We start from the raw sequence: 56106 nt of genomic DNA, 5'->3' as shown, positions 1-56106 counted from the left end.
GTCGGCAAAATCCGGGCGACACTAGTGGCAGGGGCAGGCAGGGTCAAGGGTTTGCAGCAAAAGGATTGTCTAGGTTAATCAATGCCTTGTGGTTTGTGGGTGCAGTTGCGCGAGATCGGGTGGCGGTGTATGGTCGGATTGGAATTTCAGGGAGTCGAAAGATGGAGTTGCGTGAGCGTCTGCAAGCGGCGGTGAAAGAGGCGATGAAGGCGAAACAGGCCGAGCGGCTTTCGACGCTACGCATGGTCACTTCGGCGATCAAAGACCGCGAAATTGCGGCGCGCGGCGAGGGTGGCGAGGTTGGCGAAAACGACATTCTGGCGCTGCTGGGCAAGATGGTGAAACAACGTCAGGAATCGGCCAAAGCCTATGCGGCAGGCGCGCGTCCCGAGTTGGAAGCCAAAGAGCTGAACGAAATCGCGGTGATCAATGAATTCCTGCCGCAGCAGGTGACGGGCGCTGATCTTGAGGCTGCGATTGCGGCGGCAGTGGCCGAGGCTGGTGCCAGCAGCATCAAAGACATGGGCCGGGTGATGGCGGTGCTGAAGGCCAAATACACCGGAATGATGGATTTTGGTGCCGTGGGGGCGCTGATCAAGGCACAGCTGGGGTAACGCTTAGCGCGGCATCCGCTCCATCGCGACGCGCAGACGGGTGCGTTGGCCGAGATCGGTCAGGCGGACCGGGTCGATGCGGGTGCGGATGTTGCGCGCCTCTATCGCGTTGGTGACGCCGCCGATCAGCCGTTCCATCGCGCGCAGATCGTCGCCACTGACCCAGCCGTTCATCAGAATCTCGAGCCCGCGCAGCCGCACATCTGCGCTAAGCGCCTGAATTTGCTGGGCGGTGTGGTTGTTGACCCAGTTGCGCACCTCGTCGTCGTCATCAAGGCCCCACTCTGAGGGCTGGGTTTCGTTCGCCAGATCAAGCGCGTTTTGCAGACTGAGCGTGCCGCCCGTAACGGCCATCATATTGGTCTCATATCCCGGATTGGCTGGGGTATGGCGCGGGCCACCTTTGTCGCCGCTGGCCCGGCTGGCGGCAGATTCCGAATAGCGATCGTTCAAGCCCAGCACATGGCCAAATTCATGCGCGGCGGTCCAGTTATAGGCGTCAGGCTCGCGGTTGTTCAGTTGCATCGGATGACCTTCCGCGCGCATCTGCACGTTAGAGGGCCCGGGCATGTCGAGCACCTCAATCTGCAAGGCACGTCCCGGTTCGCTGGAAGTGCGGTGGCTGACGATGATGTTGCAGGAAAAATCCACCGCGCCGACCCGCATGGTCCAGGCATTGTTAATGGTGTTTTGAATCTGGGTGGCGCGCAGGGCATTGGCTTGCGGGCCCCAGATCTCGGCGCGGCCCGTTATGCTGAGGGTACTGCCCGCCAGATCGACGGTGATGCCGGGAACGGGTTGAAAACGACGGGGAGGCTGGGCCATGGGAAATCCTTGGGTGAAATGCCGCGTCATGTGGGCGCGCGGTGAAATCTGCTTTGAAAACGGGTCGACGGAAATTTGAATATGCTGATGCTAGCGGCCCCTTTTGGCCGTGCAATGATTCTTGCGCGCGCGCTGATGCCTTATGCGGTGGGGGTGCAAAGCTCGATCAAGGTGCCTTCGGGGGCACGGACATAGGCCAGCGTCTGCCCCCAAGGCATTTCGGTGATCGGTTTGACCAGCACGGCCCCTGCGTCGATGGCGCGGGCGACGGCTGCCGCGACATCCGTGGTTTCAAAAGCCAGTTCATAGGATGGTTTTGCAGGCGGTTCGGTTGCCACCTCTTTGCCGATGCTGTCCATCAGCGCGTGGGAAGAGAACGCCAGTTTGGTGTCGCCAGTGATCAACTCGCCATAATCGCCGCCCTCGTGGAGGAAGCCGATGGGAAAGCCGAAGGCGGCTTCGTAAAATTGCAGCGTTTCCGGGACGGAAGCGACGTAGAGGATGGTATAGCGGTAGATCATGGCGGCCCCCCTGTGATGACAGAAGAAGTTTGCAGCGCTTAGCGCAGGGCGGCAAGGCGTTTGCGCAGATCAATTTCCAGCGCGGCGCGGTCTTCGGGTGGCAGGAAGGCCCCCAGTTCGACCTCGCGACCGTTGCCGGTCAGGGTCAGGTAATCTGGCACCGGGCCTTTGGTTTTGTGCAAGGTGACGCGGACCCAATGCGGATTGGCCTGCCAGCTTTGGTGCTTTCCATGCGGGCCGTGGCGGACAAGGCTGATCTCAGTTTCGCTCAGGCTCAGGTCTTCAAGGATTTCACCGTCTTTGTAACTGCGCTGAAGCGCCCACCAGATCGCTGCGATGGCGGCCAGCAGGAAGGGCAGTATCGCCCATAGGATTGGCGAGCCGATCAGCACGACCAGCGGCAGCGCGATCAAGGCGGCGGTGGAACCTATAAACCAAACCATGCCGCGCCGGGGGAGGGAGCGGTAGGGCCAGAGGTGCAGGCGTTGGGTGTCGTCGCCAGCGGGAGGGAGCCATTCGTAGGGCATGCGGGTGCTTTGTGGAAGGAATCTACGGGTCAGTTTCAGAGGTGAGATAGGCTGATAGCCGGGATGATCAAACATTTGAGCAGGGGCCGAGCATCGCTTTCTTTGCATGGCTTTTGGCTGCGGTCTTGCATACCAGTCATAAAAAAAGCCCCGCATCGCTGCGGGGCTTTTTGATGTCTGACCGAAGCTTAGTGGCCGCGGTTGTGGTCCCAGTCGCTCTGCTTGGGCAGTTGCTCGAACGTGTGTTCGGGCGGCGGGCAGGGCAGGGTCCATTCCAGCGTGTCGGCGTATTCGTTCCAGTAGTTGTTCTGGGTGACTTTCTTGCCCCACAGCAATGCGTAGAACACGATGCCGATGAAGAACACGAACGAGGCGAAGGACAGGAACGCCCCCAGCGACGAGACATAGTTCCAGTAGGCATAGGCCTCGGGATAGTCGATGTAGCGGCGCGGCATGCCTTGACGACCCAGGAAGTGCTGCGGGAAGAAGGTGATGTTGGCACCAATGAACATCATCCAGAAGTGCACATGGCCTGCCCATTCCGGATACTGACGGCCCGACATTTTGCCGAACCAGAAGTAGATACCCGCAAAGATGCCGAACACAGCGCCCAGAGACATCACGTAGTGGAAGTGCGCGATCACGTAATAGGTGTCGTGGTAGGCGCGGTCCACTGGGGCCTGCGACAACACGATGCCAGTCACGCCGCCGACGGTGAACAGGAACAAGAAGCCAAAAGCCCAGAGCATCGGGGTTTTGAACTCGATCGAGCCGCCCCACATGGTGGCAATCCAAGAGAAGATCTTGATGCCTGTCGGCACCGCGATCACCATGGTGGCCAGCATGAAGTAGCTTTGCTGCGAAAGTGACATGCCCACGGTATACATGTGGTGCGCCCAGACGACGAAGCCCAGCACGCCGATGGCGACCATTGCGTAAACCATCGGCAGATAGCCGAAGATCGGTTTGCGCGAGAAGGTCGAGATCACCTGGCTGATGATTCCGAAAGCCGGGATCACGATGATATACACTTCCGGGTGGCCGAAGAACCACAGGATGTGCTGATACAGAATCGGATCGCCGCCACCAGCGGGGTCGAAGAAGGTGGTGCCGAAGTTACGGTCGGTCAGCAGCATGGTAATTGCGCCCGCCAGAACCGGCAGCGCCAGCAAGATCAGCCATGCGGTCACAAAGATCGACCAGCCGAACAACGGCACTTTATGCAAGGTCATCCCCGGCGTGCGCATGTTCAGGAAGGTGGTGATCATGTTGATCGCACCAAGGATCGACGAGGCACCCGAGAGGTGAACCGCGAAAATCGCAAGGTCCATCGAATAGCCGGATTCGCGCGTTGACAGTGGCGGATAAAGCACCCAGCCCACGCCCGCGCCCAACTGGTCTTCACCACCCGGCGCGAACAAGGATGCCACGGCCAACGAGGTGCCGGCGACATACATCCAGTACGACAGGTTGTTCATCCGCGGGAACGCCATATCCGGCGCGCCGATCTGCAGCGGCATGAAGTAGTTGCCAAAGCCACCGAACAGCGCGGGAATCACCACAAAGAACATCATCAGGATGCCGTGTGCGGTGACGGTCGCGTTCCAGACATGGCCGTTGGGGGTACATTCACGGGCGGCATCCGCGATAAAGCGCATCCCCTCCATGCACATGTACTGCACACCCGGCTCCATCAGTTCGAGCCGCATATAGACCGTGAAGATCACCGAGATCAGACCGACAAGGCCCGAGGTGAACAGATAGAGGATCCCGATATCCTTATGGTTCGTCGACATGAACCAGCGGGTGAAAAAGCTGCGTTGCTCATGGTCGTGGCCATGGATGGCTGCGTCGGCCATTGGCGTCTCCCGTTGTCGTTACATTCTTGTCCGCGCATGGAGGCACCATGCCGGATTACAAGATGTATCTAGATTGAGGCCGCGGGCAGGGCAATGTCAGAGTTTGATCTGCGTCAAGAAAATCTTGCAACTGCGCACATTTCGACCCGGAATTACGGGCTCACTACGCACCAACCGCTGCGCCCGAAATGTTGGGCATATCGAGCGGATAGCGGCCGCGCCGCGCAGACTTAGGTCTGATCCTTTGGCGCGGATGTCGCCAGACATCTGCCCCTGTGCTGTCAATGAGTTACATGACCCACTGCTGCAGCGGAAGCTTGCGAGTGCTGGCTTTGGAAAACCTTGAAAGGATAAGCTGCGAAAGCTTGTTCTTGGCTGCTGTGGCCACCATCATCGGCCTGCCTGTCGGATCGTGATAGCTATGACGCAGGTTGAAGCGGTGGCGGGATCGGTCGATATGTCGCAGCCTGACTTTGACCGTTAAAGCGAGCGCTGTCCGTGAGGCGTAAACCTCACGGCGGTTTGGTCAGGCACGCAGCTGATTGAAGGCGCGCGGAAAGCAACTGATCAAGGCGGCATCAAGGTCAGCCATAGTGACGGGCAGGCCCAGATCGACCAGACTGGTGACGCCGTGATCCGTAATGCCGCAGGGCACGATGCCCGAGAAATGTGACAGATCGGGTTCGACGTTGATCGAGATGCCGTGAAATGACACCCATCGGCGCAATTTCACGCCGATGGCGGCGATTTTGTCTTCGCGCGGGCTGCCATCGGGATTGGTGGGCAGATCTGGGCGGACGACCCAGACGCCAACCCTGCCCGCTCGACGCTCGCCCTTGACGTTGAATTCCGCAAGGGTCGCGATCACCCAGTTTTCCAGCGCGCAGACGAACTGCCGCACATCGCGGCCGCGCTGGTTCAGATCTAGCATGGTATACGCCACGCGCTGGCCGGGGCCGTGATAGGTATATTGGCCGCCACGACCGGCTGAAAAGACGGGAAACCGATCAGGGTCGGTCAGATCTTCGGGTTTGGCCGACGTGCCTGCGGTGTAAAGCGGCGGGTGTTCCAGCAGCCAGATCGCCTCTGATGCCTCGCCTGCAGCAATCGCGGCGGCGCGCGCCTCCATCGCGGTCAGGGTTTCGGCATAGGGCGCAAGTCCCGCAAGATGCTGCCATTGCACGGGGTTCACCGGCGATCTCCTTTGTTCTGTGGCTCACAGATGGCGCGGGCGGCGACAGATTGCAACCGCGGCGGTGGGCAAAGCCGGGTGCCGTGCAGAATCCCCCTTTTCATCGCGCCACAGTGCGGCTACATAGCCGCCACCCGAGGCCCAGTCGTGCGGATGTGGCGGAATTGGTAGACGCGCAGCGTTGAGGTCGCTGTTCTTTAATCGGAGTGAAAGTTCGAGTCTTTTCATCCGCACCACTGGACCTCGGGTTGGTTAGAGCATAGCTCGCCAACCCGTTTTCATTTGATCTGACAGCGGCGACCCTGTCATCACCTCCGTTCCGTCATACTGGTTTCATCTCTGCCTAATAAATCGGCAGGGCGTCGTATTTGTCCGCAGAGGGGCGATTCTGTGCAAGCAGTCACAGAATCGGTTAGCGCCAACATTGCGATGATTCCTGTGCTGAAACTCTGTTTCCAAGCGCATGCCTCAGCCGATCCGACTGCCACTTGGTTCATCAACTGCCGTTCTAAGCGGCAAACAGGGCGCAAAATGCCCGATTGAACCAGTTTGACCGTGCGACCTTCACCCTGCGTAATCGGGAATTGCCATCTGCTAGGCCCTTGCCGTAAGCGTATAGGACAAGCGCAGGAAAACTGCCGGATACATGGGGAGATTGGCGTGGTTTCAACCAGCCCGAACGACGCTTTCGTCGCTTTTGAGCACGTGCAGAAAAGCTATGACGGCGTGTCATTGGTCGTCAAAGACCTGAACCTATCGATTGGCAAAGGTGAGTTTCTGACGATGTTGGGGCCATCGGGCTCGGGCAAGACCACTTGCCTGATGATGCTGGCCGGGTTTGAAACCGCGACGCATGGGCGGATCATGCTGGACGGCACCAATATCAACGAAGTGCCGCCGCATAAGCGCGGCATCGGCATGGTGTTCCAGAACTACGCTTTGTTTCCGCATATGACGGTGGGTGAAAACCTGTCCTTCCCGCTGGAAGTGCGCGGCATTGGCAAATCCGAGCGCGAGGCCAAGGTCAAACGCGCGCTGGATATGGTGCAGATGTATTCGTTCATCAACCGCCGTCCGGCGCAGCTTTCGGGCGGCCAACAGCAGCGGATCGCCTTGGCGCGGGCTTTGGTGTTTGATCCGTCTCTGGTGCTGATGGACGAACCCTTGGGCGCGTTGGACAAGCAGCTGCGCGAGCATATGCAGTTTGAAATCAAGCACTTGCATGAAAGCCTTGGCATCACTGTTGTCTATGTGACGCATGATCAGGGCGAGGCATTGACGATGTCGGACCGTGTCGCCGTGTTCAACGATGGCCGCATCCAGCAGCTTGCCAGCCCCTCTGATCTGTATGAACGCCCTGACAACAGCTTTGTGGCGCAGTTCATCGGCGAGAACAACAAGTTGCCCGGCGTGATCGAATCGATAGGTGACGGCAAATGCACCGTGCGTCTGACGACGGGCGAAGTGATTGATGCGACGCCAGTGAACGTGTCGGAAAAAGGTGCAAAAACGCTGGTGTCGATCCGCCCAGAACGGGTTGAATACAAGCCCGAGATGATGCCCGCAGGCGCGCATACCATCGACGCAGAAGTGATGGAGTTCATTTACATGGGCGATCTGTTCCGCACACGTTTGCGTGTTGCCGGATCGGATGAATTCGTGATCAAGTCACGCAATACCTTGGGGCAGCGCATGCTGTCTCCGGGTGAGAAAATCAAGATCGGTTGGGCGCCGCAAGACGCCCGCGCACTCGATCCAATGTGATCCCCGAAAATGGGGCGGCCGCAGGGACGCGGCCACTTAACAAACGTCCTTATCCAACCTGGGAGACCTCGATGAAGAAACTTCTCGTTCTGTCCACCGCCCTGACCAGCCTTGCATTTGCCGCTCAGGCTGATGTCACGGTGATGTCGTGGGGCGGCGCTTACGGTGCTGCGCAAACCGAAGCACACGTCAAGCCGTTCGCTGCCAAAACCGGCATCGCCACCACGATGACCGACAGCGACAACCCCGCCACCCCGATCAAAGCCATGGTCGAGGCTGGCAACGTCACCGTCGACGTGGCTTCGGTTGAATATGCCGATGCAATCCGTCTTTGTGACGAAGGCGTGCTTGAGACGATCGACCCTGCATCCTTGCCGGCTGGCGCGGATGGCACCCCGGTTGCAGATGACTTCCTGCCCGGCGCTTTGACCGATTGCGGCGTTTCGACCGACATCTGGGCGACAATCTTCGCCTATGACACCACCAAGTTCCCCGAGGGCCCGAAAACGGCTGCGGATTTCTTTGACCTGACCAAGTTCCCCGGCAAGCGCGGCCTGCACAAAGGCGCTAAAGCCGTTCTGGAATTTGCGCTGATGGCGGATGGCGTGGCTCCGGCTGACGTTTATGCGACCTTGGGCACCCCGGAAGGCGTTGATAAGGCATTTGCAAAACTCGACACCATCAAAAAAGACGTGGTGTGGTGGGAAGCTGGCGCACAACCGCCGCAACTGCTGGCTGACGGCGAAGTTGCAATGACTTCGGCCTATAATGGCCGGATTTTCAACGCCGCTATCGGTGAAGGCAAGCCGTTCCAGATCGTTTGGGATGCGCAAATCTTTGAAAACGAAATGTATGTGATCCCGAAGGGCGCACCGAACAAAGAAGAAGCGTTGCAGTTCATCGCTTATTCGACCTCGACCGAAGGCATGCAGGCGCAAGCAACCCAGATCTCTTATGGTCCGGCACGCAAATCGGCCAACGCCACGCCGATCATGTACAAGGACGGCAAGACCCTGATGGGTCCGAACGTGCCGACAGCACCGGAAAACATGGCAAATGCCTTGGGTTCGTCGTTTGAATTCTGGGTCGATCATGACGCAGAGCTGAACGACCGCTTCAACGCATGGCTCGCGGCTAACTGATCCGATGTCCGGGCGCGCTTCGTGCCGCGCCCGGATTTCCCTCCGAATTTCTCACTTCTCGTTCGGTCTTGGCAGCGGCTTTTCCGCGCGACCGTAAGGATGATTCATGGTTGACCTGACCTCTGCTCCCGAAATCTTGCGCACGGCCGATGGTCGCCCGCTGAAATCAGCGCTGGCGCAGGCGCAGCGCAAGGCCAAATGGCGCGCGTTCTTTCTGGTGCTGCCCTTGCTGGCCTTTGTGGTGCTGACCTTTATCGTTCCGATCCTGAAGATGTTGGAGCGTTCGATCAATCACGATGGCTTTTCGTCCAACGCGCCCAGCATGGTTGCATGGTTTCAGGACCATCCCGCAAGCGCAGATATTCCCGAGGATGCCTATGCCGCCTTGGTCGCTGACCTTGTGCAGATGCAAAAGGACAAGACCGCGGGCGCTGCGGGCACGCGGATCAACTATACCGTCCCCGGCACGATTTCCGTGTTCAAAGCGGCAGCACGTTCTGCAGACACGCTGGTGCCCCCCTATAAAGAGGCGTTGATCGCCAGCAATAAGATGTGGGGTGATCCGCTGCTTTGGGTGGCGATGCGCAATGCGTCGTCTGAATGGACCTCGGATTTCTACATGGTTTCCAGCGACCTCAAGCGCAACGCCGATGGCGGGGTCGAGCGGGTTGAAGACAACCAGCGCATCTATCTGTATTTGTTCATCAAGACCTTTGTGCTGTCCTTGGTGATCACGGTGTCTTGCCTGCTGCTGGCCTTCCCGATCGCGCATTGGCTGGCGGTTCTGCCGATGGCAAAGTCTAACCTGCTGATGATCCTGGTGCTGCTTCCGTTCTGGACCAGCCTGTTGGTGCGCACCAGTTCCTGGATCGCCATTCTGCAAGAGCAAGGCATTATCAATGACTTGATGGTGTGGCTTGGCGTGATTGGCGATGATGGCCGGGTGCGGATGATTTACAATCAAACCGGCACCATCATCGTGATGACACATATTCTGCTGCCGTTCATGGTGCTGCCTTTGTATTCGGTGATGAGGGTGATCCCGCCCAGCTATGCCCGCGCGGCGCGTTCCTTGGGCGCCACCAGCTGGACCACGTTCCGGCGGATTTATCTGCCACAAACCCTGCCGGGCATCGCTGCGGGTTCGCTGTTGGTGTTCATTCTTGCGGTCGGCTACTACATCACCCCGGCTTTGGTCGGTGGCGCCGATGGCCAACTTATCTCGAACCTGATCCAGTTCCACATGAGCAAAGCCAATTGGTCGATGGCTGCCGCTTTGGCCGCGATCCTGCTGGCCGCCGTTCTGATCCTGTATTGGCTGTATGACCGCCTGATCGGCATCGACCGTCTGAAACTCGGCTGAGGAGACACTCATGGCCCTTCCCGTCTATGCCTCGCCGCTAGAGCGCGTCTGGTATTACACCTTCCGCGTCCTGTGCATCCTGATCTTCCTGTTTCTGGTCGCTCCGATCCTGATTGTCATTCCGTTGTCATTCAACGTTGAGCCGTATTTTTCGTTCACCCACAAGATGTTGGCGCTGGACCCTTCTGGCTATTCCTTGCGCTGGTATGACACGTTGCTGACGCTTGGCATCTCGGCCCCCGAAGATGCGGTGCGCGACAGCAGTTGGTGGTCGCAAGTTTGGGAGCAGGCAACTTGGGTGAAAGCCGCGAAAAACTCGTTGTGGATCGGTATGTGGGCGACGATTTTGGCCACCGTTCTGGGCACCACCGCCGCTCTTGGCCTGTCGCGGCCCGAGATGCCGTATCGCCGCCTCATCATGGCGCTGCTGATCTCGCCGATGATCGTGCCGATCATCATCATTGGCACCGGGCTGTTTTTCTTCTATTCCAGCGCCTGTATCTCGCCCGACAACTGGTTGGGCTGGCTGCTGTCACCGTTTCTGTCGGTGAAGGGCTGCTTGGCCAACTCGCATCTGGGGATCATTCTGGCGCATGCCACTTTGGGCATCCCGTTTGTGATCATCACCGTCACCGCCACCTTGTCGGGCTTTGATCAATCGCTGATCCGCGCCAGCGCCAGCCTTGGTGCCAACCCGCGGACGACGTTTTTCAAGGTGATCATGCCGCTGATCCTGCCGGGGGTGATTTCCGGGGCGTTGTTCGCCTTTGTGACGTCTTTTGATGAAGTGGTGGCCGTGCTGTTCATCGCAGGCCCCGATCAACAGACCATTCCGCGCCAGATGTGGAACGGCATCCGCGAGGCCATCAGCCCGGCCATCCTTGCCGTGGCGACCATTCTGGTGATCGTGTCGATTGCCATGCTCGCCACCGTTGAAATCCTGCGCCGCCGGTCTGAACGGCTGCGCGGCGTGACGCCGCACTAAGGACAAATCATGGCCAACACCTATGACACCGGGCGGTTGAACCTGCCATTCGTCGGGATTTCCACCTTTGGCAAACGGCCTTACGTCGAAGATTGGTCAAAGATCGACGCCGATGTGGCTGTGATGGGCGCGCCGTTCGATTTTGGTACGCAGTTCCGCGCCGGTGCGCGGTTTGGTCCGCGTTCGGTCCGCGAGGCGTCGACGCTGTTCAGCTTTGGTCATGCCGGGGCTTACGATCACGAGGACGACTGCACCTATCTGCCCGCAGCCGTTCGGATCGTGGATATTGGTGACGCCGATATCATCCACACCGACACCACGCGCAGCCACGCCAATATCCGCACCGGGGTAGAGGCTATGCTGGCAGCTGGCGCGCTTCCGGTGGTGATCGGTGGCGATCATTCGGTGAATATCCCGTGTATAGAGGCGTTTGAGGGGCAGGGCGATATCCACATCCTGCAAATCGACGCACATTTGGATTTCGTCGATGAGCGTCATGGCGTGCGCGTCGGTCACGGCTCACCCATGCGGCGGGCGGCTGAAAAGCCTTGGGTCAAGGGGCTGACGCAGGTGGGCATCCGCAATGTGTCGTCCACTGCGCGCGAGGGTTACGAGGCCGCGCGGGCGATGGGATCGGACATTCTGTCTGTGCGGCAAATGCGGGCCTTGGGGGCAGAGGGCGTGATTGCGCGGATACCCAAAGGTGCGCGGGTTTACGTGACGCTGGATATTGACGGCTTTTGCCCCTCCATCGCGCCGGGAACAGGCACGCCCAGCCACGGCGGCTTCCTGTATTACGAAGTGCTGGAAATGCTGCAAGCGGTTGCCAAAAATCACGAGGTGGTCGGCATGGATCTGGTCGAAGTCGCCCCCGACTATGACCCGACGCAATCGACTTCGATCCTCGCGGCGCAGATTTTGCTGAACTTCCTCGGCTTCATTTTCCACGCACGCGGTGTCCGCTAAGCCGAATTTGGCGTCTTACGGCAGGATGTGGAGCCAGCCCCAAGAGGTAAACAGCGACAGCCCGGTTGCCACCAGAACGGCTGTCGCGCTGATGCGTTTGCCGACGCCATACATGTTGGCGAACATATAGGCATTGACCCCCGGCGCCATCGCAGAGGTGACCGTGACTGACCGCAAGCCGTTGATGTCAAGATCAAAGCCAAAGCGCGCAAGGCAATAGGCGATGCCCGGATGCAGCAGCAAGGACGCGAAGCATACCGTTGCAATCAGGCCTTTGTCACCTTCCGGTCGATAACGCAGCAGCACGCCACCCAAGCCGAACAGCGCCGCAGGCAGGCCCGATTTAGCCATCATATCGGTCGCAGCCATGAGGAAGCCCGGTTGTGGCACTCCGGTCAGATTTACCGCAAATCCACACATCAATCCGACCACCAGCGGCTGCGTGAACACGCCGCGCAGCACCTGCCGCGCCAACTCGGCATGGCTGCGGCTTTCAGCCTCGCGTGAGCGCGCCCATTCCATGAACACGATGCCAAAGGTGTAGATCAACGGCGCGTGGATCGAGATGATCGCGAAATTCCCCGCCAATGCTGCGGTGCCATAGGCCCGCTCTGTGATCGGTACTCCCAGCAGCAGCGAGTTGGAAAACGCGCAGGCAAAGCCAATCGCTACGCTATCAGGCAAAGCGCGGCGAAAGCCAAAGCGGGCGACGCAAAAGCCGAACCCATAGGAGCAGGCAGCCCCAATATAGAAGGACAACAGCGGCCCTGCCGCGAAGGCGGTGCCAAGATCCAGATTGGCGACATTGCGGAACAGCAGCACCGGCAGCGCGAAACTTTGCGCATATCGCATCACGCCATCCACTGCCGCATCGCTGAACAGCTTGGCCCGCGCTGCTGCATAGCCAAACCCGATCAACAGAAAAACCGGTAGAATAACGTCGAGCAATGCGCTCATGCGACATTCTCAAATGTCAGCACCAAACCGTCGAAAGCGGGGCTGACACCACTTGGCAACTCGGTCGTCAGGGTGGCGTAATCCATATCCAGATGCATGTTGGTGATCACCGCCGTTTTGGGGCGGGCGCGGTTAATCCAGTCAAGCGTCAGCGCCAGATGCGCATGGGTCGGATGTGGCTTGCGGCGCAACGCGTCGATGATCCAACACTCAAGCCCTTGAAGGTGTGGCCAAACCGCCTCGGGAATCGTCACCACGTCGGGGATATAGGCCACGTCGCCAATGCGAAACCCCAAGGCATCCATCGAGCCATGATCGACCAACATTGGCGTGAAGCTGATCGGCCCCGCAGCCCCCGGCACCTCAAAAGCGCTATGCCCGATGCTGTGCAGATCAAGGATCGGCGGGTAGGGCGAGCCTTCTGGCTGCACAAAAGCATAGGCAAAGCGCACCAGCAGCGCCTCTTGAGTCGGATGATCGGCCCACACACTCAGTCGCTTGCGCATATTGAACACGATCTGGCGCAGATCGTCGATGCCATGGGTGTGGTCGGCGTGCGAATGGGTGAACACCACGCCATCCAACGCGCCAATTCCGGCATCCAAGAGTTGTTCGCGCATGTCGGGGGAGGTGTCGATCAGCACGCGGGTAATCGCATCACCCTCAAGCCGCTCCACGAGCAAAGAGCAGCGGCGGCGGCGGTTTTTCGGGTTGCTCGGGTCGCAATCGCCCCAGTCACCACCGAGACGCGGCACGCCACCGGATGATCCGCACCCGAGGATGGTGAAGCGCATCGTGGCCATCATGCGGCTTTCGCGGCGCGGGCGAACAGGCGGTCGAAATTGGCAGTCGTGGCGGCGGCGAAGGACTCTTCGCTGATGCCGAACACAGCTGCGCCAACGCGCGCGGTGAAGGCGGTATAGGCGGGCTCATTCCTGCGACCACGGTAGGGCGGCGGTGCCAGATAGGGGCTGTCGGTTTCCAGCAATATCCGGTCCAGCGGCGCGCGCGCGAAAATATCACGCAACTCCTGCGACTTGGGGAAGGTCGCAACGCCGGACATCGAGAGATAGAAGCCCATGTCGAGCGCCGCGCGGCCCAAAGCCTCACCCGAGGAGAAGCAGTGCATCACACAGGAATAGGGTTTCACGGCCATGCCCTCGGCCAAAATGCGCGCCATATCGTCATCGGCGGCGCGCGAATGGATGATCAGCGGCAGCCCGGTCTCTTGCGCGGCTTCGATATGGATTCGCAGCGATTTTTGTTGGATTTCAGCGCTTTCAGCGGTGTAGTGATAATCCAGACCTGTCTCACCAATACCGACAAACTTCAGATCGGCGGCGAGCGCGACCAGATCTTCGACCGATACCGGCGGATGATCGGCGGCACTCATCGGATGGATGCCTGCGGCGTAGAATACCGACGGATAGGCCGCGACGATGGCGCGCACGTTCGGCAGATTGTGCAGTTTGGTGCAGATCGTCACCATGCGCGAAACGCCTGCCTCGTGTGCGCGGGCGATGATCTGCGGCAACTCGTCATTAAAGTCGGGAAAATCCAGATGGCAATGGCTGTCTACGATCTCAAAAGCCATTCCGCACCTCTAGGCAAGCTCTGCCGCCGTCTCGTTTATATGCAGAACCATATCCATCAGAAGGGCGGCAGGGTCAAGGTTCACTGCCTTGCCACGCCGCGCGCGCAGGCCCAAATGTTGCGCGACATCGGCCCATATGCGGGCGTAGTCCGGGCTGGGCGACAGCCGCGCGATCAGATCGCCCTCGCCGCGCGCGGCCTCGGGGGGCAAGTGCTGCAGCGTGCCTGCGCGGGCGAGGCGGGCGAGGAACAAATCCAGCAGCGTCACGATCAATTCAAACTGCGCTTCCGCGCCTTTGCCTGCACCCGCCTCGGCCAAAGCCTGCGCGCGCGGGCGGTCCAGCCGGGGCAGGGTGCCAAACAGCCGGATCAGGCTTTCATAAGATTTCAGCCCGTCAAGATTGGTCATCCGAAACGCCTCTCCGACCGAACCGCCCGCAAGTTCAGCCAAAGCCACGCGGTCTTCTGGGGCAACATCGCCGCCCGCTTGGGTCAGCGCGTCCGAGAGATTTTCTGCCGAAAGCGGCCCCAGCCGCAATTCACGGCAGCGCGAGCGGATCGTGGGCAGCAGCTTGGCGGGCTGGTGCGAGATCATCAGGATGGTCACTTTTGCAGGCGGTTCTTCCAGCAATTTCAACAAAGCATTGGCGGCAGAGGTGTTCATTTCGTCTATGGAATCAATGATCGCCACCCGCCGCCCGCCATCTGCGGCGCTGTGGTTGAAGAAGGTTTTCATCTTGCGGACTTCGTCGACAGAAATCACGGTCTGCAGCTTGTCGCGCTTTTCATTCGGCGCGCGGCGCAGCAGGAACATCCGCGATTCCGTCAGCGCCGCCATGCGATGCGACACTGGGTGGCTGTCCGGAATGTCCAGACTAACGGGCGGCGGGGCGGCGAACATGCCGCCGTCATCATCGGGGGTTGCCAGCAGAAATTTGGCGATGCGCCAAGCCAGCGTCGCCTTGCCTACACCGCGCGGCCCGGTGATCAGCCAGCCGTGATGCAGCCGGGTGCCATTGAAAGCTTGCAGGAATGTCGCCTCGGCCTGCGTTTGGCCGATCAACCTTGCGGTGTTGCGGGGGTGCGGCGCGCCCTCGATTCGGTCTGGCTCTGGCAGATCCTCGCTCATAGCCGCGCCAGAACGGCCGAAAGCACATCAGCGGCAACTTGTTGCGGAGCGCGGGCGCCGTCGATGACCCGGAACCGTGCCGGATGCGCCGCGGCCAGTGCCAGAAAGCCATCGCGCGCCTTTTGCTGCACGCCTAAGCCCATGCCCTCAAAGCGCATTTCTGTGCCTGCGCGCGCGACGGCCCGTGACAGCCCCATGCTTGGTTCAATGTCGATCAGCACGGTCAGATCGGGTTCAACACCGATCATCAGCTGATGAAGACGGTTTACCGTCTCGCGCAGATCGCCGCGTGTGAGGCCCTGATAGATACGTGAGGAATCCGCGAAACGGTCCGAAATCACCACTTCGTCCCGCGCTAAAGCCGGACGGATGGTTTTCTCTAGATGATCGCGGCGCGCGGCAGTAAACAGCAAAAGCTCGGTCTCGGTGGACCAGCGATCAGCCTCGCCTTCCAGCACCAGACGGCGAATTTCTTCGGCCCCTGCAGAGCCTCCCGGTTCGCGCGTCAGGCACACCACCCGACCCTGAGCGCGCAAGGCCTCGGCCAGAAGCCGTGCCTGCGTTGACTTGCCAGAGCCGTCAATGCCCTCAAAAGACAAGAAAACTCCGGTCATTCAGCTAGCAGGCGCGCCGAGATACTCGGCCTGCAGCTTTTGCGCTGCAGTGCTCAATCGCTTGACAAAGCCGCCTTTCGGCACGTCGGCTGCGGCCAAGAGGCTGACGCGATGCTCTGGCAGGCCGGGCACGGTGATCACCAGTTGCGCCACTTCGCTGCCCTTGGCAATCGGCGCTTTCAGGGGGCCATTATAGACCACCTGCGCCTGCAAACCGTCCTGCGCCAGCGCGGGGATCAGCAGTTTCACATCCTGCGCCGGCACCAGCCCCACCGTATCCGCCTCGCCCATGAACACCGGCGCTTGCGCCACCTCGGCCTCGGCCTTAACCACGGTTTTCAGCGCAAACTGCCGGAACGCCCAAGTGGCAATTCGCTCGGCCTCCTCGGCGCGCTCGGTGTCCGACGCCATGCCCGAGATCGCAAACACAATCCGCCGCTCGCCCTGCTTGACAGAGCCTACCATGCCAAACCCGGCCTCTTGGGTGTGGCCTGTCTTCAAACCGTCAGCCCCAATGTTCAACGCAAGCAAAGGGTTGCGGTTGTGCGCATTGGCGGGCGCGCGGTTTTTGTAGTTGAACTCGGTCTGGCCAAAGACCGGGTAAAGATCTGGAAATTCCTCTATCAGGCGCACCGAGATCAGGCCCAGATCCTTCATGCTCATCCGTTGGCCGGGATCGGGCCAGCCGCTGGCATTGGCAAAGGTCGAGGCGGTCAGCCCCAAAGCACGGGCGCGTTCAGTCATCTGCTCGGCAAAAGCCGCTTCGGTGCCTGCCAGCCCTTCGGCGACAACCACGCAGGCATCATTGCCCGAGTTTATGATCATGCCGTGGATCAAATCTTGCACGGTCGGACGATCGCCCTGTTGCAAATACATTGTCGAGCCACCGGCTTCGGTAAAGCTGACCGCATGCGCCGAGACGCCAAAGGTGGTGTCCATTGCAACACGGCCATCCTTCAGCGCCTCAAACAGCATATTCACAGTCATCAGCTTTGACATTGACGCAGGCGGCAACGAGGCTTCGCCGTTCTTGTCCATCAGCACGGTGTGGGTCGTCACGTCATAGACCCATGCCGCCTTGGCGCGGGTTTCAAACGCCTGCGCCGGAAGGCAAGCGATCACAAACAAGGCGACTGCGGAAAAGAAACGAGAGATCATAGAGTTAGCCTTTCAGAAAGTAGGCGTCCTTGAACCCCGCCTGCTTGATTTTTGCCATCAGGTCTTTGTCTCCGCGCGCAGTCACGCTCCAGAAACTTTTACCTTGGGCGGTTTCCGCACGAATATCGGCGGTGATACCTGCGGCTTTCAGCTGATCGGCGGCGCGTTTCGCATTTGCTTCGATCGAGAAAATACCGATCTGGATCAGACCAGCTTTGCCGCTGGTGGCGGTGGGTTTGGTCGCGGATTTCGCAGCTGGGGCAGGTTCTGCCGCCGCAGGCTTGCCACTGGCAGGCACGGTTGCAATCGGCGGCGCGGTTGGCTTTGCGCCCTTGGAGGGCTTGCCAGTGGCGCGGTCGATGGCCGCCGCAGCGCCTGGGATCGGGTCGAGCGTCTCGGTTGCCACGGTTTCCGGCGCATCCAAAATCGGCTTGCTGGCATCGGGTGCCGTTGTCGCCGCCTCTTCCCGCCGCAGCGCTGTTACCGAGATTTTGCCCGGCTGCCCCGCCAACAACCCCAAGGCCGCTGCTGCGTCGGATGAGATTTGCAATTTCGGGCCGGGATTGTCCAGTTCGCGCCGGAACAGCGCGCCGATGACAAATTTGCCGTTGGCGGTGTTGCGCAGAATGACCCGCTCGGGGTCTTTTGCATCGGGCGAAGCCACCCAGACGCCGCCAAGCGAGGGACGACCATCCCACAAAGCCTGATCCGAGGTTTGGAAGATCGACGGGTCTTCAACATCGCGGTCAACCAGCTTTACCGATTTCGCCGACGCCGGAGCAGACTGACCAGCTTGACCAGCTGCACTGGGCGGCGCTTTTGCCGCCAAGGGGCCGTTGCCCTCTTGGCATCCCGTCAAAACCGCTGCAGCCGCCACCGCGACCATCAAACGCCGCATTGCCTCACCCGTCATGCTCTGCTCCTCTGGCGCTTTGTTGTCGCGCTTTCCCACCTTATGGTGGCGTTTCATTGCCGTTTTGGCCGTTTTCGGCCTATTCCCGCCCTATGATACAGGCTGGTTCCTGCGCAGGGAAGGGCATGGTTTGCCTTGCGCGGAAAACCTTCGTGATTGCAGCATCTAGGTGCATGGGTCCGCCAGGATCAGCCGAAAACCCGCAGCGCCTGCGCCTGCAACCGTGCACGCTGAAACGCGATCAGATCGGCGGGCGGCTGTTGCAGATCCGCGATCTCTAGCAACGGGTCAATCACCGGGCTGCGGGTGCCCAGCATTTCTTCGATCACCGCCAGCGCGCAAAACGGCACATGGATGTCCGAATAGCCGCCCTCGTGCGCCATCACGATCTTGCCTGCGCACAGCGTATCGGCCAGCGCGCAGACCTGACGCGCCATCGCGCGAAACGTCTCGGATGTTGCCATCATCCGCGCCAATGGATCGACGCAAGACGCATCGTACCCCGAGGCCACCACGATCAGATCAGGCTTAAAGGCGCGCAGGGCCGGGGCGACCAATAGTTCGAAAGCATCAAGATATGTCTGATGGCCGCAGCCTGCCAGCAACGGAATGTTGAGATTTGCACCATGCCCGGAAGCTGCGCCGCGATCCTCCGCACCACCATAGCCGGGCGGAAAGCAGTTTTCCTGATGCAGAGAGATCGTCAGCGTATCGGCGCGGTCGTAAAATATCGTCTGGGTGCCATTGCCATGATGCACGTCCCAATCGACCACAGCCACCCGCAACGGCCCTTGCTTGGCGCGCGCTGCTTCCAGGGCCACCGGAATATTCGCCAGCAGGCAAAAGCCCATCGACGCATCTGGCAGGCAGTGATGCCCCGGCGGCCGCGATAAAGCATAGGCGCGCGTCGCGGCCCCCGTCACCACATCCTCGACCGCCTGTCTGACCAGACCCGACGAAAGGCACGCGATCTCAAAGCTGCCCTGCCCGAACGGCGCGAAATGTGGCGGGATGTTGCCGCCGCCCGCATCCGACATCGCCTTTAGCTTGTCGAGATAACCCGGAGTATGCACACGCAACAAATCTTCGCGGCTGGTGGCTTCCGCAGACCGCACCTTCAGTTGCGACAAAAGCCCCGACACCTCTAGCAAGTTCTTGAATCGCCGTTTGGTTTCGGGATTTTCGGCAAAGCCGGTGGCGGAGGGCGGCTGCATATAGCCGCCTGCAGGAAAAAACAGCGCCTGCTCGCCGCCAGTATGCCAGAAACAGCGCTCGTCGTGATAGAATGATGTGGCCATCGAACAACCTTTCCCAGCAAAATTTCTTCGCAGTTAACTAAGTGTTTTCCATTATCTTGCCATAGTGCAAGTGCATTGAAAGCAAATGCACCAGTCATTGGTGGTGGTTTAACAGCAGGGCGGGCGCGATTTCTGGCAGGAAAAGCTGGAAGATGGTGCTCTAGGGGATGATAATGTTGAAATATGTAAAATCCCTGCTGATTGCGGCGATAATGTGTGCAACGGGACCCGCGCAGGCCGAAGACCGGGTGACGCTTGGTTGGGGCCGGATGTTCACCAATGACGCCTTGGGTGATCAAAAGGACCGCTGGCGTACCGGCGGCTATCAGGTCAGCCGGGTGCGGGGCTATTCATGGGACGGTGTGCTGCCAACCACGCCGGGCGAAATCCTTGAATTCCGCGCCTCGGCGCAGATCGTGGCACCCGAAGATCTGATCTCGCCCCCCCCGCTCGACCGCCGCTATGCCGCGATGCTAAGCTTTGGGCTGCACACGCAATTTGATTGGCGCGGCAATGATGTCAGCATTGGCAGTGATCTGGTGTTTCTGGGGCCGCAGACTGGGATCAGCAATTTCCAGAAATGGATTCACAACATGGTCGGGCTGGAAGAGCCGACTGTGATTGATCAACAGATCGGCAATGGCATCTATCCGACGCTGGAGGCCGAGCTTGGTCGCAAATTCGCGCTTGGCGACCGGGCAGAGCTGCGACCTTTCGTGCAGGCGCAGGCCGGCGTGGAAAGTTTCGTGCGTGTGGGCGGCGATCTTGTGATCGGCACCTTGGGTCGCGACGATCTTATGGTGCGCGACTCTGTGACAGGTCAACGCTACCGCGCGGTAGAAGGCACGCATGATCAAGGCGTTAGCCTGATCATCGGCGGCGATATGGCAAAGGTGTTTGACTCTGCCCTGTTGCCCAGCAACGGTGTTGCGACGCTCAGCGAAGAACGCTCGCGCCTGCGCGCCGGGGTGCATTGGCAGGGCGAACGCGCGTCATTGTTCTATGGCGTGTCTTATCTCAGCAAGGAATTCGAGCAGCAGACCGAAGGGCAGTTGGTCGGCGGGCTGAACCTGAACCTCAAGTTCTAAGTCTGGCTGCAAAGGTCTCCGGCGACCAAAGCACCAGATCGCTTGGCGAATCGGGTTGATGTTGGGCGTTCAACCCAAAGATGTATCCACAAACATTCACTGAACTTGTTGCCTTTTTGCCATAGATATTCGGCTAACCCTCTGTTAACGTTTCTAGATAAGAAACAAAAAAACGAGCGGGCAAACAGGCATGAAAACGGGCTCTTTGGGCACGTTCGTCATATCCTGGTCACAAACAGAAGTAGACGGCCTTAAGGCCGCGTCAACTGATCTTCTTGCCGTCGGTGCCGCTTGGCGCTGGACGGGAACGGCTGTCCGCGTGGATGGGCCGCAGGGTTTGTTGCTTTTGGAAAAGGCCGAGGGTGCGGCGGATTTACGCAAACGCGCGGCGCGCATGGTGCGTCGGTTGGTGGGTGTAGCGGTTGGGGGCGATGTTGGCCCCGAAAATATTCCGGATGAGGCCTATAATGATCTGCCAGATCAAGGCTTTATCGTCACAGACGGGCATCAGTCGTTCACGCTGACAATCATCCCGGTGCCCGACACAGGCGCGCAACTGTTGATGGTGGTCGGCGATTTGCCGCCCTGCGATCAGGATTTATGGGTGGTGCGGACTGCGATTGACCGCAGCCATACCACCGTTGGCGCGCGCGAGGCGGGCGGGGTGATCTGCTTCACACCGGAAACGCGGGTGGCCACACCCGATGGTGTGCGGCTGATCCGCAATCTACGGCGTGGCGACATGATCCTGACCCGCGACAATGGCCCGCAAGAAGTGCTGTGGAGCGGCCATCGCCGGATGTCGGGGGCGCGGCTTTACGCGATGCCGCATCTGCGTCCCATCCGGTTCCGCGCAAACTCGATGGGGCTGTACCGTCCCGACGAGGATCTGCTGGTGTCGCCGCAGCATCGGATGCTGGTGAAAGGTGCCGCAGCGCAGGCGTTGTTCAACACTTCGGAAGTTCTGGTTGCCGCTGAAGATCTGGTCAATGATGGCACAATCGTTGTGGATCACGTCATGCGCGAAGTGACTTATGTTCATATCCTGTTGGAAAAGCACAATATTGTCTGGGCGAATGGGTTGGAAACAGAAAGCTTCCACCCGTCTAATACTGCCTTGGACACTGTAGACCCAGTGCAGCGCGAGGGTTTGTTGAACATCCTGCCCGAGATCGCCGACAATCCGCATGCTTACGGCGATTATGCGCGGCGCAATATTTCGGGATCAGAGGCCGCGATCTTGCGCCATGAGCTTGCGGCGTAACGATTTTTGAGAAAAATCGGCAGGGGGCTGTCTGCCCCCTGACCCCCGAGGATATTTGGGCAGAGAGGATGACCAGGATGACCAGAAAGCAGACTTTGGGTTGTTGACTCTGCTTGAACCGCCTGTATAAGCGCGACAAGTCCCGGATCTGTCCGGGGCTTTTTCATTGGTGTTGGTGGACTTCGCAAGAGGAACCCTGTCGGCCGAAGCGTAAAGCGGGAGCAAAGGACAACGCCCTTCGTAACTAAAGAAGGAGATCAGAGATGACAAAACGCACCTCTGCCAAGTACAAAATTGACCGCCGCATGGGCGAAAACATCTGGGGCCGTCCGAAGTCCCCGGTGAACAAGCGCGAATACGGCCCCGGCCAGCATGGCCAGCGCCGCAAGAACAAACTGTCGGATTTCGGCACTCAGCTGCGCGCTAAGCAAAAACTGAAGGGCTATTACGGCGATCTGACCGAAAAGCAATTCCGCAAGATCTATACCGAAGCTGAACGCGTCAAAGGCGATACCGGCGAGATGCTGGTCGGTCTGCTGGAGCGTCGTCTGGATGCTGTTGTGTACCGCGCCAAGCTGGTGCCGACCGTGTTCGCAGCGCGTCAGTTCGTGAACCACGGCCACGTCACCGTGAACGGCCAGCGCGTGAACATCGCGTCTTACCGTGTCAAAGAAGGCGACGTTGTTGCTGTTCGTGAAAAGTCGCGTCAGCTGGCGATCATCGCCGAAGCTTTGGCTTTGACCGAGCGTGATACCCCGGATTATCTGGAAATCGACACCAACAAACTGACCGTGAAATTCGTGCGCACGCCGGGTCTGGGCGACATCCCGTATCCCGTCGTTATGGAACCGAACCTGGTCGTCGAATACTACGCGAAAAACTAATCTCTGCCCCACGGCAGATTGGGGCCCGCCTTTATGGCGGGCCTTTTCTTTTTCAACGGAGCTTATGATGTCTGACAAACCCACGATTGAGTCCAAATTTGAACAGGGCCTGTTCGGCAGCCGTTGGCTGATGGCGCCGATGTATCTGGGGCTGGTGGTCAGCCTTGCGATGCTGGTGGTGATCTTTGTGCGTGAGCTGTTCTACTACGCGCCGCAAGTGCTGACGATGACCGCAGATCAGGGCATTTTGTCAATCCTGACGCTGATCGACCTCAGCCTTGCCGCCAACCTGCTGCTGATCGTGCTGTTCTCGGGGTATGAGAATTTCGTCTCTAAGTTGGATATCACCAGCAATGACCGGCCCGACTGGATGGGCAAGGTTGATTTCTCGGGGCTGAAGATGAAGCTGATTGCCTCGATCGTGGCGATTTCCGGCATACATTTGCTGAAGGTTTTCATGGGCTTGGGGAAACCGGATTCTGCCTATCCCGTGACCACGGAAACCCTGCGCTGGATGGTGATCATTCATCTGACCTTCGTCATCTCGGGCGTGTTGCTGGCCCTGATGGATTGGCTTGCCGCCAAAACCGACAAGCATTGAGCCCAATTTTACGGAGACCGTCATGACCTACCAGATCCACGCCCGCATCGACGGCCCCTTGGTGATGATCGGCTTCGGCTCGATCGGGCGCGGCACTTTGCCGTTGATCCTGCGCCACATTGATTTCGACCGCGACGCCTTTACCGTGATCGAGCCTTCGGATGAGTTCGCGCCGATCTTGGCCGAGCATGGCATCAAGCACCTGCAATTGGCGCTGACCGAGGCGAATTTTTCCGAAACCCTGCGGGGCCTGTTCCCGAATGGCAAAGGTTTTATCGTCAATCTGTCGGTGGATGTGGACAGCATCGAGTTGATGAAGCTGTGCCAAAGCCTTGGCGTGCAATACATCGATACGGTGGTTGAACCGTGGCCGGGCTTTTACTTCAACTCGCCGCTGCCCAATGCAGATCGTACCAACTATCCGTTGCGCGAAAAGGTCCGCGCTTTGGGCAAAAGCTATCCGGGCGGTCCGACGGCGGTTTCCTGCTGCGGTGCCAATCCCGGCATGGTGTCGTGGCTGTTGAAAGAGGCACTGCTGCGCCTTGCCACCGATACCGGTGTCAAAGCTGATCCCAAAACTCAGCAGGATTGGGCGCTGTTGGCGATGACCCTCGGCGTCAACGGCGTCCATATCGCCGAGCGTGACACCCAAGTCTCGGCCCGTCCGAAACCGCAGGGCACGTTTGTCAATTCATGGTCGGTCGATGGCCTTTTGTCCGAAGGCTATCAGCCCGCCGAGCTTGGCTGGGGGACGCATGAGAAAAAGCTGCCGCCCAACGGCCATAAATTCAAATCCGGCCCGGGCTATGCGATCTGGATTGACCGCCCCGGCGCGGATACCCGCGTCCGCTCTTGGTGCCCCGATGTTGGCCCGCAATTTGGCCTTGTCGTCACCCACAATGAATCGCTGTCGATCCCGGACTACTACACGGTCTGGGACGGCCCAAAGGCGCTGTATCGCCCGACGTGCCACTACGCTTACCACCCGTGCCCCGATGCGATCTTGTCCCTGCATGAGGTCAACGGCGCCGGAAAGCTGCCTGAAAACAAACACATCCTGACCGCTGATGAGATCACAGAGGGCGGCGATGATCTTGGCGTGTTCCTCTATGGTCATGCCAAAGGCGCGATGTGGTATGGCTCGCGCCTGTCCATCGCCGAGGCCCGCGCTTTGGCGCCCTATCAAAACGCCACCGGCATGCAGGTGACCTCTGCGGTTCTGGCGGCGATGGTCTGGACCGCCGAAAACCCGAACATGGGCTTTGTTGAGGCTGATGAGATGGACCATGCCCGTTGTCTTGATGTGCAGCGCCCCTATCTGGGCCGCATTGAGTGCCACTATACCGACTGGACCCCGCTGCAAAACCGCATAAACCGTTTCGCCGAAGATCGTGACGAAAGCGATCCGTGGCAGTTTACCAACTTCCTCGCAGTTTGAGACATTTGCGCAAGGGCTAGCCCCTTGCGCAAGCCCACAGGCCAAATGTTGCTGGTATTGCGCAGGCCCCGTCGCTAAAACCCGCGCAACACTTGGGGAATCCGATGAACGACGCAATCCGCCCGCAGCCCGGCATCATGGACATCGCTTTGTATGAGGGCGGTAAGGCCGCTGTCGCAGGGGTGACCAATGTGCTCAAACTGTCGTCGAACGAAAATCCGTTCGGCCCTTCAGACAAAGCCAAAGATGCCTTCGCTCGCTCAGTGCATCAACTGCACCGCTACCCCAACACCGACCACTTTTCCCTGCGCCAAGCCATTGCCGAAGTGCATGGTCTGGACGCCTCTCGGGTGATTTGCGGCGTCGGTTCCGATGAAATCATCACCTTCCTGTGCCAAGCTTACGCTGGCCCGAAAGACGAGGTGGTCTTCACCGAACACGGTTTTCTAATGTATCGCATCTCGGCCCTCGCGGCGGGGGCCACTCCAGTTGAGGTCGCCGAGCGCGATCGCACCACGGATGTTGATGCGATCCTGAAAGCCTGTAACCGCCGGACAAAGCTGGTTTTTATCGCCAACCCGAACAATCCGACTGGCACGATGATTTCCGCAGCCGAGATTGAGCGGCTGGCCGATGGTTTGCCCGCGCAGGCCATTCTGGTGCTGGATGGGGCCTATGCCGAATTTGTCGAAGGCTTTGATGCTGGTCTGGCGCTGATCGAAAGCCGCACCAACGTGGTGATGACACGTACGTTTTCAAAAATCTACGGTCTGGGTGGTTTGCGGATTGGCTGGGGCTATGGCCCCAAGCAGATCATTGACGTGCTGAACCGCATCCGTGGTCCGTTCAACCTGTCGAACACCCAGCTTGATACTGCCGAAGCTGCTGTGCGCGATCAGGATTTTGTCACCCGCTGCCGCAATGACAATGCCCGGATGCGCACTTGGCTTGCGCAGGCTTTGGCCGAGTTGGGCATCCCTTCGGACACCTCGCTTGCCAATTTCATCCTCGCCCGCTTTGCTAGCCCGGAAGAGGCCGAGGCCTGCGATCTGTTCTTGCAAAAACAGGGCCTGATCGTGCGTCGTGTGGTCAGCTATAAACTGCCGCAATGCCTGCGTATCACCGTCGGGGATGAGGCATCCTGCCGCCGCGTCGTCCACGCGATTGCGCAGTTCAAGGGTGTGAAATGACCCAAGTTTATGCTCGCGTCGCGCTGATCGGGTTGGGGCTGATCGCCTCGTCGATGGCGCATGCGATGCGGGCGAATGGCCTCGCGGGGCAGATCGTCGGTCATGCCAAATCCGCTGAAACCCGCGCCACCGCCTTGGAATTGGGCCTCTGCGATCACGTCTATGCCACCGCGGCCGAGGCTGTTGCAGGGGCTGATCTGGTGGTGCTGGCCGTGCCCGTTGGCGCAATGGCTGCGATTGCCGAGGAAATCGGCCCGCATCTCGCCCCGGGCTGTACCGTGACGGATGTGGGGTCGGTCAAACAAGCGGTGATCGCCGCCGTTGCCCCCTATATTCCTGAAGGGGTTCAGTTTATTCCCGGCCACCCGATGGCTGGCACCGAATACTCCGGCCCGCGATCCGGCTTTGCCACGCTGTTTCAAAACCGCTGGTGGCTGCTGACGCCCGCGCCAGAGGTAGACCCAGCGGCGCTGGCCCGCCTGCAATTGCTGCTGACGGGCATGGGCGCCAAGGTCAATCTGATGGACCCACCGCACCATGATCAGGTCTTGGCCGTGGTCAGCCACACCCCCCACTTAATCGCCTATACGATGGTCGGGGTGGCCGATCACCTTGCCCAAGTGTCAAACTCCGAAGTCATCGAATACTCGGCCTCCGGCTTTCGCGATTTCACCCGTATCGCGGCGTCTGACCCAACCATGTGGCGCGACGTGTTCCTGACCAACAAGGATGCAGTGCTGGATATTCTGGGCCGCTTTGCCGAGGAGTTGTTCGTGCTGCAACGCGCCATCCGCATGGGCGACGGCGATCATCTGCACGATTATTTCACCCGCACCCGTGCGATCCGGCGCGGCATTATCGAGGCCGGGCAAGACACGTCCGCTCCAGATTTCGGCCGCAGCCCAGCGTCAAAGCCTGCGGGCGCGGCGTAACGTGCGGGCCGCTGGCCCCTTTGTCGTGCTGTGGTTGGCTTTGGCGGGGATGGCCTTGGCCGAAGCGCCGAAAACCTCACCTCGGCCTCTGACCCGCCCGGCTGCCACACACACAGCGGCCCAAGCAGCGGTGATCTTGCGGCCAAAACATCGGCCTGATGCGATGGCACCATCTGGCGTTGCGCCAGACGCCGGGCCGCCTAACGTAGCGCCGCAACTTGCAGCAGTCTCAATGCCCCGCCCACACCCCCGCCCGGACGGTTTGACGGCGCAAGCCGAGCAGGCGGCAGCAGCACAACCAACCCCCACAACCCGCGGTAAATCGAGTAAAAAAGACAGCAGGCGCGGGTCTGTCTGCGGTGATCCTGCGATCAAAGGTGCGGAAATCCCCGCAGTCACCTCAAAAACCAAGGGCTGTGGCATCGCCGATCCGGTCCGCGTCACCGCGATCGACGGCATCCCGTTCAGCCAAGCCGCCACCATCGACTGCGACACCGCCCGCGCGCTGAAGCAATGGATACGCGAGGGCATGCGCCCGGCTTTCGGCAACCGCGAGGTGGTCAAGCTGCATATCTTCGGAAGCTATATGTGCCGCAGCCGCAACAATATCCGTGGCGCCAAGGTATCCGAGCATGGCCGTGGCAAAGCCGTTGATATTGCGGGGTTTGTCTTTTCTGACGGCAAGGAATGGACAGTTGCGCGCGACTATAACAAACAAATCCGCAGCGCCCAAAAAGCCGCTTGCGGTATCTTTGGCACGACGCTTGGCCCCGGATCAGATGGCTATCACGAGGATCATCTGCATTTTGACACCGCAGAGCGGCGCGGCTCGGCCTATTGCCGCTAGCGGCTAAAGCCCCGCCGCCGCGTTCATCCGGGGTGCCGGTCCCAGCGGCAATGGCCCCAGCACCATCCGACCGTCCTTGCAAATCAGGCTGATCTGCAAAACCTCCAGATCGCCGCCCTGTTGCGCAATGATGCCCAGCATTCGCTCGACCGTTGGCGCGATATCAGGCTTGACCAGACCCAGCGCCACCAAAATCGGCGGCAGCCGCTTCCAACCTGCAACGCGCAGCGCGATTTCGCCTTCTGCCAGCCCATCCGGTGCAGCGGTCAGCGTGCCTTTGGCGGAAAACTGCAGACTTCCCCAAGTCGCCCGGGTCTCGTCGATCTCAAGCGCCAAGAGCTGCGGGCGGCTTTTGGCAGCGTTCTTGTCCAGCTTGGCGCTGAGAACCGCATGCGCATCCAGAAAAACCTCGTCTACCAGCGGGGGCAAATCACTGGCCGCCAGCGCCTGCAACAAAGCAGCATCCGGCGCGATATTGCCCAGTTTCAGACCCAGCCGATAGGTGTTCGCCCGCGTCGCATCCTCTTGTGCCGAAACCAGCGCGCTCTCAAGCCCAAGCGCCCAGCCCGCATCAGAGGCCAACCGCACGACATGCGCCTCGCCGACCAATTCATCCAAGGCGATCGCGGTTGAGGGATGCACCTGCACGCTGGCGCGCAGACTGTCTGACGTGACCGTAACCTTTTGATCCGGCGATGAGATCACTTGGCCAGAGGGCAGGGCGGCGATCACATGCCACGGTTTCCATGCCATCGCATAGACCTGCACAAAGGGGCTGGAAATCTCAATCTGCCGCGCTGGATTGGCCACAACCAGATCAGAAACCGTCAGATCAAAGCGGTTCGGAATCCCATGAACCTCGACCGTGCCTGCCTGCACCACACCCGGCGGTTGCGCCGCGATCCATGCCTTGACGCCACTTTCGATCTGGCTGGCACCGAACCACCAATAGCCGGTCCACACCGCCGTCGCTGCCAACACAACCCACAAAAGCGCGCGCATATTCGCCCCTTTTCTTTGCCATTGGCCCTGCTTACACCTAACCCGAATGGAGGGCCAGCCAATGTCCGAGACGCCAAAAACCGCAGAAACTCTTTGGGTGTTCGGCTATGGCTCGCTGATCTGGAACCCTGATTTCCCGGTGGCCGAGCGTCAAATCGCCCGTGCCACCGATTGGCACCGCAGTTTCTGCATGCGGTCCATCCACCATCGTGGCACCGAAATCGCGCCGGGTCTGGTGTTGGCATTGGATCACGCGCCGGGGGCGATCTGCGATGGCGTGGCCTTTCGTGTGACGCCGGGGGCCGAAGCCGCAACTCTGCAAGCCCTGCGCGAGCGCGAGTTGATCTCATCCGCCTATCTGGAAACGCATCTGCCGCTAACCCTGACAGATGGGCGTGAAATCAATGCCTTGGCCTACGTCATCGACCCCGCGCATGATCAATACTGCGGCAATCTTCCCTTGGCAGAGCAGGCGCAAATCATCGCGCAGGCCATCGGTGGGCGCGGCCCTAACCGCGATTATCTGTTCGCCACCGCTGATCACCTTGCAAACCTTGGCATCGCTGACCCCGATCTGACATGGCTCGCCACACAAGTTCGCAATCTGTAAGGGTTTTACTTGGCAGATGGTCCTCGCCTGCTATGTTTAACCAAAGCAGGCAAGGCGGGCGGAACTGACGAGATGGACACTTCCAAGGCCGCGCAGCCGACCTTCTTCAGCCAGCCCATTCGGCAAATTGTCACCATGCTTTTGGCCGTCGCACTGGTCGGCGCGGGGGCGTGGCTGATCCACGGCACGGTCTATGGCATCATCGCGACCAACCCGCTGCTGAATGGCTTCATTGTGCTGGTGTTCGCGCTTGGCGTCATCGCCTGCTTTTGGCAGGTGATCACCCTGATGCAGTCGGTGTCGTGGATCGAGCGTTTTGCCCGTCACGAAACCGGATATGAAGATGCCGCCCCGCCGCGCCTGCTTGCCCCTTTGGCGCAATTGCTGCGCAGTCGTGGCGCGCGGATGCAGATTTCATCATCGGCCTCGCGCTCGATCCTTGAATCGGTCGAAACCCGGATTGACGAAGCCCGCGACATCACGCGCTATCTGACCAACCTATTGGTTTTCTTGGGTCTTTTGGGCACATTCTATGGTCTTGCCACCACAGTCCCCGCCATTGTCGAAACCATCCGCTCGCTTGCTCCACAGCAAGGCGAATCCGGGATGGAGGTGTTTGGCAAGCTGATGAAGGGGCTGGAAAGCCAGCTTGGCGGCATGGGAACCGCGTTTTCATCGTCGCTTCTGGGCCTTGCAGGATCTTTGGTGGTGGGCCTGCTAGAGCTGTTCGCCAGCCACGGCCAGAACCGCTTCTCGCGCGAATTGGAAGAATGGCTGTCGTCTATCACCCGCGTTGGTTTCAGCGCCGACGGCGAAACCGGCGAGGCTTCTGTGACCTCGGCGGTGCTGGATCATCTGTCAGAGCAGGTCGAGGTGATGCAAAGCCTGTTCGCGCAAGTCGAGGCCAATCGTTCCGGCGTCGAGCAAGGTCTGTCTGAACTGACCGCCGCTGTCGCGCAATTGGCCGCGCGCTCGGGCGTCGATACCGGCCAGACCGAAGCGCTGAGCCGCATTGCCGATGGGCAAGAACGTCTGATTGCGGCGCTGACCGGGGCAGAAGGCGGCGCCCATTCCGATGCTGAAAGCCGGATGCGGCTTCGGTCTATCGACGTGCAACTGCTTCGCATCCTTGAGGAACTCTCGGCAGGCCGTCAGGAAAGCCTCGCCGATCTGCGCGGCGACATATCGGCGTTGACCGCCTCGGTTCGCCAGCTGGCGCGCGGCGCGCCGCAGCGGGGCTGACATGGCCTTACGCCGCAAACGCGATTCCGCGATGATCTGGCCCGGCTTTGTCGATGCCGTCACCACGTTGTTGATGGTGCTGATGTTCGTTCTGACGATTTTCACCGTCATGCAGTCGGTGTTGCGCGACACCATCACCACCCAAAGCTCTGAACTTGACAGCCTTACCGCGCAAATCTCGGGTCTTGCCGACGCGTTGGGGCTAGAGCGGCAAAAGGTCAGCGATTTGCAGGGCCAAGTTGGCAGCCTGACCTCAGAGCTGACCGACGCCCAAGCCAAGGGTGACCAACAATCAGCGCTGATCGCCACCCTCACCGGGCAAATCGCTGCCAAGCAAGGCGAACTTTCCGCAGCCCAGACCCGGATCACCAGCTTTGAAGCACAGGTGGCCGGACTGCTTTCGGAGCGTGATGCCGCGCGCGGCGAGATCAGCACCCTGCAAGCCGAGGCCGCCAAGCAACTGACCGAAAAGCAGGCGCTTGATCTTGCCCTCGCCAAGGCCCGCACAGAAATCGACGCCGGTGCCGAGGCGGCCCGACTTGCTGCCGCCCGCCGCGAGGCTCTGGAGGCTTTGATCGCCGATCTGCGCACGAAAACTGACGCCAGCGCTGCCGACTTGAAGGCCGCCCAGACAAAAATCACCGAAGCCGAGGCCACCCGACTGGTCGATGCCGCCGCGCTGACCGCCTTGCGCGACAAGCTGAAATCTTCTGATGCCGAACTGACCGCGATGAGTCTGGCGCTGGAAGTTCAGCGCAAGAAAGCGGAGGAAACCTTGACCCTGCTTGCCGCCGCCAACACCAGGGCCGCGCAATCGGCGACGGCGGGCGATACGCGGGCGGCACTTTTGGCCACCGCGCAGCAGGCTTTGACCGCAGAGCAGGCAAAATCGCTGGAAGCCGCCCGCAAGACCGAGGTTCTCAACCAGCAAATCGCGGCGTTGCGGGTGCAACTGGGAGAGTTGCAGGGCTTGCTTGACAGCTCTGCGGCGCTGGATTCCACCAATAAAGTGCAGATCGAGGCGTTGGGCAGCCAGTTGAACGCCGCTTTGGCGCAGGTTGCCTCGGAACAGAAAAAGCGTGCCGAGTTGGAGGCGGCCGAGCGGGTGCGGCTTGAGGCTGAGAATGCCGACCTTGAAAAGTTCCGCAGCGAATTCTTTGGCCAGCTGTCGCAGCTTTTGGCGGGCCGGCAGGGGGTGCGGGTGGTGGGCGACCGCTTTGTGTTCTCGTCCGAGGTTTTGTTCAACCCGGGCTCGGCAGATCTCGCACCGGAAGGGCAGGCTCAGATCGCCGAAGTGGTGAAGATTCTGGATGAGGTTGCCGGGAAAATTCCGCCGGGGATCGACTGGATTATCCGCGTCGATGGTCACACCGATGACGTGCCTTTGTCGGGGGCCGGGGCTTTCAAGGATAACTGGCAGCTGAGCCAAGCCCGGGCTTTGTCGGTGGTGCGTTACATGCAGGATGGTTTGGGATTTCCGCCGCAAAGGTTGGCTGCGACCGGGTTTGGCGAGTATCAGCCGGTCGCGGCTGGAGACACGCCGCAGGCGCGGGCACAGAACCGGCGGATCGAGTTGAAACTGACGGAACGCTAGTGTCCACGCGTGGACAAAATATGACACGTTTGAAATCAATGGCTTAGGGTAGGTTCGTTAAGGGTTTCTTAACTTTTGGCAGATGTGTCGTGCCGCGCAATTCCTGTATCAACTGAGCAGAACTGCCGCCAAATCAAAGGCCCCCGCCGGGAAGGCGAGGGCCAGAGAGTAACGTAAAGCTTAGATCATTCCGCCGTCAGCAATGGCGGTTTTTGACCGGTCAGGCGGGCCTTTTGCGGTTCCTCAAAGGTCAGCACCAACTCGCCATCCTTGACGCCGACATGCACCGTGCCGCCCTTGGTCAGCTTGCCGAACAGCAACTCTTCGGCCAAAGGTTTCTTGATGTGCTCCTGGATCACCCGGCCCAGAGGCCGCGCACCCATTTTGTCATCATAGCCCTTGTCACCCAGCCAAGCGGCAGCCTCGGGCGTGAGGTCGATATGGACGTTCCGATCCATCAGTTGTGCTTCAAGTTGCAGCACGAATTTGGTCACAACATCCATGATCACGTCTTTGCTCAGCCGCGAGAAGCTGATCACCGCATCCAGACGGTTGCGGAACTCGGGCGTGAATGTGCGCTCAATCGCGGCGGTATCTTCGCCGCTGCGCGCCGCACGACCAAAGCCGATCGCCTCTTTCGACTGCTCCATAGCGCCCGCATTCGAGGTCATGATCAGGATGACATTGCGGAAATCCACCGTCCGACCATTGTGATCGGTCAGCTTGCCGTGATCCATCACCTGCAACAGAATGTTGTAGACATCGGGGTGCGCCTTTTCCATCTCGTCGAGCAGCAGCACGCAATGCGGGTCTTGATCGACACCATCGGTCAACATGCCGCCCTGATCAAAACCGACATAGCCGGGCGGGGCACCGATCAAACGGCTAACCGCATGTTTCTCCATGTATTCCGACATATCGAACCGCAACAGCTTCACGCCAAGGGATGAGGCCAATTGCTTGGCAACCTCGGTTTTGCCCACGCCCGTCGGCCCTGCGAACAGGTAGTTGCCGATGGGCTTTTCCGGCTCGCGCAGGCCAGCGCGAGCGAGTTTGATCGCCGAGCACAAAGATTCCACAGCCTTGTCTTGACCGAAAACCACCCGCTTCAGGGTCTTTTCCAAATCGCGCAGGGTTTCGGCATCATCTTTCGACACCGATTTCGCCGGGATGCGGGCAATCTTGGCGACAACGGCCTCGATTTCCTTCACCCCCAAAGACTTGCGCTTTTTGGAATCCGCCAGCAGATGCTGCGCCGCTCCCGCCTCGTCGATCACATCAATCGCAGAATCCGGCAGTTTGCGGTCGTGGATATAGCGCGCCGCCAGTTCCACCGCCGATTTGATCGCATCATTGGTGTAGCGCAGGTCGTGATGTTCCTCAAAATGCGGCTTCAGACCCATCAGGATCTTGATCGCATCCGGCACCGAAGGCTCGTTCACGTCAATTTTCTGGAAGCGCCGCGCCAAGGCACGGTCTTTTTCAAAATGCTGACGGAATTCTTTGTAGGTGGTCGAGCCCATGCAGCGCAGTTTGCCGCCCGCAAGCGCAGGTTTCAGCAGGTTAGACGCATCCATCGCGCCGCCCGAGGTGGCACCTGCACCGATCACGGTGTGAATTTCGTCAATGAACAAGATCGCGTCGGGGTGATCTTCCATTTCCTTGACGACTGCTTTCAAGCGTTCTTCAAAGTCACCACGATAACGGGTGCCTGCCAGCAAAGCGCCCATATCAAGCGAATAGATCGTGGCATGCGCCAAAATCTCAGGCGTTTGTTTATCAACGATTTTCTTCGCCAGCCCTTCGGCAATCGCGGTTTTACCCACGCCTGGATCACCGACCAGCAGCGGGTTGTTCTTGCGCCGGCGGCACAAGACCTGGATTGCGCGTTCAACTTCGTCTTCACGGCCAATCAGCGGGTCAACATCGCCCTTGATCGCCTTGACGTTCAGATCGACGCAGTATTTCGACAGCGCGGATTCCTTGGCGTCGCCAGCTTCGGCCTTCGGGGTTTCGTGGTGTTCTTCGGCGCCGGTGACGGGGCGTGCTTCGCCATAGCTGGGGTCTTTGGCGACGCCATGCGCGATGAAATTCACCGCATCATAGCGGGTCATATCCTGTTCTTGCAGGAAATAGGCGGCGTTGGATTCGCGTTCGGCAAAGATCGCGACCAGCACATTCGCGCCAGTGACTTCGGTGCGGCCCGACGATTGCACATGGATCGCAGCACGCTGGATCACGCGCTGGAAGGCCGCGGTCGGCACCGCTTCCGAGCCTTCGACATCGGTGACAAGCGTGGACAGATCATCGTCGATGAAATCGACAAGGGTTTTGCGCAGATCATCAAGGTTGACCGAGCACGCTTTCATCACGCGGGCTGCGTCAGGCTCGTCAATCAACGAGAGCAAAAGATGCTCCAGCGTGGCGAGTTCATGGCGGCGGGCATTGGCAAGCGCCAAAGCGCCATGGATGGCTTGTTCGAGGGTCGTCGAAAATGATGGCACTTGGTCGTGCTCCTGTCCTGCGGGTCGGACGGGCCAATCCAGATGGAGATGGCCCTGATCCAACCATTGCCTCATAAGGTAAAGGATCGGTTTTATTCCGCGATCTTCAAGCCCTATTTCAGCAAGATTTCGGTTTTTCTCGGCGTTGATGCAAATTGTGATGGCGGGTGGCAGATTGGACTCAGAAATTGTCCTTCAGCGCGCGCAGTTTGGTGAAGACTTGGGCATCAGTTGCATCGGCCATACCCAGTTGCTGCCTGATATAGGGGTCTTGCGCGCGCAGAAAAGGGTTGGTCGCCAATTCTTCTGACAAAGCCACCGGCACGGTTGGGTGATTGCCGCTGCGCGCACGGTTGACCGCGCGGATACGGGCTTGCAAGGCGGGGTTTTCGGGATCGACGCTGATCGCGAAGGCAAGATTTGCCGCGGTATATTCGTGGCCCGAGCAGATCAGCGTGCTGGGCGGCAGTTGTTGCAGCTTGGCAAGGCTGTCGAACATCTGCTGCGGCGTGCCTTCAAACAGGCGGCCACAGCCAGCCGCCATCAGGCTGTCGGCGGTAAAGCACAGGCCGGTGGCAGGCAGGTAGAACGCGATATGGCCGACGGTATGTCCCGGCACATCAATGACATAGGCAGTATCGCTGCCGATTTTCACCTGATCGGCCTCAACAAGGGCGCGGGTCAAGGGCGGCAGGCGGTGAGCATCGGCGGCCGCACCCAGAATGGCGGCAGAGGTAGCTTCGACGATCTCGCCCACGCCGTCGATGTGATCCCAATGGTGATGCGTCAGCAGGATCTGATCCAGATGCCAGCCGCGGGCTTTCAGGGCCGCTAGGATCGGGCCAGCCTCGGGCGCGTCGATCAGGGTGGTTTCATCCAAGGCCGCATCATGCAGCAGGTAGGCGTAATTGTCTTTGAGGCAGGGGATGGTGACAAGTTCGAGGGTCATCGGCGGGCCTTCCTGAGTTTGCGCCAGAGTGCCGTCTGCCCGCGAAAGGTGCAATTCGTTTCGCCCATTTTGTGGGCAGAAAACCAAACCGAAGTTTGAGAAATTCCGCGGCCTTGCCGCAGAGCGCGGATTTGCGCATCGGCGGACGGGATTTTGGGCAGGTGTCGGGGTGCTCCTCTGTGGGGGATATTGGGATGAGCGGTTTGGGAGAGGGAAGGGTGAGGGGTTTGGGGAGAGGGAAGGGTGAGGGGGCGGTATCGGCCAAGGCGCGTGGTGACGTGGGGCGCTATGATCCTGCGCGGCATTTTGCGGGCGTGATGGCCAGACGGGCGCGCGTTGTGCTTGCGGTAAAGCGGTTGTGGATCGGTGATGGCGTTGTTGGGCGGCTTTGCTATGATCGGGGCGGAACCATGTGAAGGCCGCCTATGCATCTTGATGTGCTTGATCTGCGCAATTTCTACTATCGCACCCAGTTGGGCCGGGTGGCGCAGCGGGCGATCCGTGATCAGGTGGTCAGCCTTTGGCCGCCTGCACCGGGGCAGACGGTGGCGGGGTTTGGCTTTGCGGTGCCGCTGTTGCGCCCCTACCTTGCAGATGCGCGCCGGGTGATCGGGCTGATGCCGGGGCCGCAGGGGGTGATGCCTTGGCCTGCGGGGATGAACAACGTCTCGGTTTTGTGCGAGGAAACCTTATGGCCGCTGCCCACCGGGCATGTTGATCGGCTGGTGATCATGCACGGGCTGGAGACATCCGACAATCCGACCGCCGTGCTGGAAGAGGCGCACCGCGTGCTTGGCCCCGGGGGGCGCGCGTTGTTCGTGGTGCCGAACCGCGCCGGCCTTTGGGCGCGGCGCGATGGCACGCCGTTTGGCTTTGGCCGACCCTATTCCGGTGGCCAGTTAGAGGCGCAGTTGAAAGCATATGGCTTCACGCCCGAGCGTTCGATGACATCCTTGTTCGCCCCCCCGTCGGAAAGCCGCTTCTGGCTGGGCACCTCGAACTTCTGGGAGGGTTTTGGCCGCCGCCTGCCATGGCTGGCAGGCGGGGTGCTAATGGTCGAGGCCAGCAAGCAAGTCTATGCCCCGACGCGCGGCGGGCTTGCGGTCAAGGTGCGCAAGCCCCTGCGGGTGCTGGAGGGCGTCGGCGCGGCAGTGCCGACGCCCCGGACTGGCAAGCCAGTTTAGGTGCGGACGACTTCGACATTGTTGATGCCGTCACGGACGCCGACCGTCTCGCCACTGCCAAATTGATCAATGAAGGCGATCTGTTGGTCCCCAATAAAAATCGCAGTGCCCGCCAGACCGCCACCCTCGGTATCGTTTCTGTCCACGAAGCGGATGTCGCCTGCCATGTCTGACGGAATTTCGATCCGCAAGGTCTCGCCGGGTTCGTAGTTGAAGATGGTGTTATGCCCTGCGGTCAGACTGTCATCCGACACCACGAATGTATAGCTGTCGGTGCCGTCGTTGTCGTCGATGACTGTGGCACCCGAGCCGATCACATAGCTGTCGGACCCGCTGCCGCCCTCCAGTCTGATCTCGCTGACATAGCCGTTTCCGGGGCTTGGGTCTGTGGCGGCGGTGGTGTGAAAGCTGTCGTCGCCATCATCGCCGTAGAACCTGCCCTGTCCCTGACCAATTTCCAGCACGTCATTGCCAGCGCCCATATGAACGTTTGTGACCGGGTCGGTCGCCGCATTGGGATTGCTGTCATCGTGGGCGGCGCCAGTGTAGTGGTCGTCACCGTCTCCCGCGTTGACGAAATGCGCCTGACCCGCGGCGGTGAAGCTGTCATCGCCATCGCCCAGCCAAGCGGCAACGGCGGGCTGTTCAGACGGTGCGGCGGCGGTAAAGCTGTCATCGCCAGCGGTGCCGTTGTACACATGCGTCACCGCGATATGGTCGGCGTCCGGCGTTTCGGGCAGCACGTCCTGCATGTTCTGCACGCTGCCAAATGGCCCCGGTTCGCCATTGTTCATTACATAAACCACATCCTCGGCGGTCAGATCGGTGACGCCCATGAGGCGGATGACACTTTCGCCGCTGTAGTCGTTCGGGTTTGCGCCGCCGGTTGGCGGGATATCCAGAGTCACCCTGACATCGGTATAGCCTGCGTCTGGATGGGCGTGGATTTCATAGCTTACGGCCGTTGGATAAAGATTGGCCGGAACGAAGGTCGGCACCAAAATCGCAAGTTGGTCTTCGCCCACCGTAAAATCGCTGATCACATCAATAGGACGTGTGCTGTCCCCGACGGCGTTCACCACGAACATGTCATTTCCAGCCCCGCCCGAAGCGGTGCCGCCCGAAAATGTTTGGCCCATATACAGCAGATCGTTGCCGTCGCCGCCCTCCATCACATCATGACCGTAGGACAAAATGTCGTTGCCCGCGCCGCCATAAAGCGAGTCGCCCGCCGCCAGCCAATCGTTGCCATCGCCGCCGTCCAGATGCGCGCCTCGCGAGATCAGATCATTGCCTGCGCCGCCGTAAAGCTCTGAGGTCAACGGCAGATCGTTCTGTGCGCCAGAGGTTTCCAGCAGGTCATTTCCACGATCGCCATACACTTCGCCTTGGTTCTGGGCGATCATGGTATCCGCCCCGTCACCGCCATAGCCGGTGGACTGATCCCATGCCACAACAAGGTCGATGCCATCACCGCCGTAAGTGGTGGTGGTATCATGGCCGTGAAGGTAATCTGCTCCGGCGTCCCCATAGCCCGATCCCGTGCCAAATACGCCAAAAGAGTCATTGCCCTCGTCGCCATGCACTGTGGCGTGACCGTCAACATATCCGATGTCGCGGCCCGCTCCGCCGTAAGCGGTACTGTCATCATGCGCGGTGATCTGATCCTCGCCCACACCGCCGTAGGCCACACTCTCATCCTCGGCTGTCAGCGTGTCATTGCCCTGATTACCGTGGCCTTCGGCGGTGCCGCTGAGTGTCAGCGTATCATTGCCACCCCAGCCATTCAGAATACCGTCATCGCCAGCAAGGCTATCATCGCCAGAGGTGCCGCGCTGCGGTTCAGGCGTTGCATCGTCATCCTTGTCATCACCGCCGTCAAACACCCCGGCCAGCGCCAGCAGGCCGCCCGTCACCAGTAACGACCCGAGAATCAGCAAATCCATATCGACGCACCCCTTACCATTCAAACCGTTGTCAAAGCTTAAGATTTGCGGCCCTCTGCGGTCAAGCTATGTGGCCAATATATGGCGCATTTGCAGGGGCTTGCGGTGTAATCTCCGCCATTGCCCTCATTGTTTCCCGTTGATTAACAAAGCGATGCCGAAAAGGTGAAGCAAGCGTGATGGCGCTGCGACCAGACGGCGCGGGCGTGCGACAAAACAGCCCGCCTGACATATCGCACGCGCGCACGCGGATATTGAGTGTCCTTCCCCGTTGCGGGATGGCCAATCGTCTGTTAGAGACGCGCCAAATCGAGAAGACGCATGCCCCAAGTATGCGCCGCAAATGGGTTGTAACCCGGATGCGGTCAGCGGGAGGGGCCTATACAGCGGAAGGGTTGACGTGTCCGAACCAGCTTCAATCTCCTTGAGCATCGCCGCGCGCTACGCGCAGGCCGTGTTTGAGATTGCGAAAGAAGAAAATGGTCTCAAAGCGCTTGAGGCTGATACCGAAGCACTGGGGGCCGCACTGGCTGCCAGCCCGGAACTTGCCAGCATGATCGCCTCGCCCGTTGTGGCGCGCGAAGATCAAGCCCGCGCGATGGCGGCTGTTGCTGCCAAGATGGGGATTTCGACGGTTTTGTCGAACACCATCGCCTTGATGGCTTCCAATCGTCGCCTGTTCGTTTTGCCGCAACTGGTCAGCGCTTTGCGCGATCTGATTGCGACCGAAAAGGGCGAAGTCACGGCGCAAGTCACTTCGGCGGCGGCACTTTCGGCGGATCAGGCAAAGGCGCTCGCCGCCAGCTTGAAAGCCAAAGTTGGCAAAGACGTCAAACTTAAAACCACCGTTGATGAAAGCCTCATCGGCGGACTTATCGTCAAGCTCGGCTCGTCGATGATCGACACCTCGGTCAAGGCAAAGCTCGCGGCGCTTCAGAATGTAATGAAAGAGGTTGGGTGATGGGAATTCAGGCTGCTGAGATCTCTGCGATCCTTAAGGATCAGATCAAAAACTTTGGCAAAGACGCCGAAGTGGCTGAAGTTGGCCGCGTTCTGAGCGTCGGCGACGGCATTGCCCGTGTGCATGGGCTGGACAATGTCCAAGCCGGTGAGATGGTGGAATTCCCCGGCGGCATCCGCGGTATGGCTTTGAACCTTGAAGTCGACAACGTCGGCGTCGTGATCTTCGGGTCCGACCAAGAGATCAAAGAAGGCGATACCGTCAAGCGCACCAAATCCATCGTGGACGTGCCGGTTGGCAATGGCCTGCTGGGCCGCGTCGTTGATGGCCTTGGCAACCCGATCGACGGCAAAGGCCCGATCGCGTCGGAAGAGCGCCGTCAGGCTGACGTCAAAGCGCCGGGCATCATTCCACGCAAATCGGTGCACGAGCCGATGGCAACCGGCCTGAAGGCCGTGGACGCGATGATCCCGGTTGGCCGTGGCCAGCGCGAATTGATCATCGGTGACCGTCAGACCGGCAAAACCGCCGTGGCTTTGGACACCATCCTGAACCAGAAGTCCTATAACGAGGCTGCTGGCGACAACGAATACGACAAGCTGTACTGCATCTACGTGGCTATCGGTCAAAAGCGTTCGACCGTGGCACAGTTGGTGAAAAAGCTCGAAGAAACCGGTGCGATCAAATACACCATCGTGGTGGCTGCAACCGCATCCGATCCGGCTCCGCTGCAGTTCCTTGCCCCCTATGCGGCAACCGCAATGGCAGAGTTTTTCCGCGACAACGGCCGTCACGCCCTGATCATCTATGATGACTTGTCGAAACAAGCCGTGGCTTACCGTCAGATGTCGCTGCTGCTGCGCCGCCCGCCGGGCCGTGAAGCATATCCGGGCGACGTGTTCTACCTGCACAGCCGTTTGCTGGAGCGTTCGTCGAAACTGAACGCCGATTTCGGTTCGGGCTCGTTGACCGCTCTGCCGATCATCGAAACCCAAGGCGGCGACGTTTCGGCGTTCATTCCGACCAACGTGATCTCGATCACCGATGGCCAGATCTTCCTTGAAACCGAATTGTTCTACCAAGGCATCCGCCCGGCTGTGAACACCGGTCTGTCGGTTTCGCGGGTTGGTTCGTCTGCTCAGACCAACGCGATGAAATCGGTGGCTGGCAAAGTGAAGCTGGAACTGGCGCAGTATCGCGAAATGGCTGCCTTCGCGCAGTTCGGCTCCGATCTTGACGCCTCGACCCAAGCCCTGCTGAACCGTGGCGCGCGTCTGACCGAGCTGATGAAACAGCCGCAATACGCACCGCTGACCAATGCCGAAATCGTCTGCGTGATCTATGCGGGCACTTCCGGCGCGTTGGACAAGGTTGCCGTGAAAGACATCGGCCGTTTCGAGGCTGGTCTTTTGAAGCACCTGCGCGGCCCGGGCAAAGCTTTGCTGGACGATATCACCAAGAACGACCGTAAAGTTGCGGGCGATCTGGAGAAAGCCATCAAAGCCGAGATCGCAGCTTTCTCGAAAGACTTCGCCTGAGGGCGGGGCAGGGGAGATAACGCATGCCCAGCCTTAAGGACTTAAAAAACAAGATTGCGAGTATCAAGAATACTCGCAAGATCACCAAGGCGATGCAGATGGTTTCTGCGGCGAAGCTGCGCCGCGCTCAAGAAGCCGCTGAAGCTGCCCGGCCCTATGCCGAGCGGATGAATGCGGTGATGGGCGGCCTTGCATCCTCGGTCGGTCAATCGGCCAGCGCGCCCCGGCTTCTGGCCGGGACGGGCAGCGATCAGGTGCATCTGTTGGTCGTGATGACCTCGGAACGCGGTTTGTGCGGTGGTTTCAACTCGACCATCGTGCGTCTGGCCCGTGTCAAGGCAAATGCCTTGCTGGCGGCTGGCAAAACCGTGAAAATCCTGACCGTTGGCAAAAAAGGCCGCGAACAGCTGCGCCGCGATTTTGCCGCCAACATGGTCGGCCATGTCGATCTGTCGGATGTCAAACGCGTCGGCTACAGCAATGCGCAAAACATCGCGCGCGACGTGCTGGCACGCTTTGCGGCGGGCGAATGTGATGTGGTGACGCTGTTCTACAACCGCTTCCAGTCGGTGATCAGCCAGATCCCGACCGCACAGCAGGTTATTCCGGCACAGTTTGAAGCCGGTGGCGTGTCGTCGCTGTATGATTACGAGCCCAGCGAAGAAGCCATTCTGGACGATTTGCTGCCGCGCGGTGTTGCCACGCAGATCTTCACGGCATTGTTGGAAAATGGTGCGTCCGAGCAGGGCGCGCGGATGAGCGCGATGGACAACGCAACGCGCAACGCAGGCGAGATGATCACCAAATACACCACGATCTATAACCGCTCGCGTCAGGCTGCGATCACCAAAGAGCTTATCGAAATCATTTCGGGCGCGGAAGCGCTGTAAGGAACCGGAGAAACATTATGGCAAAAGCACCGAAAGCAGCTGCTGCGGCAGGCAAGGTGACCCAAATCATCGGCGCCGTGGTGGACGTTCAGTTCACTGGCGATCTTCCCGCAATTCTGAACGCACTGGTCACTGAAAACAACGGCAAGAAGCTGGTGCTTGAAGTCGCCCAGCACCTTGGCGAAAACACCGTGCGCGCCGTGGCGATGGACGCAACCGAAGGCCTCGTGCGCGGCGCCCCGGTTTCGGACACCGGCAGCCCGATCCAGGTTCCGGTTGGCACCGCCACCCTGGGCCGCATCATGAACGTCATCGGCGAGCCGGTGGACGAACGTGGCCCGGTCAACGCAACCGCGACCCGCGCAATCCACCAGCCGGCTCCGGGTTTCTCGGAACAGGCGACCGAAAGCCAGATCCTTGTCACCGGCATCAAGGTCATTGACCTGCTGGCCCCCTACACCAAGGGCGGCAAGATCGGTCTGTTCGGCGGCGCAGGCGTGGGCAAGACCGTTTTGATCATGGAATTGATCAACAACATCGCAAAAGTCCACTCGGGCGTTTCGGTGTTCGCAGGCGTGGGCGAGCGGACCCGTGAAGGCAACGACCTTTATCACGAGATGATCGAATCCGGCGTTATTGATCTGGAAGACCTCACCAAGTCGAAAATCGCACTGGTTTACGGTCAGATGAACGAACCGCCGGGCGCGCGTATGCGGATCGCCTTGTCGGGTCTGACCATGGCAGAACAGTTCCGCGACGAAACCGGCGCAGACGTTTTGTTCTTTGTCGACAACATCTTCCGCTTTACCCAAGCTGGTTCCGAAGTGTCGGCTTTGCTGGGTCGTATCCCGTCCGCCGTGGGCTATCAGCCGACTTTGGCGACCGACATGGGTGCGATGCAGGAACGCATCACCTCGACCAAGAACGGCTCGATCACCTCGGTTCAGGCCGTATATGTTCCGGCCGATGACTTGACCGACCCTGCACCGGCAACCTCGTTTGCGCACTTGGACGCAACCACGGTTCTGGATCGCTCGATCTCGGAAAAAGGCATCTATCCGGCTGTGGATCCGCTGGGCTCGACCTCGCGTCTGCTCGATCCGCTGATCATCGGTGAAGATCACTACAAGGTTGCAACCGACGTGCAGAAAGTGCTGCAGCGCTACAAGTCGCTGCAAGACATCATCGCCATCCTCGGCATGGACGAATTGTCGGAAGACGATAAGACCGCCGTGGCGCGCGCGCGTAAGCTGGAGCGTTTCTTGTCGCAGCCGTTCGACGTGGCAAAAGTGTTCACCGGCTCGGATGGTGTGCAGGTTCCGTTGGATGTCACCATCGCTTCGTTCAAAGCGGTTGTGGCTGGTGAATATGACCACCTGCCGGAAGCGGCATTTTACATGGTCGGCGGCATCGAAGACGTGAAGGCCAAGGCACAGCGCCTCGCTGCAGCAGCGGCTTAAGGGGGCATGATGGCTGAAACGCTGCAATTTGACCTGGTCTCGCCCGAACGCCGTCTGGCGTCCGTGGCGGCGACCGAGGTGCAAATCCCCGGCGCCGAGGGCGATCTGACGGCGATGCCGGGGCATGCCCCGACCATCACCACCCTGCGGCCCGGCGTGCTGAAAGTCGTGGGGCCGCAAGGTTCCAAATCCTTTGTCGTCACCGGTGGTTTCGCCGATATCAGCGGCACCCATGTCTCGGTTCTGGCCGAGCGCGCGGTTCCGCTGGAAGAGCTGACGCCAGCGCTGATGGATCAACTGATCGCGGATGCATCCGAAGCGACCGCCGTTGCGGTGGACAAGGATGCAGCTGACAAGGCGATGGGCGATCTGATCGCCATGCGCACCGCCGCTGGCTTCTAAGGGCTGGGCATCGGTGCCCACTGCTTGATACAGGAAAAGGCCCCGCTTTGTCGGGGCCTTTTCACACCCGGCAGCTTGGCGGATGATTGGCCAAGCCCTTGCACAACTTGTTGAATAAAATCATCCTGTCTCGGGAATTAACGTATTTTTGCCGATATTCAGCGCTACTTTGTTTGTATAGGTAAGCAATCACATGAAACGCATCACATCAAACACCATCGGTATTCAACAGGGCAGCCGCGTCCTGTTCTCGGATTTCGCCGATGGCGGGGTGATGTGGACAGGGCAGGGCGCGCGCGAAAGTCGGCATGTGGTGACTTTCAAAGAGGCATTCACCGAAGCGCCCACCGTGATGGCCTCGATCTCGATGTGGGACATTGACCACAAACACACCTCGCGCGCGGATATCACCGCTGAAAATATCACCGAAACCGGCTTTCATCTGGTGTTCCGCACTTGGGGCGATACCCGCGTCGCCCGCGTGCGCGCCGATTGGATCGCGATGGGGTCAGCGGCGAGCGAGGACGACTGGCAGCTTTACTAAGCCCGCTTTACTTGGGTTGGCTGGGGGCGTTACCCGCAAGCACCCGCCCTACGCGGCTGAAGTGTTAAAACTTCGTTAAAGCACCCACGCTAAGCCATTGATATAATGCAAATAAAAAAGGTCCCGAGTTGGGACCTTCTTCCTTCAAGCTGCGACAAAACTCAGCCGCGTTGATACATGCCTTCATAGATCGGCACCAAAGTATCGGTTTCAAACAGCGACGAAACGCTGGTCCCGTTCCAGATATTCAAAATCGCCTGCGCGAAAATCGGGGCTGTCGGGACGATCCGAATGTTCGGGCAGTTTTTCACCGCATCGGTGGCCTCGATCGAATCCGTGATCACCAGCGATTTCATCACCGAATTCGTCACCCGTTCCACCGCAGGCCCCGACAACACCCCGTGGGTGATATAAGAGTGAACCTCGGTCGCGCCATTCTCGATCAACACCTCGGCCGCCTTGCACAGCGTGCCCGCGGTGTCGCAAATATCGTCAACGATGATGCACTTTTTGCCTTGGACGTTGCCGATCACGATCATCTCGGCAATCTCACCGGCCTTCTCGCGCCGCTTGTCCACGATTGCCAGCGGTGCATTGATCCGCTTCGCCAACTCCCGCGCCCGCGCCACACCGCCGACATCAGGCGAGACCACCATCAGATCCTGCATCTGGCCTTTGAAATTATGCTCGATATCCAGCGCGAAAACCGGGCTGGCATACAGGTTGTCCACCGGAATATCGAAGAACCCTTGGATCTGCGCCGCATGCAGATCCAGCGTCAACACCCGGTCCACCCCGGCTTCGGCGATCATATTGGCCACCAGTTTGGCGGTAATCGGGGTGCGTGCCTTAGCGCGACGGTCTTGACGGGCATAGCCGAAATACGGGATCACGGCGGTAATCCGATCCGCAGACGAGCGCCGCAGCGCATCGCACATGATCAGCAGTTCCATCAGATTGTCATTGGCGGGGTTCGAGGTCGGCTGGATGATATACATATCCTCGCCGCGCACATTCTCGAACACTTCCACGAAAATCTCGGCGTCATTGAAACGCTCGATCCGGGCATCGACCAGATTGACCGACATGCCGCGATGCATCGACATGCGGCGGGCGATGGATTTTGCGAGCGAAAGGTTTGCGTTGCCGGAAATCAGTTTCGGCTCAGTCATAGCGGGCATGGGGTCTCTCCGGGGGCCAGATTCGGATCGTTGACACCGCTTATCACCCGGCTAGGGTCTTGCAAACCTTGAAGCCCGGAGCAGCATAGAAATGCAACAGATTGATTACTACTTCGCACCAATCTCGCCGTTTTGTTATCTGGCTGGCAACAAGCTAGAGGAAATCGCCGCGAAATATGGCGCGACCATCCGCTATATCCCGCTGAACGCCCCCGCTCTGTTCCCGCGCACCGGTGGGCAAGCGCTGGCGGACCGACACGAGGCCCGCAAAATATACCGTTTGCAAGAGTTGCGGCGCTGGTCAGCGCGGCTGGGGATGAAGCTTGATCTGCAACCGGCGTTCTTCCCTGCCAATCCTGCGCCCGCCTCCTACGCAATCATCGCGGCGGCCAAAGGGGGTGGCGGCGATTTGGGCGGCCTTGTGCAAGCCTTTCCGCGCGCGGTCTGGGCCGAGGGGCGCAATGTGGCAGATGATGCGGTGGTGCAGGATATCCTGACGGCGCATGGCTTTGATCCGAAAATCGCCGACAAATACATGCTGCTTGCGGCGGAAACCTATGCGGCAAACCTTGAAGAAGCCGTCGCGCGCGGTGTATTCGGCGTGCCATTCTACATGGTCGGCGACGAGCGCTTCTGGGGGCAGGATCGGTTGGACGATCTGGACCTTTACCTGTCGGGAAAGCTGAACAATGCCTGAAGACATGCAGATGCCCGCCTTGCCGCCGTACAGGACATGGCATCGCGGCGGCGACCGCCCGGTGCTTGCGCTGCATTGCAGCCTTGCGCATGCCGGGGCGTGGTCGGGGCTGGCAGCGGCGCTTCACGGCGTCACCATCACCGCCACCGATGCGCCGGGGCATGGCCGCGCCCCCGATTGGCTGGCCGACAGCGATATGCACAGCCTTGCCACCGCGCAATCCATTGCGATGGTGGAAAGCCTTGGCGCAGGGGCTGCGATTGATCTGATCAGCCACAGTTTCGGCGGCACTGTGGCGCTGCGCATTGCGGTGACGCGCCCCGATCTGGTGCGCAGCCTGACCCTGATAGAGCCGGTGATTTTTGCCGCTGCCCGCGCTGTGGATGCGGCGGCGTTTCAGCACTTCCGCGACGAGCATCTGGAATTTGGCGCGCTGGTTGCAGCGGGCGACCTGGAAGCCGCCGCCGCGATGTTCCATGCGCATTGGGGCTCGGGCGAGCGCCTTGCTGATCTGCCAGAGCGCACCCGAGCCTATATGGTGGATCGTATCCACCTGATCGTGGCGCAGAATCCGACCCTGCTGGACGATGCCGCAGGCATCCTGCGCCCCGGCGGATTAGAGAGGGTTGCAGCCCCGGTTTTGCTGATAGAGGGCGCGCAAAGCCCTGCGATCATTGACACATTGCACCGGGCCTTGGCTTTGCGCCTGCCACAGTGCAGCCGTCTGATCGTGCCAGAGGCCGGGCATATGGTGGCAATCAGCCATGCCGCCCAGATCGCCCCCAGCGTTCAGGCGCATCTGGACAGGTGCTAAGGGATCTAACGTCGGCCCCCGCCTGATCCACGCCGCCCCGGAAGCGATCCGGGGCCTCAGGGGATAGGCGAAGGACGGCGGCCCCGGATCACCTCCGGGGCGGCGCAGGATTGGGGGCTAGCCGCGCAAAGCCGCCAAAAATTGATCGACCTCTGCCTCTGTTGTGTTCCACGAGGTCACCAGCCGCGCGGCCTCCATCCCCGGCGCTGCGGGCATCTGGTAATAGGCGGCCCCCGCGGCCTCTAGCCTTGCATGGGTGCCAAGTGTCCATTCCGGGAACATCATATTGGCCTGCGCCGGATACTGATGCCGCGCGCCCGCAACGGCCACGCCCTGCGCCAAACGTGCGCCCATGGCATTGGCTTGGGTTGCCAGTTGCAGCCAAAGATCGTCGGTCAGATAGGCCTCAAACTGCGCCGACAAAAAGCGGTGCTTTGAGACCAGATGCCCCGCCCGCTTGCGGCGCAACTCAAATTCCCACGCTTTGGCGGGGTCAAACATCACCACCGCCTCGACGCCCAGACAGCCGTTTTTGGTGCCGCCAAACGACACCACGTCGATGCCCGCCTTCCATGTCATCTCGGCAGCCGTCGCCCCGGTTGCGACCAACGCATTGGCAAACCGCGCGCCGTCCAGATGGCACGGCAGCGCCTTTGATTTGGCCACAGCGGTCAAAGCGGCAATCTCTGCGGTGGTGTAAACCGTGCCAGCCTCCGTCACATTGGTGATAGAGACCATGCCGCGCTGCACGCCATGCACACCGGATTCGCCAATGCGGCCAAGGGCTTCGGCCAAAGCACCCGGCGTCATCTTGCCATCCGCGCCGGGCACCCCGATCAGCTTGGCGCCATCGGTGTAAAATTCAGGCGCGCCACATTCATCGGTGGCGATATGGGCTTCGGTATGTGCGAAGACCGCCGACCACGGCTGACTGTAGACCGCCAAAGACAAGGAATTGGCGACGGTTCCGGTCGCGACCAGATAGACGGCGGCTTCGGGATGCTCGAAGATGTCGCGCACCTGTGCTGTGACCCGCTCCATGATCGCATCGGCGCCATAGCTGCGGGCAAAACCGTCATTCGCGCGGGTAAGGGCCGCCAAAATATCGGGATGCGCGCCAGAGGCGTTGTCAGAGGTGAAATACATCAAAGCTCTTCCTGAATGATATAATCGTCCCAGTCGTCCTCGTCGATGGCGGCTTCCGAGACGGTTTGACCGCGCATCGAATGGCCCGAAGTGTGGGTCGAATCCGGCGCGCCGCTGCGCAAAGGGTGCCAATCGGGCAAAGGTTTGCCATTCTGCAACAGCTTGTAAGCGCAGGTGGCAGGCAGCCAATAGCTGATCTTTTTCAAAGTCTTGGGGTTCAGTCGAATACATTCCGGCACGAATTCAAACCGCCGGGAATAGTTGGAGCATTGGCAGGTTTCATTGTCCAGCAAGCGGCAGGCGACGCGGGTGTATTCAACCTCGCCAGTGTCTTCATACTCAATCTTGTTCAGGCAACATTTGCCGCAGCCATCGCAAAGCGCCTCCCATTCGGGGGTGGTCATTTTCGACAGGGGAACGGTTTCCCAGAACTTTGGGCGCAGGTTTGTCATGGTTGCAAAATGACGCGGGCGGGCGGAAAAGGGAAGGGCGAAAGCGGGTGGTCAAAGGGCTGTCAGGATCGCCCGCGCTTGGGCCACATCGGCGGCCATTTGCGTCATCAGACCGGGCAGGCCATCGAATTTCATCTCGGGCCGCAGGTAGTCGATCAGGCCAATCGAGACATGGTGCCCATAAAGATCACCTTTGAAATCAAAGATATAGGTTTCGAGGTTCGGGGTATTTTCGCCAAACATCGGGCGCACGCCAAGGCTGGCCGCGCCATGATAGCTGCCCGCCTGCGGCCCGGTCAGCACGTCAACTTTCACGGCATAGACGCCAAGTTTCGGCAGATGCAGGCCCGCAACTGACATATTCGCCGTCGGATAGCCCAACTCTCGCCCGCGTTTTTCGCCGTGGATAACCTCACCATCAATGCGGTGCCAGTGGCCGAGCATCGCGGCGGCTTCGCGCGGGCGACCGTCGGCCAATGCCTGACGGATCGCGGTGGACGAGATTTCGCGGTCGTCGGTTTTGACCAGATCGGCGACGGTGACGCCAAAGCCGTATTGCGCACCAAGGGCCTGCAGATCGGCGGCTTTTCCAGCGCGGTTTTTGCCAAAGCAGAAGTCCGCACCCACCACGACATGGGCAATCCCCAAGCCTTCAGCCAGCACTTGGCGGGCGAAATCCTGCGGGGACAGGCTGGCCATTTCAGCGTTAAAAGGCAGTTGAAACAGATGCTTGACGCCAAGTTTGGCAAGACGGTTGCTGCGGGTTTCAGCGTTCATCAGCCGGAAGGGCGGAGCATTGGGGGCGAAATATTCGCGCGGGTGCGGCTCGAAAGTGACGATGCCAAGCGGGCCATGTGCGCGGGCAAGGTCGATCACCGATTGGTGGCCTAGGTGCACGCCATCAAAGTTGCCCATCGCGACCGATGCGCCGCGCGTTTCAGGCTTAAGCCCTTGCCAATGCTGGTGTATTTGCATGCTACCCCGGGATGGGGCGGCCCGCGCCCCTAGTCTAACTTACGGCTTGGCGCCATAACCAGCGCGTCGCCTTTCAGAACCACGGTATTGCCCACCGCGCAATGGGTTTCAAGGGTCACACGGCGGCGGGCGAGGTCGATGCCTGCCACTTTCACCACCGCTTTTACCGTGTCGCCGGGCCGGACCGGGGCGAGGAATTTCATGGATTGTCCAAGATAAACAGTGCCATGGCCGGGAAGCTGCTCGCCGATCACCGCAGAAATCAGCGCTGCGGTCAGCATGCCGTGGGCGATGCGGCCATGGAAAATTGTGTCTTTGGCATAGGTTTCGTCAAGATGCACAGGGTTATGATCGGTTGAAATTTCAGCAAAAAGCGCGATATCGCGGTCGGTTACGACTTTTTCCAAGCTGCGGACCATGCCGATTTCGAGGTCTTCGATGTAGATGGTGCCGCGGCGGTGATCGTCAAGCATGGGTCGAATCCCTTGAATTTGCTTGCGCAGCATAGCAGATGCCGCGCCGCGGCGCAAATCATATGCGCATTAAACGTGCAAATATCGCGTCATGTGGGTAATTTTATTACAACACGGTCAGCGCAGATGGCCAATGCTATAGGCAGGTGACAACTGGGTGTCTTGCAGCCAATCTTCCAGCAAGTCTTTGTTCGGATTGTTAGAATCCGCGCCAAAGCTTTCATGCGCGATGCCGCCGGTGACAAAAAGCGCATCCAGCCCTTCGCCAATCGCGCCTTGCACATCGGTCTGGATGCCGTCGCCGATGCAAAGAATTTGGGCCTCGTCAGAGCCGCCCAAAGCGGTCAGGCGGCGGCGGGCTAGGTCGTAGATCGGCGGGTGCGGTTTGCCGAAATACAACGCCTTGCCGCCGATGTCTTCATAGGCTTTCGCCAACGCGCCTGCGCAGTAAAGCAGCTTGTCGCCCATGTGGACGATGATGTCCGGGTTGGCGCAAAGCATTGGCAAACCTAGAGTTTTCGCCAAAAGCAGCGTGGCGCGGTAGTCGTCTGGGGTCTGTGACAGATCATCGACAAGGCCGGTGACAATCAGGCCTTCGGCGTCTTTGGCGGCCACGCGTTCAATCGGCGGATGGCTGTCGGCAAGGCTTTGCAGATCATCGGCGAAATCGGTGAAAAAAGCCTCGTCCTTGGGCGCGCCGATGAAATGCACTTTGCGTCCAACAGCCCCCGCCAGCATGGCAAATTGCGCAGCATCGCCCGATGTCACCACATCATCCCACGCATCGCGCGGCACGGACATATCATCCAACTGTTTGATAATGCTGGATTTAGGGCGCGGGGCATTGGTCAGCAGGATCACCCGCCCACCCTTGGCGCGAAAGGCTTGCAGGGCGGCCACTGCGGCCGGAAACGGCGTGACGCCATTGTGCAAGCACCCCCAAAGATCGCAAAACACCGCGTCATAGCGGGCGGAAATATCCGAGAGATTGCCGATGATTTGGGTCATTCCGGGGCCTTTCGGGGCAAAAGTTAACCAAAGCTGAATGACCCAGAAAACGGCCATAGAGAGGCCATATAGCGGCCATATCAAATGCCGCCGAAAGTTTCCCCCCGGCGGCAGCAGAAATCAGAGTTTCAGTGCCGGGATGATCTGCTTTTTGCGGCTCATCAAGCCGGGGATCACCACAGTATCGCCCGAAACTTTCACCCCGAACGAGGCTTCGGCCATCTGCTTGACCAGATCATTCGGCACCAGCAGGGTGGCTTCCTCGTTCAGGATGTCGATGACGAACAGCAGCACCTGATCGGCACCATCTTCGGCGGCGACTTCAGGCATCGCGGCCATCAGCGCAGCTTTGCGGTTCAGCACGGTCGCAGGCGAGGTGGTTTCCAGCACCGAGACGCGCAGCTCGCGGCCATCGACATTGTATTCCTTGCTGTCCATCCGCAGCAATGCGGCGTCCGAAAATGCCGAGATGTCGGATTTCGCGGCGAACATTGCGGCGGCAAATTCCGGGATCGACACGCGCAGATCGGTGGCAAGGCTTTCGGCCACGGCGCGGTCATGCGGGGTGGTGGTGGGGCTGCGGAATTCCAACGTGTCGGACAAGATGCAGGTCAGCATCGCGCCTTTGATCTCGCGCGGGGCGCGGGCCATGTCGCTGCCGATCAGATCGTGCATGATGGTGGCGGTGCAGGCCAGCGGGCGAATGGTAATCTCGATTGGCGCGCGGGTTTTCAGACCGCCCACCAGCATGTGATGGTCGATGATCGCCTCAATCTTGGCGTCGTTGATCGAGGCCGGAAGTTCAGCCGGATTGTTGGTATCGACGATCACGACGTGATCTTCCGGCGTCACATCGGCGATGATCTCGGGCTGCGCAAAGCCCCAGTGCTGCAACATGAAGGCGGCTTCGGTGTTGGGTTGGCCCAGCAGAACGGCTTTCGCCGGGGTGCCGCGCACTTCGGACAGATACCATGCCCAGATCAACGGCGAGCCGGTGGAATCGGTGTCGGGGGATTTGTGGCCGAAAACAAGAGTGGTCATGGGGCAAGCCTTCGCGATGGGATTTGCGCGGCTTATAGGGCCGGGGCGGTGGTTTGTCACGGGGGCGCAGGGTTGTGAGGCTCAGGGTCAGGGTGGCGCAAGGTCGGGGGTGGCGCGGCTATTTCCACTTTCCCGGCTCGGTCGGCGATTGGCAGCCATAGGGTGGCAAGGTTTTGGTGCCGAAATTGGCCTGCAGCTTGGCGCAGCCCCAATCCTGCACAAAGCTGGGCATCATCTGATGCAGGTCGATGCCCACCTCGTCAAACGGATCGGCAGCGCCCGCAGAGTTGTTAACCCAAGTGTAATAACGGTAGCCGGCGGTGGTCAGAACGGCGACAGCAAGGATCAGCGCGAATTGCAGAATACGTTTCATTGCAAACCTTTATGGGACAAGCGACAGTTGGGTGACTTTATAGCCCCGGGCTTGCAGCAGGTTCAACACGCCCTGATCGCCCGACAGATGCAAGGCGCCGAAAGCCGCCAGCACCGGGCCCTTGGCGGCTGCAGCCTCGATCACCGGAATCCACGCGGTGTTGCGGTCGGTCATCATGGATTTCTCCATCACCGCAAATTCGCGTTGCACCCGTTCGGGGGTAAAGCCGGGTTGTTGCAGGGCTTGCAGCTTGGAAAACTCCCAGATCAACCGGCCCTCTTGCGCGAAATAGGCATCGGCGAGGGTGATCGCCATATCAGCGGATTTGTCTTCCAGCGCCAGCGCAGAGGTGATCATGTCGATCTGTTCGGCTTGCGTCATATCGCCAAAGATTGAGAACAAAGTGTCATAGGGTTCAAGCGCTTGCACGGGCAGATCGCGGGCCTTGGCGGCTTGGATCAGTTGCGCATCAAGGCCTTCGGGCATGGCGGTGCCAAGGCTGCAGGGCGGCATTGCCAGCAAGACCGAGACATACCACGGACGGAATTTGGCGACCATGAAGGCGGGCATACCACGGGCTTTGGCGGCATCGCTCAGATGTTGCCAATCTTCGGGCGACAGCACTTCGGGCAGGGTCGGGCCGTCGGTGTTGACGATCAGGCTGGGGTCGTCGGCCATGCGGGCCTTGAGGCTGTCTTGCTCTTTCGGCCCAGCCTCGACCAACAGAATCTGCGCGCGCGCAATCGCCGGGGCAAGCGCTGTCATGGTGGCGCTGTGGCGCGGATCGTCGAAATGATAGGTGCCGACGAGGGTGATCTGCTGATCGCCTTTGGTGGCAAGCCAGAAATTGCCGATGGCGTAGGGCTGTTTTGCAGCCTCGGCCCGCAGGTTGGCTTGTTGATCGGCAGGCAGGGCTGCGATCAGGTTCTGGCCCTGACATTCGGCCAGCGCCGGGGTGGAAAACGCCAACAGGGCCATGAATGTCGATAAAATCTGGCGCATGCGCCCCCCATTGCTGTGCTCTGGCATAGGGTGACATCTTGGGGGCGCAAGGCCAAGCGACAACCCCCGGCTTCGGCCAAATGTCGCAAATATTTCGCGCAGTCGGGTGTTGACTGTGAAGGGGTTAGGGCCTAACTCAGGCATCGTTAGCAGTCAGGGACACTGAGTGCTAATCTCATTCAAACCTGGAAACTCAAGGGAGTGTAACCAGATGGCATTCACACCGCTGCATGACCGCGTATTGGTCCGTCGCATTGAAGGCGAAGATAAAACCAAAGGCGGGCTGATCATCCCCGATAGCGCCAAAGAAAAGCCCGCAGAGGGCGAGATCGTTTCGGCTGGTCCGGGCGCGCGCAAGGATTCGGGCGAGCTGATTGCTCCGTCCGTCAAAGCTGGCGACAAGATCCTGTTCGGCAAATGGTCGGGCACCGAGGTCAAACTCGACGGCGAAGATCTGCTGATCATGAAAGAAAGCGATATCCTCGGGATCATTTCCTGAGTGTGAGCGGTGCGTGACATCACGCACCCTGCGCTTTGCTTTTCAACATCTTAGACTGGAGTCTATAACATGGCTGCTAAAGACGTACGTTTTGACACCGATGCACGCGACCGCATGCTGCGCGGCGTGAACATCCTTGCTGACGCTGTGAAAGTTACCTTGGGCCCGAAAGGCCGCAACGTGGTGATCGACAAGTCGTTCGGCTCGCCGCGCATCACCAAAGACGGTGTGACCGTTGCCAAAGAGATCGAACTGGCTGACAAGTTCGAGAACATGGGCGCGCAAATGGTGAAGGAAGTCGCTTCCCGCACCAATGACGAAGCGGGCGACGGCACCACCACCGCCACCGTTCTGGCACAAGCCATCATCAAAGACGGCCTGAAAGCCGTTGCTGCTGGCATGAACCCGATGGACCTGAAGCGCGGCATTGATCTGGCGACCTCAAAAGTGGTTGCAGCGATCAAAGCAGCAGCCCGTCCGGTGAAAGACACCGCAGAAGTTGCGCAAGTTGGCACCATCTCGGCCAACGGCGAAGCTGAAATCGGTCGTCAGATCGCGGATGCGATGCAGAAAGTCGGCAACGAAGGCGTGATCACTGTTGAAGAAAACAAGGGTCTGGAAACCGAGACCACTGTTGTCGAAGGCATGCAGTTCGACCGCGGCTATCTGTCGCCCTATTTCGTCACCAATGCTGACAAGATGATTGTCGAGTTGGAAGACGTGCTGATCCTGCTGCACGAGAAAAAACTCTCGTCGCTGCAGCCGATGGTTCCGTTGCTGGAATCGGTGATCCAATCGCAGCGCCCGCTGCTGATCATCTCGGAAGATGTTGAAGGCGAAGCTTTGGCAACCCTCGTGGTCAACAAGCTGCGCGGCGGTCTGAAAATCGCGGCTGTCAAAGCTCCGGGTTTCGGCGATCGTCGTAAAGCCATGCTGCAAGACATCGCAGTGCTGACCGGCGGCCAAGTGATCTCGGAAGATCTGGGCATGAAGCTGGAGTCGGTGACCATCGACATGCTGGGCAAAGCCAAGAAAGTCTCGATCACCAAAGACAACACCACCATCGTTGATGGCGCTGGCGTCAAGGCCGAGATCGAAGCCCGCGTTTCGCAGATCCGCACCCAGATCGAAGAAACCACGTCGGACTACGACCGTGAAAAACTGCAAGAGCGTGTGGCCAAACTGGCTGGCGGTGTTGCTGTGATCAAAGTCGGCGGCATGACCGAAGTTGAAGTCAAAGAGCGCAAAGACCGCGTTGATGACGCTTTGAACGCGACCCGTGCGGCCGTGCAAGAAGGCATCGTTGTTGGCGGTGGTGTGGCTTTGGTTCAGGCTGGCAAGGTTCTTGAAGGCCTGACCGGTGCGAACTCGGACCAGAACGCTGGTATCGCGATTGTTCGTCGCGCGCTGGAAGCACCGCTGCGTCAGATCGCTGAAAACGCTGGCGTCGATGGCGCTGTCGTGGCTGGCAAAATCCGCGAGTCCACCGACCTGACCTTCGGCTTCAACGCGCAAACCGAAGAATATGGCGACATGTTCGCGTTCGGCGTGATCGACCCGGCGAAAGTCACCCGCACCGCGCTGGAAGATGCGGCTTCGGTTGCATCGCTGCTGATCACCACCGAAGCGATGATTGCGGATCGTCCAGAGCCTAAAGGCAATGGCGGCGGCATGGGCGGCGGCGGCATGGGCGGCATGGGCGGCATGGACGGCATGATGTAATCAGCCGAAAAGCTGAAAGATTGGCAAGGGCGTGGCGAAAGCTGCGCCCTTTTCACATGCGCAACCTGGCCAGCACGGGTGATCTGATTGCGCGGCGTGCCGCCGCAAGTTTTCTTCAGCGCTTGCGCGCGCGGCCTCGATCCATGCGACGCCAGTTTCGGCGGTTGTGAGTGTGACCTGCCACGGGATTTTTCCTCCATCTGCGACTAGAGTCCTCCCCAAGGAAGGGACGG

The 56106-nt window shown here is 59.7% G+C and carries 55 protein-coding genes and 1 tRNA gene; 30 read left to right on the top strand and 26 right to left on the bottom strand.

Annotated features, from left to right (window positions below; genetic code table 11):
• Positions 1-161: 161 nt before the first annotated feature.
• Positions 162-614, top strand: a complete 453-nt coding sequence (locus QQJ98_RS07150; RefSeq protein WP_284324663.1) for a GatB/YqeY domain-containing protein — start codon at positions 162-164, stop codon at positions 612-614.
• Between the two features lie 3 nt (positions 615-617).
• Here QQJ98_RS07150 and QQJ98_RS07145 read toward each other — a convergent pair whose 3' ends face one another.
• The 5 genes from QQJ98_RS07145 to lipB all read right to left on the bottom strand — a co-directional run bounded on the left by QQJ98_RS07145 (position 618) and on the right by lipB (position 5538).
• Complete coding sequence (locus QQJ98_RS07145) at positions 618-1439, bottom strand: zinc metalloprotease (RefSeq protein ID WP_284324662.1); 822 nt, start codon at positions 1437-1439, stop codon at positions 618-620.
• 140 nt (positions 1440-1579) lie between these two features.
• Positions 1580-1960, bottom strand: a complete 381-nt coding sequence (locus QQJ98_RS07140) for a VOC family protein (protein ID WP_284324661.1) — start codon at positions 1958-1960, stop codon at positions 1580-1582.
• A gap of 38 nt (positions 1961-1998) precedes the next feature.
• Positions 1999-2487: a DUF2244 domain-containing protein gene (locus tag QQJ98_RS07135; protein WP_284324660.1), complete on the bottom strand. Its 489-nt coding sequence runs from the start codon at positions 2485-2487 to the stop codon at positions 1999-2001.
• 188 nt (positions 2488-2675) lie between these two features.
• Positions 2676-4346: a cytochrome c oxidase subunit I gene (ctaD, locus tag QQJ98_RS07130; RefSeq protein ID WP_284324659.1), complete on the bottom strand. Its 1671-nt coding sequence runs from the start codon at positions 4344-4346 to the stop codon at positions 2676-2678.
• A gap of 526 nt (positions 4347-4872) precedes the next feature.
• Entirely contained in the window at positions 4873-5538 is a 666-nt protein-coding gene (lipB, locus tag QQJ98_RS07125; protein WP_284324658.1) for a lipoyl(octanoyl) transferase LipB, read from the bottom strand.
• Between the two features lie 149 nt (positions 5539-5687).
• Here lipB and QQJ98_RS07120 point away from each other — a divergent pair.
• From QQJ98_RS07120 to speB, 6 genes are all read left to right on the top strand, one after another.
• Positions 5688-5774: transfer RNA gene (locus tag QQJ98_RS07120), tRNA-Leu, on the top strand.
• A 424-nt stretch (positions 5775-6198) separates the two neighbouring features.
• Positions 6199-7302, top strand: a complete 1104-nt coding sequence (locus tag QQJ98_RS07115; protein WP_284324657.1) for an ABC transporter ATP-binding protein — start codon at positions 6199-6201, stop codon at positions 7300-7302.
• A gap of 71 nt (positions 7303-7373) precedes the next feature.
• Positions 7374-8444 (top strand): ABC transporter substrate-binding protein, encoded by a 1071-nt coding sequence (locus QQJ98_RS07110; RefSeq protein ID WP_284324656.1) that lies wholly within the window; start codon positions 7374-7376, stop codon positions 8442-8444.
• Between the two features lie 106 nt (positions 8445-8550).
• On the top strand, positions 8551-9807 hold the full coding sequence (locus tag QQJ98_RS07105; RefSeq protein ID WP_284324655.1) for an ABC transporter permease: 1257 nt from the start codon (positions 8551-8553) through the stop codon (positions 9805-9807).
• A 10-nt stretch (positions 9808-9817) separates the two neighbouring features.
• Entirely contained in the window at positions 9818-10792 is a 975-nt protein-coding gene (locus QQJ98_RS07100) for an ABC transporter permease (RefSeq protein ID WP_284324654.1), read from the top strand.
• Between the two features lie 9 nt (positions 10793-10801).
• Complete coding sequence (gene speB / locus QQJ98_RS07095) at positions 10802-11758, top strand: agmatinase (protein WP_284324653.1); 957 nt, start codon at positions 10802-10804, stop codon at positions 11756-11758.
• A 15-nt stretch (positions 11759-11773) separates the two neighbouring features.
• Here the strand turns inward: speB and QQJ98_RS07090 are convergent, their stop codons facing one another.
• From QQJ98_RS07090 to QQJ98_RS07055, 8 genes are all read right to left on the bottom strand, one after another.
• Entirely contained in the window at positions 11774-12715 is a 942-nt protein-coding gene (locus QQJ98_RS07090; protein ID WP_284324652.1) for an AEC family transporter, read from the bottom strand.
• Positions 12712-13518, bottom strand: coding sequence for an MBL fold metallo-hydrolase (locus tag QQJ98_RS07085; RefSeq protein ID WP_284324920.1), 807 nt, complete (start codon positions 13516-13518; stop codon positions 12712-12714). The genes QQJ98_RS07090 and QQJ98_RS07085 overlap by 4 nt, the downstream gene beginning before the upstream one ends.
• The gene (locus QQJ98_RS07080; RefSeq protein ID WP_284324651.1) at positions 13518-14309 is read right to left on the bottom strand and encodes a TatD family hydrolase; all 792 of its coding nucleotides are present in this window, start codon (positions 14307-14309) and stop codon (positions 13518-13520) included. The genes QQJ98_RS07085 and QQJ98_RS07080 overlap by 1 nt, the downstream gene beginning before the upstream one ends.
• Positions 14310-14318: 9 nt before the next feature.
• Positions 14319-15437 carry a DNA polymerase III subunit delta' gene (locus QQJ98_RS07075; protein ID WP_284324650.1) on the bottom strand — a complete coding sequence of 373 codons (1119 nt, stop codon included), beginning with the start codon at positions 15435-15437 and terminating at the stop codon, positions 14319-14321.
• Positions 15434-16051: a dTMP kinase gene (gene tmk, locus QQJ98_RS07070; RefSeq protein ID WP_284324649.1), complete on the bottom strand. Its 618-nt coding sequence runs from the start codon at positions 16049-16051 to the stop codon at positions 15434-15436. Before tmk ends, QQJ98_RS07075 begins: the two co-directional genes overlap by 4 nt.
• Entirely contained in the window at positions 16052-17209 is a 1158-nt protein-coding gene (locus tag QQJ98_RS07065) for a D-alanyl-D-alanine carboxypeptidase family protein (protein WP_284324648.1), read from the bottom strand.
• 4 nt (positions 17210-17213) lie between these two features.
• Positions 17214-18122, bottom strand: a complete 909-nt coding sequence (locus QQJ98_RS07060) for an SPOR domain-containing protein (RefSeq protein WP_284324647.1) — start codon at positions 18120-18122, stop codon at positions 17214-17216.
• A 188-nt stretch (positions 18123-18310) separates the two neighbouring features.
• Positions 18311-19420 carry a class II histone deacetylase gene (locus QQJ98_RS07055; protein ID WP_284324646.1) on the bottom strand — a complete coding sequence of 370 codons (1110 nt, stop codon included), beginning with the start codon at positions 19418-19420 and terminating at the stop codon, positions 18311-18313.
• A 173-nt stretch (positions 19421-19593) separates the two neighbouring features.
• On the opposite strand from QQJ98_RS07055, the gene QQJ98_RS07050 reads away from it, so the two are divergent.
• The 8 genes from QQJ98_RS07050 to QQJ98_RS07015 all read left to right on the top strand — a co-directional run bounded on the left by QQJ98_RS07050 (position 19594) and on the right by QQJ98_RS07015 (position 27664).
• Complete coding sequence (locus QQJ98_RS07050; RefSeq protein ID WP_284324645.1) at positions 19594-20508, top strand: lipid A-modifier LpxR family protein; 915 nt, start codon at positions 19594-19596, stop codon at positions 20506-20508.
• Between the two features lie 190 nt (positions 20509-20698).
• A complete protein-coding gene (locus QQJ98_RS07045) occupies positions 20699-21772 on the top strand; it encodes a Hint domain-containing protein (RefSeq protein ID WP_284324644.1) in 1074 nt (357 codons plus the stop codon).
• A 263-nt stretch (positions 21773-22035) separates the two neighbouring features.
• Positions 22036-22656 (top strand): 30S ribosomal protein S4, encoded by a 621-nt coding sequence (gene rpsD / locus QQJ98_RS07040; RefSeq protein WP_284324643.1) that lies wholly within the window; start codon positions 22036-22038, stop codon positions 22654-22656.
• Positions 22657-22723: 67 nt separating this feature from the next.
• Entirely contained in the window at positions 22724-23257 is a 534-nt protein-coding gene (locus QQJ98_RS07035) for a TIGR00645 family protein (protein ID WP_284324642.1), read from the top strand.
• Positions 23258-23279: 22 nt separating this feature from the next.
• Positions 23280-24695, top strand: coding sequence for a homospermidine synthase (locus tag QQJ98_RS07030; protein WP_284324641.1), 1416 nt, complete (start codon positions 23280-23282; stop codon positions 24693-24695).
• A 104-nt stretch (positions 24696-24799) separates the two neighbouring features.
• Positions 24800-25885 carry a histidinol-phosphate transaminase gene (gene hisC / locus QQJ98_RS07025; protein ID WP_284324640.1) on the top strand — a complete coding sequence of 362 codons (1086 nt, stop codon included), beginning with the start codon at positions 24800-24802 and terminating at the stop codon, positions 25883-25885.
• Complete coding sequence (locus tag QQJ98_RS07020) at positions 25882-26817, top strand: prephenate/arogenate dehydrogenase family protein (RefSeq protein WP_284324639.1); 936 nt, start codon at positions 25882-25884, stop codon at positions 26815-26817. Before hisC ends, QQJ98_RS07020 begins: the two co-directional genes overlap by 4 nt.
• Position 26818: 1 nt before the next feature.
• Positions 26819-27664 (top strand): extensin-like domain-containing protein, encoded by an 846-nt coding sequence (locus QQJ98_RS07015; protein WP_284324638.1) that lies wholly within the window; start codon positions 26819-26821, stop codon positions 27662-27664.
• 3 nt (positions 27665-27667) lie between these two features.
• Here QQJ98_RS07015 and QQJ98_RS07010 read toward each other — a convergent pair whose 3' ends face one another.
• A complete protein-coding gene (locus QQJ98_RS07010) occupies positions 27668-28666 on the bottom strand; it encodes a DUF2125 domain-containing protein (RefSeq protein ID WP_284324637.1) in 999 nt (332 codons plus the stop codon).
• A gap of 61 nt (positions 28667-28727) precedes the next feature.
• On the opposite strand from QQJ98_RS07010, the gene QQJ98_RS07005 reads away from it, so the two are divergent.
• The 3 genes from QQJ98_RS07005 to QQJ98_RS06995 all read left to right on the top strand — a co-directional run bounded on the left by QQJ98_RS07005 (position 28728) and on the right by QQJ98_RS06995 (position 32112).
• Positions 28728-29276 (top strand): gamma-glutamylcyclotransferase, encoded by a 549-nt coding sequence (locus tag QQJ98_RS07005; protein WP_284324636.1) that lies wholly within the window; start codon positions 28728-28730, stop codon positions 29274-29276.
• A 72-nt stretch (positions 29277-29348) separates the two neighbouring features.
• Positions 29349-30518 (top strand): biopolymer transporter ExbB, encoded by a 1170-nt coding sequence (locus QQJ98_RS07000; protein WP_284324635.1) that lies wholly within the window; start codon positions 29349-29351, stop codon positions 30516-30518.
• A gap of 1 nt (position 30519) precedes the next feature.
• On the top strand, positions 30520-32112 hold the full coding sequence (locus tag QQJ98_RS06995; RefSeq protein ID WP_284324634.1) for a peptidoglycan -binding protein: 1593 nt from the start codon (positions 30520-30522) through the stop codon (positions 32110-32112).
• A gap of 185 nt (positions 32113-32297) precedes the next feature.
• Here QQJ98_RS06995 and clpA read toward each other — a convergent pair whose 3' ends face one another.
• Both clpA and gloB read right to left on the bottom strand, forming a co-directional pair.
• Positions 32298-34616, bottom strand: a complete 2319-nt coding sequence (gene clpA / locus QQJ98_RS06990; protein ID WP_284324633.1) for an ATP-dependent Clp protease ATP-binding subunit ClpA — start codon at positions 34614-34616, stop codon at positions 32298-32300.
• A 181-nt stretch (positions 34617-34797) separates the two neighbouring features.
• Complete coding sequence (gene gloB, locus QQJ98_RS06985) at positions 34798-35565, bottom strand: hydroxyacylglutathione hydrolase (RefSeq protein ID WP_284324632.1); 768 nt, start codon at positions 35563-35565, stop codon at positions 34798-34800.
• A 227-nt stretch (positions 35566-35792) separates the two neighbouring features.
• On the opposite strand from gloB, the gene QQJ98_RS06980 reads away from it, so the two are divergent.
• On the top strand, positions 35793-35981 hold the full coding sequence (locus tag QQJ98_RS06980; protein WP_284324631.1) for a hypothetical protein: 189 nt from the start codon (positions 35793-35795) through the stop codon (positions 35979-35981).
• A gap of 9 nt (positions 35982-35990) precedes the next feature.
• Complete coding sequence (locus tag QQJ98_RS06975) at positions 35991-36749, top strand: class I SAM-dependent methyltransferase (protein WP_284324630.1); 759 nt, start codon at positions 35991-35993, stop codon at positions 36747-36749.
• Here QQJ98_RS06975 and QQJ98_RS06970 read toward each other — a convergent pair.
• Positions 36746-38695: a calcium-binding protein gene (locus QQJ98_RS06970; RefSeq protein ID WP_284324629.1), complete on the bottom strand. Its 1950-nt coding sequence runs from the start codon at positions 38693-38695 to the stop codon at positions 36746-36748. The genes QQJ98_RS06975 and QQJ98_RS06970 overlap by 4 nt on opposite strands.
• 400 nt (positions 38696-39095) lie before the next feature.
• Here QQJ98_RS06970 and QQJ98_RS06965 point away from each other — a divergent pair, with 400 nt between their 5' ends.
• From QQJ98_RS06965 to QQJ98_RS06940, 6 genes are all read left to right on the top strand, one after another.
• Positions 39096-39656: a F0F1 ATP synthase subunit delta gene (locus QQJ98_RS06965; protein ID WP_284324628.1), complete on the top strand. Its 561-nt coding sequence runs from the start codon at positions 39096-39098 to the stop codon at positions 39654-39656.
• A complete protein-coding gene (gene atpA, locus QQJ98_RS06960) occupies positions 39656-41194 on the top strand; it encodes a F0F1 ATP synthase subunit alpha (RefSeq protein ID WP_284324919.1) in 1539 nt (512 codons plus the stop codon). Before QQJ98_RS06965 ends, atpA begins: the two co-directional genes overlap by 1 nt.
• A gap of 23 nt (positions 41195-41217) precedes the next feature.
• Positions 41218-42084, top strand: coding sequence for a F0F1 ATP synthase subunit gamma (locus QQJ98_RS06955; RefSeq protein WP_284324627.1), 867 nt, complete (start codon positions 41218-41220; stop codon positions 42082-42084).
• 17 nt (positions 42085-42101) lie between these two features.
• Complete coding sequence (atpD, locus tag QQJ98_RS06950) at positions 42102-43544, top strand: F0F1 ATP synthase subunit beta (protein WP_284324626.1); 1443 nt, start codon at positions 42102-42104, stop codon at positions 43542-43544.
• 9 nt (positions 43545-43553) lie between these two features.
• Complete coding sequence (locus QQJ98_RS06945; RefSeq protein WP_284324625.1) at positions 43554-43946, top strand: F0F1 ATP synthase subunit epsilon; 393 nt, start codon at positions 43554-43556, stop codon at positions 43944-43946.
• A 193-nt stretch (positions 43947-44139) separates the two neighbouring features.
• Complete coding sequence (locus QQJ98_RS06940; protein WP_284324624.1) at positions 44140-44490, top strand: H-type lectin domain-containing protein; 351 nt, start codon at positions 44140-44142, stop codon at positions 44488-44490.
• 161 nt (positions 44491-44651) lie between these two features.
• On the opposite strand, the gene QQJ98_RS06935 is transcribed toward QQJ98_RS06940, so the two are convergent.
• The gene (locus QQJ98_RS06935; RefSeq protein ID WP_284324623.1) at positions 44652-45671 is read right to left on the bottom strand and encodes a ribose-phosphate pyrophosphokinase; all 1020 of its coding nucleotides are present in this window, start codon (positions 45669-45671) and stop codon (positions 44652-44654) included.
• 91 nt (positions 45672-45762) lie between these two features.
• On the opposite strand from QQJ98_RS06935, the gene QQJ98_RS06930 reads away from it, so the two are divergent.
• Positions 45763-46368, top strand: coding sequence for a 2-hydroxychromene-2-carboxylate isomerase (locus QQJ98_RS06930; protein ID WP_284324622.1), 606 nt, complete (start codon positions 45763-45765; stop codon positions 46366-46368).
• Positions 46361-47182, top strand: coding sequence for an alpha/beta fold hydrolase (locus QQJ98_RS06925; RefSeq protein ID WP_284324621.1), 822 nt, complete (start codon positions 46361-46363; stop codon positions 47180-47182). Before QQJ98_RS06930 ends, QQJ98_RS06925 begins: the two co-directional genes overlap by 8 nt.
• A gap of 117 nt (positions 47183-47299) precedes the next feature.
• Here QQJ98_RS06925 and QQJ98_RS06920 read toward each other — a convergent pair whose 3' ends face one another.
• The 8 genes from QQJ98_RS06920 to QQJ98_RS06885 form a co-directional block, all read right to left on the bottom strand.
• On the bottom strand, positions 47300-48328 hold the full coding sequence (locus tag QQJ98_RS06920) for a threonine aldolase family protein (protein ID WP_284324620.1): 1029 nt from the start codon (positions 48326-48328) through the stop codon (positions 47300-47302).
• A complete protein-coding gene (locus tag QQJ98_RS06915; RefSeq protein ID WP_284324619.1) occupies positions 48328-48780 on the bottom strand; it encodes a YcgN family cysteine cluster protein in 453 nt (150 codons plus the stop codon). The genes QQJ98_RS06920 and QQJ98_RS06915 overlap by 1 nt, the downstream gene beginning before the upstream one ends.
• Positions 48781-48831: 51 nt before the next feature.
• Positions 48832-49755, bottom strand: a complete 924-nt coding sequence (locus QQJ98_RS06910) for a bifunctional riboflavin kinase/FAD synthetase (RefSeq protein WP_284324618.1) — start codon at positions 49753-49755, stop codon at positions 48832-48834.
• Between the two features lie 29 nt (positions 49756-49784).
• A complete protein-coding gene (locus QQJ98_RS06905; RefSeq protein WP_284324617.1) occupies positions 49785-50228 on the bottom strand; it encodes a MaoC family dehydratase in 444 nt (147 codons plus the stop codon).
• Between the two features lie 117 nt (positions 50229-50345).
• Complete coding sequence (locus QQJ98_RS06900) at positions 50346-51236, bottom strand: TIGR01459 family HAD-type hydrolase (RefSeq protein ID WP_284324616.1); 891 nt, start codon at positions 51234-51236, stop codon at positions 50346-50348.
• A gap of 120 nt (positions 51237-51356) precedes the next feature.
• Entirely contained in the window at positions 51357-52277 is a 921-nt protein-coding gene (locus QQJ98_RS06895) for a manganese-dependent inorganic pyrophosphatase (RefSeq protein ID WP_284324615.1), read from the bottom strand.
• 118 nt (positions 52278-52395) lie between these two features.
• Entirely contained in the window at positions 52396-52650 is a 255-nt protein-coding gene (locus tag QQJ98_RS06890) for a hypothetical protein (RefSeq protein ID WP_284324614.1), read from the bottom strand.
• A 9-nt stretch (positions 52651-52659) separates the two neighbouring features.
• Positions 52660-53652 (bottom strand): TraB/GumN family protein, encoded by a 993-nt coding sequence (locus tag QQJ98_RS06885; protein ID WP_284324613.1) that lies wholly within the window; start codon positions 53650-53652, stop codon positions 52660-52662.
• A 211-nt stretch (positions 53653-53863) separates the two neighbouring features.
• Between QQJ98_RS06885 and QQJ98_RS06880 the strand changes: the two genes are divergently transcribed.
• Both QQJ98_RS06880 and groL read left to right on the top strand, forming a co-directional pair.
• The gene (locus tag QQJ98_RS06880; RefSeq protein ID WP_054006994.1) at positions 53864-54151 is read left to right on the top strand and encodes a co-chaperone GroES; all 288 of its coding nucleotides are present in this window, start codon (positions 53864-53866) and stop codon (positions 54149-54151) included.
• 69 nt (positions 54152-54220) lie between these two features.
• Positions 54221-55873: a chaperonin GroEL gene (gene groL / locus QQJ98_RS06875; RefSeq protein ID WP_284324612.1), complete on the top strand. Its 1653-nt coding sequence runs from the start codon at positions 54221-54223 to the stop codon at positions 55871-55873.
• Positions 55874-56106 lie beyond the last annotated feature (233 nt).

Origin of the sequence: Cypionkella aquatica, assembly GCF_030161095.1 — a bacterium.
In the GTDB taxonomy this organism is placed as follows: domain Bacteria; phylum Pseudomonadota; class Alphaproteobacteria; order Rhodobacterales; family Rhodobacteraceae; genus Cypionkella; species Cypionkella aquatica.
This window is presented reverse-complemented; position numbering and strand designations above follow the sequence as displayed.

Coding starts and splice junctions, on each gene's coding strand:
- QQJ98_RS06915 (WP_284324619.1), bottom strand. CDS start 48,780: ATGACAAACCTGCGCCCAAAGTTCTGGGAAACCGTTCCCCTGTCGAAA.
- QQJ98_RS06930 (WP_284324622.1), top strand. CDS start 45,763: ATGCAACAGATTGATTACTACTTCGCACCAATCTCGCCGTTTTGTTAT.
- QQJ98_RS06885 (WP_284324613.1), bottom strand. CDS start 53,652: ATGCGCCAGATTTTATCGACATTCATGGCCCTGTTGGCGTTTTCCACC.
- QQJ98_RS06900 (WP_284324616.1), bottom strand. CDS start 51,236: ATGACCCAAATCATCGGCAATCTCTCGGATATTTCCGCCCGCTATGAC.
- ctaD (WP_284324659.1), bottom strand. CDS start 4,346: ATGGCCGACGCAGCCATCCATGGCCACGACCATGAGCAACGCAGCTTT.
- QQJ98_RS07065 (WP_284324648.1), bottom strand. CDS start 17,209: ATGATCTCTCGTTTCTTTTCCGCAGTCGCCTTGTTTGTGATCGCTTGC.
- QQJ98_RS07100 (WP_284324654.1), top strand. CDS start 9,818: ATGGCCCTTCCCGTCTATGCCTCGCCGCTAGAGCGCGTCTGGTATTAC.
- QQJ98_RS06975 (WP_284324630.1), top strand. CDS start 35,991: ATGCATCTTGATGTGCTTGATCTGCGCAATTTCTACTATCGCACCCAG.
- QQJ98_RS07035 (WP_284324642.1), top strand. CDS start 22,724: ATGTCTGACAAACCCACGATTGAGTCCAAATTTGAACAGGGCCTGTTC.
- speB (WP_284324653.1), top strand. CDS start 10,802: ATGGCCAACACCTATGACACCGGGCGGTTGAACCTGCCATTCGTCGGG.
- hisC (WP_284324640.1), top strand. CDS start 24,800: ATGAACGACGCAATCCGCCCGCAGCCCGGCATCATGGACATCGCTTTG.
- rpsD (WP_284324643.1), top strand. CDS start 22,036: ATGACAAAACGCACCTCTGCCAAGTACAAAATTGACCGCCGCATGGGC.
- QQJ98_RS07110 (WP_284324656.1), top strand. CDS start 7,374: ATGAAGAAACTTCTCGTTCTGTCCACCGCCCTGACCAGCCTTGCATTT.
- QQJ98_RS06895 (WP_284324615.1), bottom strand. CDS start 52,277: ATGACCACTCTTGTTTTCGGCCACAAATCCCCCGACACCGATTCCACC.
- QQJ98_RS07090 (WP_284324652.1), bottom strand. CDS start 12,715: ATGAGCGCATTGCTCGACGTTATTCTACCGGTTTTTCTGTTGATCGGG.
- QQJ98_RS06880 (WP_054006994.1), top strand. CDS start 53,864: ATGGCATTCACACCGCTGCATGACCGCGTATTGGTCCGTCGCATTGAA.
- QQJ98_RS07045 (WP_284324644.1), top strand. CDS start 20,699: ATGAAAACGGGCTCTTTGGGCACGTTCGTCATATCCTGGTCACAAACA.
- QQJ98_RS07030 (WP_284324641.1), top strand. CDS start 23,280: ATGACCTACCAGATCCACGCCCGCATCGACGGCCCCTTGGTGATGATC.
- QQJ98_RS06940 (WP_284324624.1), top strand. CDS start 44,140: ATGAAACGCATCACATCAAACACCATCGGTATTCAACAGGGCAGCCGC.
- atpA (WP_284324919.1), top strand. CDS start 39,656: ATGGGAATTCAGGCTGCTGAGATCTCTGCGATCCTTAAGGATCAGATC.
- QQJ98_RS07085 (WP_284324920.1), bottom strand. CDS start 13,518: ATGGCCACGATGCGCTTCACCATCCTCGGGTGCGGATCATCCGGTGGC.
- QQJ98_RS07145 (WP_284324662.1), bottom strand. CDS start 1,439: ATGGCCCAGCCTCCCCGTCGTTTTCAACCCGTTCCCGGCATCACCGTC.
- QQJ98_RS06905 (WP_284324617.1), bottom strand. CDS start 50,228: ATGCTTGACGATCACCGCCGCGGCACCATCTACATCGAAGACCTCGAA.
- QQJ98_RS06945 (WP_284324625.1), top strand. CDS start 43,554: ATGGCTGAAACGCTGCAATTTGACCTGGTCTCGCCCGAACGCCGTCTG.
- QQJ98_RS07060 (WP_284324647.1), bottom strand. CDS start 18,122: ATGACGGGTGAGGCAATGCGGCGTTTGATGGTCGCGGTGGCGGCTGCA.
- QQJ98_RS07105 (WP_284324655.1), top strand. CDS start 8,551: ATGGTTGACCTGACCTCTGCTCCCGAAATCTTGCGCACGGCCGATGGT.
- tmk (WP_284324649.1), bottom strand. CDS start 16,051: ATGACCGGAGTTTTCTTGTCTTTTGAGGGCATTGACGGCTCTGGCAAG.
- QQJ98_RS07005 (WP_284324636.1), top strand. CDS start 28,728: ATGTCCGAGACGCCAAAAACCGCAGAAACTCTTTGGGTGTTCGGCTAT.
- QQJ98_RS06970 (WP_284324629.1), bottom strand. CDS start 38,695: ATGGATTTGCTGATTCTCGGGTCGTTACTGGTGACGGGCGGCCTGCTG.
- QQJ98_RS06955 (WP_284324627.1), top strand. CDS start 41,218: ATGCCCAGCCTTAAGGACTTAAAAAACAAGATTGCGAGTATCAAGAAT.
- QQJ98_RS06910 (WP_284324618.1), bottom strand. CDS start 49,755: ATGCAAATACACCAGCATTGGCAAGGGCTTAAGCCTGAAACGCGCGGC.
- QQJ98_RS07055 (WP_284324646.1), bottom strand. CDS start 19,420: ATGGCCACATCATTCTATCACGACGAGCGCTGTTTCTGGCATACTGGC.
- QQJ98_RS07140 (WP_284324661.1), bottom strand. CDS start 1,960: ATGATCTACCGCTATACCATCCTCTACGTCGCTTCCGTCCCGGAAACG.
- QQJ98_RS07010 (WP_284324637.1), bottom strand. CDS start 28,666: ATGCGCGCGCTTTTGTGGGTTGTGTTGGCAGCGACGGCGGTGTGGACC.
- gloB (WP_284324632.1), bottom strand. CDS start 35,565: ATGACCCTCGAACTTGTCACCATCCCCTGCCTCAAAGACAATTACGCC.
- QQJ98_RS07050 (WP_284324645.1), top strand. CDS start 19,594: ATGTTGAAATATGTAAAATCCCTGCTGATTGCGGCGATAATGTGTGCA.
- QQJ98_RS06890 (WP_284324614.1), bottom strand. CDS start 52,650: ATGAAACGTATTCTGCAATTCGCGCTGATCCTTGCTGTCGCCGTTCTG.
- QQJ98_RS06995 (WP_284324634.1), top strand. CDS start 30,520: ATGGCCTTACGCCGCAAACGCGATTCCGCGATGATCTGGCCCGGCTTT.
- QQJ98_RS07080 (WP_284324651.1), bottom strand. CDS start 14,309: ATGGCTTTTGAGATCGTAGACAGCCATTGCCATCTGGATTTTCCCGAC.
- QQJ98_RS06935 (WP_284324623.1), bottom strand. CDS start 45,671: ATGCCCGCTATGACTGAGCCGAAACTGATTTCCGGCAACGCAAACCTT.
- QQJ98_RS07020 (WP_284324639.1), top strand. CDS start 25,882: ATGACCCAAGTTTATGCTCGCGTCGCGCTGATCGGGTTGGGGCTGATC.
- QQJ98_RS07150 (WP_284324663.1), top strand. CDS start 162: ATGGAGTTGCGTGAGCGTCTGCAAGCGGCGGTGAAAGAGGCGATGAAG.
- groL (WP_284324612.1), top strand. CDS start 54,221: ATGGCTGCTAAAGACGTACGTTTTGACACCGATGCACGCGACCGCATG.
- atpD (WP_284324626.1), top strand. CDS start 42,102: ATGGCAAAAGCACCGAAAGCAGCTGCTGCGGCAGGCAAGGTGACCCAA.
- QQJ98_RS07000 (WP_284324635.1), top strand. CDS start 29,349: ATGGACACTTCCAAGGCCGCGCAGCCGACCTTCTTCAGCCAGCCCATT.
- QQJ98_RS06920 (WP_284324620.1), bottom strand. CDS start 48,328: ATGTATTTCACCTCTGACAACGCCTCTGGCGCGCATCCCGATATTTTG.
- QQJ98_RS07135 (WP_284324660.1), bottom strand. CDS start 2,487: ATGCCCTACGAATGGCTCCCTCCCGCTGGCGACGACACCCAACGCCTG.
- QQJ98_RS06925 (WP_284324621.1), top strand. CDS start 46,361: ATGCCTGAAGACATGCAGATGCCCGCCTTGCCGCCGTACAGGACATGG.
- QQJ98_RS07075 (WP_284324650.1), bottom strand. CDS start 15,437: ATGAGCGAGGATCTGCCAGAGCCAGACCGAATCGAGGGCGCGCCGCAC.